We start from the raw sequence: 57422 nt of genomic DNA on the forward strand, positions 1-57422 counted from the left end.
GATTGCCGTCCCACACCTCGTGGCCTTTCATGATCTGTCCTCGTTTGAAAAACAGCGCTTTTTTTGAAAGTCGGAAGGTTTCTCGAAGGCCGGGGCGAGCATCGCCCGTTAGCCTTCTTTCCGTGTCTCTTCGCACGGTTCGGAATGCGCGCGGCCTGCATGCGCCGCGCGCTGCGGACCCAACTTATCTTCTGGAGAATCGGATATGTCGGCTCCTACGCTCAAAGACAGAGTGGTCGTGATTGCGGGCGGTGGCAAGAACCTCGGTGCGTTGATCGCGCATCAACTGGTGGACGCGGGCGCTCACGGCGTCATGCTGCATTTCAACAGCGACGCCTCGCGCGCCGACGCCGACAGGACCGCGGCGGCACTGCGGGAAAAAGGCGCGGACGTGCTCACGTTTCAGGGCGATCTGTCGGTCGTGGAAAACTGCGTGAAGCTGTTCGACACCACTCAAGCGCACTTCGGCAAGATTAGCATTGCCATCAACACGGCTGGTGTGGTCATCAAAAAGCCGATTCTCGACGTGACCGAGGCGGACTACGAGCGCAGTTTCGCGGCCAATTCGAAAGCGGCTTTCTTTTTTATCCAGCAGGCGGGGCGAACACTTGAGGATCGCGGCAGCATCGTGACGATCGTCACCTCGCTTCTCGCGGCCTATACGCCGTTCTATGGCATCTATCCGGGCAGCAAGGCGCCGGTCGAGCATTACACGCGCGCGGCATCGAAGGAATTCGGCGAGCGCGGCATTTCGGTGAACGCGGTGGGACCCGGTCCGATGGATACGCCGTTCTTCTACGGGCAGGAGAACGACGATTCGACCGCCTATAACAAGGCGGGCGCGGCGCTCAGCAAGTATTCGAAAACCGGCCTGACCGATATCGAAGACATTGCGCCGCTGGTTAAATTTCTCGTGACGGACGGATGGTGGATCACGGGGCAGACGATCTTCGCAAACGGCGGCTATACGACTCGCTGAACGCGAAATACTTTCAGGGAACGCGCAAGCGGCGCTATTGAAGCATCAGCGAGTCGGCGGCTGCGCAGAGCGCAGCCGCGCGTTTTCACTGCATCGGACTCAACCGCAAGCCGGCGCCGCCTTCTTGCACGCATCCGCGAGTTGCGGCGGCGGGTCTTTCTTGAACACGGTCTTGTACGATTCGAGCACCGTCGATTGCGTGACCGGCAACGACTGCACGCCGATCCATGCGGGCGGTGTCTGTCCGATGAGCGCCTTCATCATCGCCATCGCTTCGGCCACGCCCTGATCGTAAGGACGTTGCGAACCCGTGGCCTTCAGCGGACCGCCCTTGGCGATTTCGATGGCCGATTGCAAGCCGAGGTCCACCGTCGTGATCGGGATGTTCACGCCTTGCGCGCGCATCGATGCGAGCGTGTCGAGCGCGGGCTGATCCCATACCGCGAAGAGACCCTTGACGTCCGGATTGCCCGTGAGGAAGTCGCCCGCGATCTGGCCGACCTTCGACGGGTCCGTGAAATCGACCTGCTTGATCTTCAGGTCGGGGCGGTTCTTCTTCATCCAGTCATTCACGGCCTTGGTGCGTTCCTTCGTGCTGAAGTAGTCCACACCGAAGTTCACGAGGCCGATGGTCGAGCCTTTCGGCACGCATGACGCCAGCACTTTCGCGGCGATCTGGCCGTTGCCTTCGCTATCCGCGGAAATCATCGACGCGTATTGCTCGGGATGCTTCAGGCCGGTCGGCACATTGTCCATGAACACGAGCTTGATGCCCGCCGCGGACACTTTCTTGTAAGTGGCGGCGGTGGCGGTGCCGTCCACCGGAATCGAAATGATGCCGTCGGGGTGGCGCTGGATCGTGTTCTCGATGTCGGCGATCTGCTTGTCGACCTGGTATTCCGCCGACGCCGTGCCGATCACTTCCACGCCGTATTTTTTCAGCGTGTCGGTAATGCCTTGCACCTGCAGTTGCGACCAGTCGAGGTTCATGGTCTGCATCGAAATGCCGACCTTGAATTTGCCGGCCTTGATCTTCGCGACGTCGGCGTCGCTCAGTTTCACGGCGTCCACCGAAGCGGCTTTCTCGCCGTTCGGTCCCTGGCCGACGATCGTCTTCGGTCCGATCGATCCCGCCGGCAGTCCGGTCACGCATTGCGCGCCGGCGCCCGACGAGGCCAGCACGGCGAAGGCCGCGAGCACGGCTGTCGTCATACCGGCTAATACCCTGTTTGAGCCACGACGTTGCTTCATGATTCTCCTCCGTTGGTCTTCGTGTTGGTCCTGCGTCTCCAGTCTTACTCTTCTACTTCTTCGTGAATGCGACGGCGGCGACGATAATCGCGCCTTTGATGACGAGTTGCAGCGACGAGCTGACGCCGAGCAGCACCAGCCCGTTATTGAGCGTGCCGATGATGAGACTGCCGAGCAGCGTGCCGAGCACGAAGCCGCGGCCGCCGAACAGACTGCAGCCGCCGAGCGTGACGGAGGCGATCACGTCGAGTTCGAGGCCCTGCACGACGTCGGGCCGGGCTGCATGCGAACGCGCCGCGAGCACCAGCGAGGCGAGCCCCGCGAGCATGCCGGTGAGAATGAAGGCGAGCGTCGTGACGCGCCGGATGTTGATGCCGGAATAGAGCGCCGCGGTGGGGTTGCCGCCGGCGGCGTAGATCTGTCGCCCGAATACGCTGTAGTGCAGCAGCAGAATGCCCGCGATCACGGCGAGCACGGTCCAGATGATCGGCACCGGCACGCCGAAAATATCGCCTTCGCCGAAAATCGAAATGAACGAGTCGTTGGTGATGATGACCGGCTTGGTGGTGGTGACGAGCAGCGCGAGCCCGCGCGCCGCGCTGAGGGTGCCGAGCGTGACGAGAAACGACGGAATGTTCAGCCGCGTCGTCACGACGCCGTTGATCGCGCCGACAATCGCACCGGTGCCGATGCCCGCCAGCGCACCGATCACCCAGTTATCGCCCACGTACGACATGGCGAGCGCCGCCGACATGCCCGACAGCGCGAGCGTCGAACCCACGGAAAGATCGATCTGCCGCGCAATGATGACGAAGGTCATGCCGATCGCGATGATCGACACGAGCGCAGTCTGCCGGCCGATGTTCAGGAAGTTGTCGATGGAGAGAAACCACGGCGAGGCGAAGCTGAACACCACCAGCAGGATCGCGAACGCCACATACAGCGCGTACGGACGGTCGCCTTGCAGCAGAAGCTGCGCGAGACGCCTCGCGCGGCTGCGTTGCGGGGCGGCGGCCGGTCGTTCGGCCGTCATCGGCGAGACGGAGTCGTTCATGTTGCGTACGCTTTGAAGGAAGTCCCCTGCGAGGACTCGAGGGAGGATCGGGATTGTTGAATCAGGTGATGCAGCGATTCGGCGTTGCCGAGCGCGGCGCGCTCCACCGTCGCGGCGATATGGCCGTCCGCGACGATCGAAATGCGGTCGCACAGACGCAGCAGTTCGTCGAGATCGGACGAGACCACCAGCACGCCGCTGCCGCTTTGCGCGACGTCGTGCACCACGCCGTAAATTTCTTCGCGCGCGCCCACGTCGACACCCACGGTGGGTTCGTCGAGCAACAGCAGTTTGGGCCGCGGATGGTTCCACTTGGCAAACACCACTTTCTGCTGGTTGCCGCCCGAAAGAAACTTCACGGAGGTGGACGAATTGGGCGCCTTGACGGCGAGTTCCTTCATCGAGCGTTTGGCCTGGCCGAGCGCGGCCTGACTGCGCAGCCAGCCCCAGCGCGAAAAATGCGGCAAGCGCGGCAAGGTCAGATTGCGTTCGATCGAATGGTCGAGCACGAGTCCTTCCACATGACGATCTTCGGGGACGAGCGCGACGCCGCGTTGAATGGCTTCGGCGGGTTTCATGCGGGTGCAGGGGCGGCCGTCGATCGTCAGCGTGCCGCTTTCCACTGCGCGCAGCCCGAACACGGTCTGCAGGATTTCGGTGCGCCCGCTGCCGATCAAGCCGGCGAGTCCGTGAATTTCGCCGCGACGCACGGTGAGATCGACATGATGCAGACGGTCGTTGCTGACATCGGACAGCGTGAGCACGGCCGCCTCGTCGGCGTCGGCCGTGCCGCTCTCGCGAGCGTCGACTCTGGCGTCGCTGCTTGCGTCTGCTTTCACAGCGCCCGCGGCGATCCGCTCGCGCGCATGGATCGCCGCGTGTCCCGGTCCGACGATGGCCGAGACGAGCTGCTTCATATCGGTGTCGGCGGTGCGGAACATGCCGGCGTTGGCGCCGTCGCGAAACACGGTCACGCGCTGTGAGATACGGAACACTTCGTTGAGCCGGTGCGTCACGTAGATCACGCCGACGCCGCGCGCAGTGACGGTGCGGATCGCGTCGAACAGAATCTGCTCTTCGCCGCCGGTCAGCGCCGAGGTCGGTTCGTCGAGAATCAGCACGCGCACATCGCCCATCAGAGCCTTGCAGATCTCGGTCATCTGCCGGTACGCAAAAGGCAGCGATCCGACCGGTACTTTCGGATCGAGCGGAATGCCGTGCGCGCGCAGAAACTCGCTGACGGTCGCCATGAGCTGACGGTTCTTCACGAAGCCCAGCCGCGTGCGTGGCTCGCGCCCGAGCAGCAGATTGGCACCGACCGACAGCGATTCGACGAGACTCAGATCCTGATAGACGACCGCGACGCCGGCTTCGCGCGATTGCGCGGGCGAATCGAAAGCGACACGCTGACCGGCGATTTCGATGCTGCCTTCGTCGTAGCTGTGGACGCCGCTGAGTATCTTGATGAGGGTGGATTTGCCCGCGCCGTTTTCGCCGAGCAGGGCATGCACTTCGCCGGGCAACACTTCGAGGTCGACCCCGCGCAGCGCCTGCACGCCGCCGAACCGCTTGGCGACACCCGCGACACGGATCAAGGGCACCTGAGGCGATGAAGCGGCCGCGACCGCTACCGGCTCACTCATCTGGCATGTCTCCTTCGTCTCTGCGACGAAATTCTCTTGTTGTCTCACACCGGCGAAACAGGACTCGCGCTGTGAAAGTCGTGTCGTCTCGATGTGACGGATTGTTGTGATCTTCTCACCACGGTTATGGTGCGTCAATAACATTCACGGGCCAAAAGGCCCTCTGGTTTGTACTGATGTGATGATTGACGCGTAAACCTTGTTACGATCCTATCAATCGTTGTAGCATAGATGCGAACAACCCGTCCGTTGCCGTTGTGCTTCGCATCAATTTCCGGATGTCTCATGCCTGAAGCTCCTTCTCTGTCTTCGTCGGTCGTCGCGTTGCGCGGCGCACCGCTCATCCATCCGGTCCGCAATCCGGGTGTTCCGTTCGACGCCTCGTGGCTCGACGGTCTGCGCGTCAACCAGTCCGCGGTCGAGCGGCGCACGGCGACACTCGCTACGCGCCGCACGGTCAAGAAAGACGCGCAGGCGGCCTGGCTGCTCAAGGCCGTCACCTGCATCGACCTGACGACGCTCGCCGGCGACGACACCGAAGGGCGCGTGCGGCGCCTCTGCGCGAAAGCGCGGCAGCCGGTGCGCGCCGACATTCTCGAAGCGCTCGGCATCGAGCCGCGCGGCATCACCACCGGCGCGGTGTGCGTCTATCACCGCTTCGTCGCGGCGGCGGTGGATGCGCTGCAAGGCAGCGGCATTCCGGTCGCCGCGGTCTCCACCGGCTTTCCCGCGGGGCTGATTCCGCATCCGCTGAAGCTCAAGGAGATCGAAGCGTCGGTGGCCGACGGCGCGCAGGAAATCGATATCGTGGTCACGCGCGAATACGTGCTGACCGGCAACTGGCAGGCGCTCTACGACGAAGTGCGCGAATTCCGCGCGGCTTGCGGCCCGGCGCATCTGAAGGCGATTCTCGCCACCGGCGACATCCGCACGCTCTCCAACGTGGCGCGCGCCTCGATGGTCTGCATGATGGCCGGCGCCGATTTCATCAAGACGTCCACCGGCAAGGAAGGCGTGAACGCGACGCTCGACGTCTCGCTCGTCATGGTGCGAATGATCCGCGAATACCAGGAGCGCACCGGCGTGCCGATCGGCTTCAAACCGGCCGGCGGCGTATCCACGGCCAAGTCGGTGCTGTCGTATCAGATTCTGATGAAAGAGGAACTCGGCCGCGCCTGGCTCGAACCCGATCTGTTCCGTATCGGCGCATCGAGTCTTCTCGCCGACATCGAGCGCCAGCTCGAACATCACGTGAGCGGTCAGTATTCCGCTTTCAACCGTCACCCCGTAGCCTGAACACAAGACCGATCTCATGAGCGTAGCCGAGTATTTTTCTTCGATGGAGTACGGTCCCGCACCCGAGGACGATCAAGCCGCGCGCGCGTGGCTCGCGCAGCACGAGGCGCGTTTCGGGCATTTCATCGGCGGCGCGTGGCACGAGCCGGCAGCGGGCGAACGCTTCGCGTCGCATGCGCCCGCCAACGGTGAATCACTCGCCGAGGTCGCACAGGGCGACGCCGCCGACATCGACGCGGCCGTCGCGGCGGCGCGCGCCGCGCAGCCGGGCTGGCTCGCGCTCGGCGGCGCTGGACGGGCGCGGCATCTGTATGCGCTCGCACGCATGGTGCAGCGTCACAGCCGCCTGTTCGCGGTGCTCGAAGCGCTCGATAACGGCAAGCCGATCCGCGAAACGCGCGATATCGACGTGCCGCTGGTGGCGCGTCACTTCTTGCATCACGCCGGCTGGGCGCAGTTGCAGGAAAGCGAATTCGCGGCGTACGCGCCGCTCGGCGTGATCGGGCAGATCGTGCCGTGGAATTTCCCCTTGCTGATGCTGGCGTGGAAGATCGCACCGGCCATCGCCGTGGGCAATTGCGTCGTGCTCAAACCCGCCGAATACACGCCGCTCACCGCACTGCTTTTCGCCGAACTCGCGCATCGCGCCGGCTTGCCGGCGGGCGTGCTGAACGTCGTCACCGGCGACGGCCGCACGGGCGCCGCGCTGGTCGACCATCCCGACGTCGACAAGATCGCCTTCACGGGCTCGACGGAAGTCGGCAAGACGATCCGCACGGTCACGGCGGGCTCGGGCAAATCGCTGACGCTCGAACTCGGCGGCAAGTCGCCCTTCATCGTATTCGACGACGCCGACCTCGACGGCGCCGTGGAAGGCGTGGTCGACGCGATCTGGTTCAACCAGGGGCAGGTGTGCTGCGCGGGTTCGCGTCTGCTGGTGCAGGAAGGCATCGAGGCGCGCTTCATCGCCAAGCTCAAGCGGCGCATGGAAACGCTGCGGGTCGGCAATTCGCTCGATAAAAGCATCGATATCGGCGCGATCGTCGATCCGGTGCAACTCGCGCGCATCGAATCGCTGGTGGAAACCGGCAAGCGCGAAGGCTGCGCGGTGTGGCAGTCGCCGGGTTCGACGTTGCCCACGCAAGGCTGCTTCTATCCGGCCACGCTGGTGACCGGTGTGGCGCCGGCGTCCACGCTCGCGCAGGAAGAAATCTTCGGGCCGGTGCTGGTGGCCATGAGTTTTCGCACGCCAGACGAAGCCATCGCGCTCGCCAACAATTCGCGCTACGGCCTGGCCGCCAGCGTGTGGAGCGAAACCATCGGCCGCGCGCTGGATATCGCGCCGCGACTCGCATGCGGCGTCGTGTGGATCAACGCGACGAATCTGTTCGACGCGGGCGTCGGCTTCGGCGGCTATCGCGAATCGGGCTATGGACGCGAAGGCGGCCGTGAGGGCATCTACGAATATCTGAAACCGCGCGCATGGCTCAATCTGGGCGATCGCGCGTCACGCAAGGCAGAAGGCGGCGCGCAGCGACGCGAGCACGAAGCGAATCTGGCGGCGAACGTCGTCACGCTCGATCGCATCGACCGCACGGCGAAGCTCTTCATCGGCGGCAAGCAGGTGCGTCCGGACAGCGGCTATTCGCTGCCGGTTCATGCACCGGACGGCACGCCGGTGGGCGAAGTCGGCGAGGGCAATCGCAAGGACATCCGCAATGCGGTCGAAGCGGCGCGGGCGGCCTCGAAGTGGTCGCAGGCAAGCAGTCACAACCGGGCGCAGGTGCTGTTCTATATCGCCGAAAACCTCGCGGTGCGTGCCGACGAATTCACCCGTCAGTTGATGCAGCGCACCGGCGTGAACGAAAGCGCGGCGCGCGCGGAAGTGGATGCGTCGGTGGCGCGGCTGTTCACGTACGCGGCGTGGGCCGACAAGTTCGACGGCGCAGTGCATACGCCGCCGCTGCGCGGCGTGGCGCTCGCCATGCACGAGCCGCTCGGCGTGATCGGCATCGCGTGTCCGGACGAAGCGCCCTTGCTCGGTTTCGTTTCGCTGATGGCGCCTGCGCTGGCGATGGGCAATCGCGTGATCGTGCTGCCGAGCGAGACGTGTCCGCTCACCGTGACCGATTTTTATCAGGTAGCCGAAACATCGGACGTGCCCGCCGGCGTGCTGAACATCGTGACAGGAGAGCGCGGTGCCTTGCTGCCCGCGCTTGCCCGTCACAACGACGTCGACGCGTTGTGGTGTTTCGGCAGCGCGAAAGATTCCACGCTCGTCGAGCGCGAGTCGGTCGGCAATCTGAAGCGCACCTTCACCGACTACGGCCGCCAGTTCGACTGGTTCGATACGTCGAGCGAAGGCCGGCCGTTCCTGCGCCAGGCCGTGCAGGTCAAGAACGTGTGGGTGCCGTATGGCGACTGAACGACGGCTGCTGTCACGCTAGACAGACAACGCATCTGAACGAATGCACGCCAACCATGAAATGGAGGAGACAACGTGCTGAAGAATCTGGACCCGCTCCTGAGCGCCGACGTGCTGCATGCACTGCGCGCGATGGGTCATGGCGACGAACTCGTCATTTGTGACGCAAACTTTCCCGCCGACTCCGTTGCACGTGCAACGGTGACCGGCAAACTGCTGCGCCTCGACGGCGTGGATGCGGCGCGCGCGATTCGCGCGGTGTTGTCGGTGCTGCCGCTGGACACTTTCGTCGACGACCCGGCTTCGCGTATGGAAGTGGTCGGCGAGCCGGATACGCTGCCCGCCGTGCAACGCGAGGCTCAAGCCGAAGTGAACGCGGCCGAAGGGCGCGAGGTGCCGTTTGCGTCGATCGAGCGCTTTGCGTTTTACGAACGTGCGCGGCGCGCTTACTGTGTGATCGCCACCGGCGAGCAGCGCGGCTACGGCTGCTTCGTCTTCAAGAAAGGCGTATTGCTTGCGCCGGATGCGCCGAATCAGACCCAGCGGGGAGAGCGCTCATGAGCACCTCATCTGGCACTTCACCTGGCACATCCGTTGGCCGCGTGGTCATACTCGGCATCTACGTGACCGATCTGACATTCCGCGCACAGCGCATGCCGCTGATCGGCGAAACCATCGCGGGCTCCGCGTTTGCAATGGGGCCGGGCGGCAAGGGCTCGAATCAGGCGGTGGCGGCCGCGCGCGCGGGCGCGGACGTGGTGTTCTGCACGCGCATCGGCAACGACGCGTTCGGTCAGATCGCCCGCGCGACCTGGTCCGCGGAAGGCATCACGGCGCGCGCCTCGGTGGCCGAGGGCGTCTCCACGGGCGCGGCGCATATTTTCGTCGACGAAACCAGCGGCATGAACGCGATCATCGTTGCGTCGGGCGCGGCAGGCACCTTGAGCGCGGCCGATGTCGATGCCATCGAAGACGATATCGCCGCGGCGCAAGTGTTCGTCACGCAACTCGAACAGCCGCTGGCCGCCGCGCGGCGCGGTCTGGAAGTGGCGCGCAAGCATGGCGTGACGACGGTATTCAATCCCGCGCCCGCGCTGCCGCTCGACGACGCTATTTTCCCGCTGTGCGATTACATCACCCCGAACGAAACCGAAGCCACCGCGCTGACCGGCGTGCCGATCGCGAACGCGGACGACGCGCGCCGTGCCGCCGACGTGCTGCTCGCCAAGGGCGTCGGCACGGTGATCGTGACGCTCGGCGAAGCGGGCGCGTTGCTGCATTCGGCGGACCAGTCGGTACTGGTGCCCGCGTACCAATGCGGACGCGTGGTCGAGACGGCGGGGGCCGGTGACGGCTTCACAGGTGGTTTCGCGGCCTCGCTCGCACGCGGCGACGACGCCATCACGGCGATGCGCTTCGGTTGCGCGCTGGCCGGCATTTCGGTCACGCGTCCCGGCACCGCGCCGTCGATGCCCACGCTCGACGAAGTGAATCGTGTACTCGGCAGCACGCAGGAGCAAACGGCGCGGGCGTCGTGAACGGCGTCTGTCGTCAAGCGCGCAGTCAAGCGCGCAGTCAAACTAGTTAGCGCAGTTCGAAGGAGATCGTCCGCATCATGAAGTCTTCGTTCGCCGCTGGAAAAATGTTCGCCGACCGGCAACTGAATTTTCTGCTGATCGTCAACGTGCTCGTCGTGCTGATCGCGACGTGGCTTTCGCACGGCCAGTTCGTCGATATCGACAACCTGCAGTCGATGGGCGGTCAATTGCCCGAACTCGGCCTACTTGCGCTCGGCATCATGCTTTCGATGGTGTCTGGCAACGGCGGCATCGATCTGTCAGGCGTCGGGCTCGCCAATCTGTCGGGCATGGTCGCGGCGCTGATCGTGCCGCGCTTCGTCAATGGCGACGATTCGCCGGCGCTCTATACCGCGCTGTTCTGCGTCATCGTCGTGGTGATGGGTCTGCTGGGCGGTTTGCTCAACGGCATCGTGATCGCCCGCCTGCGGCTCACGCCGATTCTCTGCACGCTCGGCACGCAACTGCTGTTCACCGGCTTCGCGGTGGTGCTCAGCAACGGCGCCTCGGTGCACGTGGATTACGTCGACCCGCTGTCGAATATCGGCAACGGCACGGTGTTTCAGGTGCCGATCGCGTTCTGCATCTTCATTGCCGCCGTGATCGTGCTGGGCTGGCTGCTCAAGCGCAGCCCCTTCGGCCTGCGTCTCTATCTGATGGGCACCAATCCGAAAGCCGCGTTCTATGCCGGCATTCCGCGCGCGCGCATGCTGATCCTCACCTACGCGATGTGCGGCGTGCTGGCTTCGCTGGCGGGTCTCATCAGCGCGACGCATACGTCCAGCGCGAAATGGGACTACGGCAATTCATATCTGCTGATCGCCATTCTGATTGCGGTGATGGGCGGCGTGAATCCGGCGGGCGGCTACGGACGCATCATCTGCGTGTTCTTTGCCGCCACCGTGCTGCAATTCCTCTCGAGCCTGTTCAATCTGATGGGCGTGTCGCAGTTTTTCGGCGACTGTGCTTGGGGTTTCCTGCTGCTGCTCTCGCTCGCTTTCGCGGGCGGCGAACGGGTGCGGGCGATCTTCGGCCTGGGCGGCGGAGGTGCGGGAGCGGCGGGAGCAGCGGGAGCGTCGTCAAAACGCTGACGTGCGCGTAAAAGCGCGCACGTGCAGGGAGTTTCAAGTACGAGGCGGACATCATGCCCTGGCTGTCCGCGACGCCTAAGAGGGGCGAGACCGAAAGACAAAGGAGACAAACGCAATGAAACTGACTCGACTGGGGACCGCGCTCGCAGCCGGCGCCTTGACGGTGGGCGTGATGGTCGCGGCGCACGCGGCGACCAACGAGACGATCGTCACGGTCGTCAAGGTGACGGGCATCAACTGGTTCAACCGCATGGACGACGGCGTCAAGCAATTCGCCAAGGACAATCCCGGTATTAACGCCTATCAGACCGGTCCGGGCCGTGCCGACGCCGCGCAGCAACTGAAGATCATCGAAGACCTGATCGCGAAGAAAGTGACCGCGATCGCGGTGGTGCCGTACGATCCGCCGACGCTCGAACCGGCGCTGAAAAAAGCCATGGACCGCGGCATCAAGGTGGTGACGCACGAGGCGGATAACGCGAAAAACACGATGGTCGACATCGAAGCGTTCGACAACACCGCCTACGGAGCGGGCCTGAACGAACGGCTCGCATCGTGCATGCACAGCGACGGCAAATGGGCCGTGCTGGTGGGCTCGCTCGGCAGCCGCTCGCAGGTGCAGTGGGCCGACGGCGGCATCGGCAATGCCAAGGCCAAGTATCCGAAGATGAATCTGGTCGAGCCGAAACTCGAAACCAATAACGACGGCGAACGCGCCTACGAAGTCGCGAAGGAAGTGCTGCGCAAGCATCCCGACCTGAAGGGCTTCCAGGGTTCGTCGTCGCTGGATGTGATCGGCATTGGCCGCGCGGTCGAAGAAGCCGGCATGCAGGGCAAGATCTGCGTGTATGGCACGGGCCTGCCGACGGAAGCCGGCAAGTTCCTCGAAAGCGGCGCCATCAACGGCATTGCGTTCTGGGACCCGAAGCTGGCCGGTATCGCGATGAACAAGGTCGCGCAGATGCTGGTGGACGGCAAGACCGTCGAGAACGGCGCCGACCTCGGCATTCCCGGCTACAACAAGGTGACGGTCGCGAAGGGTCCGGGCAAGGGGATCATCGTGCGTGGCCAGGGCTGGGTGAACGTCGACAAGTCGAACTACAAGGAATACCCGTTCTGATGAACGGCTGATTGTTTGCCTCAAGTTTATCCGACTCGTGCAGCAAGGCGTGCCCATGTGGGCACGCCTCACTTTGCAATTCGCCACCATGAATCAAGACGTAGACTCATCGCTGTCTTCGCCATCGCAAACGCTGCCGCCGTCGGCGCAGCCGTTTTTGCAGGTGGTCGGCGTTCACAAGCGTTTTACCGGCGTGCATGCCTTGCGCGGTGTGAGCCTCGCATTCGAACGCGGCCAGATTTATCACCTGCTCGGTGAAAACGGCTGCGGCAAGAGCACGCTCATCAAGATCATCTCGGGTGCGCAGCCGCCCGACGAAGGCGAACTCGTGATCGAAGGCGTGCACCATGCGCGGCTCTCGGCGCTGGAGTCGCTCGCGGCCGGTATCGAAACCGTCTATCAGGACCTTTCCCTGCTGCCGAACATGAGCGTGGCGGAAAACGTCGCGCTCACCGCCGAACTCGCTACGCACGCTGGCAAACTGGCGCGTACCTTCGACCGCCGCGCGCTCGCGCAAACCGCCGCACGCGCGCTCGAAGCCGTCGGCCTGCCGGGCAGCGCCGATTTTCAGGCGACGCTGATCGAACAATTGCCGCTCGCGACACGCCAACTCGTGGCAATCGCGCGCGCCATCGCCAGCGAGGCGAAGTTCGTCATCATGGACGAGCCCACGACCTCGCTCACGCAAAAGGAAGTCGATAATCTCATCGCCGTGCTGGCGAATCTGCGCGCGCAGGGCGTGACCGTGCTGTTCGTGAGCCACAAGCTCGACGAGTGCTATGCGATCGGCGGCGAAGTGATCGTGCTGCGCGACGGCCAGAAAATGGCGCAAGGGCCGATTGCGCAGTTCACCAAGGCGCAGATCAGCGAACTGATGACGGGGCGTCATCTGTCGAACGAACGTTACCGGCAGGCGGGCGACGCGGGGCATGCGCAAGATGTCGTGCTCGAATTGCGCAACCTGACCCGCGCCGGCCAGTTCAGCGACGTATCGTTCAGATTGCACGGCGGCGAGATTCTCGGCGTGACGGGTCTGCTGGATTCGGGCCGCAACGAACTTGCTCGCGCGCTGGCGGGCGTGGCGCCGGCCCAATCCGGCGAGGTGTGGTTAGACGGCCAGGCCATCGCGCTGCGCACGCCTTCGGACGCGAAGAACAATCGCATCGGCTACGTACCGGAAGACCGCCTGAACGAAGGGCTATTTCTCGACAAGCCGATTCGCGACAACGTCATTACCGCGATGATTTCGAGCTTGCGCGACCGCTTTGGCCAGATCGACCGGGCGCGCGCTACCGAACTGGCGGAACAGACCGTGAAGGATCTGCAGATCGCCACGCCGGGCATCGACAAACCCGTGCAGTCGCTCTCGGGCGGCAACCAGCAGCGCGTGCTGATCGGCCGCTGGCTCGCCATCGACCCGCGCGTGCTGATCCTGCATGGACCGACCGTGGGCGTGGACGTCGGATCGAAAGACATCATCTACCGCATCATGCAGCGGCTCTCGCAGCGCCGCATCGGCATTATTCTCATCAGCGACGATCTGCCCGAACTGCTGCAGAACTGCGACCGTATCCTGATGATGAAAAAAGGCCGCGTCGCCAACGAATATCGCGCCGACACGCTTGGCGAAGCCGACCTGTATCACGCGCTGCTTTCCGAAGCCGCCTAGCGCCGAGGACGTTTCCGCCCATGAATTCACGTATCGAACCGCAACACACTTCGAATCTCAAGCAGACCATGACCCCGCCCACCGTTGTCGAAGTCGCGCCACGCGTCAAGCCGCCCAGTCTGCGGGCGAAACTCGCGCGCAATCCCGAGTGGTTCACCGTCGCGCTGATTCTCGTGACCTGTCTGATCGTCGGCGTGATGAACCCGCGCTTTTTCCAGCTGGCGACCCTGTTCGATCTGCTGCACTCGGCCACCACGACGTCGCTGTTCGCGCTCGGCACGCTCGTCGTGCTGGCGTCGGGCGGCATCGACGTGTCGTTCACCGCGATCGCCGCGCTCACCATGTACGGCATCACCAAGGCGGTTTTCGCGTGGTGGCCGGACGCGCCGTTCGCGCTGATCCTGATCACGGGCGCGCTCGGCGGCGTGATACTCGGCGTGGTGAACGGCGTGCTGGTGCATCGGCTGAAAGCGCCTTCGCTGATCGTCACGATCGGCACGCAGTACCTGTATCGCGGTTTGCTGCTGACTTTCATCGGCACGACGTTCTTCATGAACATTCCGCACAGCATGGATCGCTTCGGCCGTATCCCGCTGTTTTTCTATCACACGGCCGACGGCTTGCGCGCGGTGTTGCCGGTTTCCGTGGTGGCGCTGGTAGTGGCCGCAGTGGTGACATGGTGGCTGCTGAACCGCACGATGATGGGACGCGGCGTCTACGCGATGGGCGGCAGTCTCGCGATTGCCGAACGCCTCGGCTACAACCTGCGCGCGATCCATCTGTTCGTGTTTGGCTATACAGGCATGCTGGCCGGTATCGCGGGCATCCTGCACGTATCGAATAACCGTCTGGCGAATCCGTTCGATCTGGTGGGCTCGGAACTCGACGTGATCGCGGCCGTGATTCTCGGCGGCGCACGCATTACCGGCGGCACGGGCACGGTGGCGGGCACGCTGCTCGGCGTCGCACTGGTGACGCTGATCAACAGCGTACTGATTCTGGTGGGCGTGCCGAGCACCTGGCAGAAGGTGATTATCGGCGCGTTCATTCTGATCGCCGGAACGCTGTTCGCGCTGCAGCGCAAGAGCTGAACAGGTTCGTTACGGGAGCGGTGCGCGCGTTGCGTGCGCGCCGCCCGATGCCTCGGTTGCGGTGTTTTTTACTGCCTTACTTGCGCTTGCGGTGCTCCTGGCCTTTCTCGGTGATGATGGAGTCGAAGTCGTCCACCTGCGAGAAACGCACGGCCTTGACCACGCCGAACTTGCTCATGTCCACCACGAGATGCCGTTCGACGGCGCTCGCCATGGCCGCCTGCTTGAGCGCCACTTCGTGAAAATTCCAGCAGGTCACGCCGCGCGCGGCATCGACGCCGCCCGCTGAAATGAAGGCCTTGTTGATGCCCATGCGCCGAAGCATCTCCAGACTCTCTTCACCCGCGAACGAATCCGACGACGGCACGTAGACGCCGCCGAGCAGGATCATGCGCACGTTCGGCTTGCGCCGCAAAATCTCGGCGACGTTCAGCGAATAGCAGACTACGGTGACGTGCCGCTCGGCGGGAATGAGCCGCGCGAGCGTGGTGAGCGTGGTGCCGCAATCGATGAAGAGGGTTTCGTTGTTGCCGATCAGACCCGCCGCGATGGCCGAGGCTTCCGCCTTGGCCTGCGCGAAGTGGTCTTTTTCGGATTCGAGGGAATAGCCGGCGTTGTTGGGGACGTCGGTGGCGCTGAGGATGTAGCCGCCGAGATACGTGAAGCGTTCCGGGCTGCCCGCGATATCGCGCCGGACGGTCATCTCCGACACGCCCAGCAGACTGGCGGCGTCGCGCAGACGCATCACGCTCTGTTTGGCCAACGCATCGGCAAGGGCGCGAAGGCGGTCGGGTTTCAGCATGGAAGTCCTGGCGCGTAGCGTGGGTGGCGTTATGTTTCGTTCGATTTCCTGAAAGAATTATAACAAGGTCACGACAGCGCGGCGAGCGCTGAATGCAGGCATCGTTCTGCATCGCGCACGCCCTGAATCACGACTTATTTCTTGTCGAAGCTCACCAGCTTTTTGTCTTTCGTATCGGCGACGAAAATGGCCAGCAGTTTCGCGGGTTCGGTGTCGCTCGCGTTTTCGCTGATGGTGTGATGCGCGCCGGGCTTCTCCGTCCAGTATTCGCCCGCATGATAGACACGCGTCTCGCCGTTGTTGACCTGGCTGCGGATCGCGCCGGACAGCACGTAGCCGACCACGAAGGCCTGACCGTGGCGATGCGAGGCCGACTTGCCGCCGGGCGCGTAGTCCACCACGAGCGCCGTCATGGTTTTGCCCGGCACGTTGGCGATGGCTTCGGCGAATGCCGGTGTAATCGTTTCGGGCGTAGCCGGCACGGCGGCGGCATCGGCCGCGAGCGCGGCGGGCGAGGCGCCCGTGAGAGCGGCTGCGGCGAGCGCGGCCGTCGCGATGAAGAGTCGCATTTTCATGATGTTTTCCTGATTCAGGCGACGACGTCGTCGCGATTGGTCGAGATGGCGGCCGCGTTAGCCATGCCCGCATTGAACGACGACGCCCAGTCGGCGGCCACCGCGGTCAACTCGGCGCGGGCGCGTTCCAGCGCTTCGGTGCGTGCGGCCTGATCCGAAAACTGCAGCGGTTGGGCGTCGACGAAAACCGGTGCGTTCACGCCGATGAAACCGAACGCCGCGCGCAACGCAGGTGTGAGCGCATCCATCGACGCATACGGCGAGCCGGCCCGCAGATCCGCGCCGCGGCTCGTGACGAACAGCGCCTTCTGACGCGTCAGCACGCCTTCGATACGGCCGTCCGCGGTGTTCACGTAGGTCAGGTTCGTGCGGATGATGTTGTCGATATACGCCTTGAACGCCGACGGAATCGACCAGTTGTACATCGGCATGGCAAAGACGAAGGCATCCGCTTCGATCAGGCGGCGGCACAATTCGTCCGACGGCGCGAGCGTCGCCTTCATCGCTTCGGTGCGTTCATGCTCCGGCGTGTAGGTCGCAATCGCGAACGCTTCGGTGACGTGCGCGGGAGTGTCGACCGAAACATCGAGATAATCGACTTCGAATTCGACGCCTTGCTCGCGCAGGCGCTCCAGAAAAAACCGGCTCAAGGCGCGCGAGTTGGAACGCTCCCGCTTGGCGCTCGCGTCGACGTGCAAGATCTTCATGGCTTCTATCCTTCTAAATCTGTTTGGAACGAGAGGGGCGGCACGCCGCGCGGCTTACGCGGGCAGCTTGCGAAAGCCGATCGCGAAGCGGTTCCATGCGTTGATCGCGGAGATCAGCAGCGAGAGGTCGACCAGTTCTTCGTCGCTGAAGTGCGGGCGCACGGCTTGCCACACGGCGTCGGGCACATGGTCTTGCGAGACGAGCGTCAGCGCTTCGGTCCATTCGAGCGCGGCGCGTTCGCGGTCGGTGAAGAAGGGCGTTTCGCGCCATACCACCACGGTCGCCAGACGGCGTTCCGTTTCGCCGCCTTTGCGGGCGTCCGTGACGTGCATGTCGACACAGAACGCGCATCCGTTGATCTGCGAAGCGCGCAGGCGGACCAGTTCGGTCAGCGATTTTTCGAGGGCCGATTTGCCGATGCGTTCTTCGACGGCGAGCAGCGCCTTGATGGCGGCGGGATTGGCTTTGTAGAAGTCGAGACGTTGTTCCATGATGCACTCCTGGGTGGGTGGTTGCCGGCGCTGATGGGTGCGTTGGCAGTGAGTGCAGAATAGAGGTTTGACTGGCTCGATTAAATGACCGGTTTTGGCTAATTTCAGGTAACCACTTCGAAGCGGCTTGGGTCTGAGGAATTCAGCCGTTTTCAGGCCGTTCTGCGCGCCCAGTGCACGAGGCCCGCGCAAGCCACCAGCAGCGTGCCCGTGACGAAGAAAACCGAGTGCAGTCCGAGCGCCACGCCGATCTGGCCGCCGATCACCGGGCCGATCACCTGTCCGCTGAATTGCGCCGATTGCAGGTAGCCGAGCATCTGGCCGGTGTTGTTTTCGTCGACCGACTGACGGGCGAGTTTGGCGATGGCGGGCAGCAGTCCGGCGAGCGTCATGCCCATCAGCACGCGCAGTGCCGCGAGTTGCCACCAGTGCGTGACGAACGCCTGCGGAATCATCACGATGCCGGTCAGCACGAGACACGCCACGATCACGTTCCAGCTGCCGATGCGATCGGCCAGCGCGCCGAGCCTTGCCGCGGTGAGCATGCTGCCGAGCGCCGAACTCGCCATCACCACGCCGGCGATACGCGCCAGGTGATCGTCCGGCACGCCGAGTCCGCCGATATACACCGTGATTACCGGCTCGATCGACATGTTGGCGAGCAGCACCATCATGGCGGTGACGAGCAGCGCGGCGATCACCAGATAATTCGCGCGGCGAGGCGTGGTGCGCTGCGGCTGGCTCGCGCCGCGACGGGACCGGTCCGCGCGACTGAAGTCTTCCTTGACGACGAAAATCGTCAGCAAGGCCGCTACCGCGATCATGGCGCCGCCCGCGAAGAAGGTGCCGCGTATGCCGATCCATCCCGGCAGCAGGCCGCCTACAAGCGGTCCAATCAGGTTGCCCGCGAGCGCGCCGGTGGACAGAATGCCGAGCGCCCAGCCGGCCCGTTCGCGCGGCGCCTGCGAGCCGACCATCACCGTGGAAGCGGACGCGTAGCCGCCCACCAGACCCGCTATCAGCCGCAAGCCCACCAGTTGATGCACGGAATGCACCACGCCGATCAGCGACATGACCACCGCCATGCCGACGGCGGCCCGCACGAGCATGGCCTTGCGGCCGTAGCGGTCGGCGAGCCGTCCCCACAGCGGCGCCGTCAGCGCAGTGCCGAGAAAGGTCGCGCCGAACGCGATGCCCGACCACTGGATCACGGCCGCCGTGGACTGCACGCCGAGTTGCCGCACGTATAGCGGCAGGAACGGCAGCAGCATGCTCAGACTGACGAGCGTGGTGAAGGAGCCGAACACGCACACCGCCAGATTGCGTTTCCAGTGAAGCGCATTGCGTTCGGCGTAGCCGGGCTGCGCCGATGTCGTGCTCGATCCGGGAAGCGGGGGACTGGTCGGGTTCATCGTGTTCTCAATACGGGAAACTGGGTGGCGAAAACGTAGCCGCGTTATTTGAGCGCGCGCTGCTTGCGGTATTCGTCAACCGGCAAGCCGCCCCAGCCCCAGTTTTCCTTCTCGACTTCCTCGATCACCACGAAGGTGGCGTCGAGCGGTTTGTTGAGCACGTCGAGCAGCAACTGGCTGACGCCCTGAATGAGTTGCGCCTTTTCTTGCGCCGTGACGCCGGTGGCGCCCGGTGTCGTGCCTTCGCGGGTAACCTGAATCGTGACGATGGGCATGATGCTCTCCTTGGCAGGTCGTGAATAAGTCAAACAGCGAATGAGTCGGGATGGACGCGCTCAGTGTCCCGCGCTCTGGCCACCGTCGACGTGCAGGATTTCGCCCGTCACGAAGGGTGCATTATCCAGAAACAGGATGGCGTCGACGATATCGCTCATTTCACCCATGCGGCCGACAGGGTGAAGCGCGCCGAGCGCCGCGTGAGTGTCCGGTGCGTGCATCGGCGATTTGATGATGCCGGGCGAGACCGCGTTGGCACGAATGCCGCGTTTCGCGTATTCGATCGCGAGCGACTTCGTTGCGGCGTTCAGACCGCCTTTGGTAAGCGAAGCGAGCACGGAGGGGACACCTTCGATGGCGTGATCGGTGAGGCTGGTGGTCACGCTCACGATATGCCCGCTGCCATGCTTTTCCATTTCGCCGATGGCGAGTTGGGTGATGGTGAAGAAGCCGGCGAGATTCACGCCGGTCACGGCGGCGTAGTCTTCGGCGGTGTACGAGGTGAAGGGCTTTGCAACGAAAATGCCCGCGTTGTTGACCAGCGTGTCGATCCGGCCGAAGCGCGCCACGCCTTCGGTAATCACGCGACGCGCGGTGTCGGGGTCGCCGATGTCGCCGGCCACCGTCACGAGCTTCGGATTGTCCGAGGGCTGGATGCCGCGCGCGGTTGCCACTACGCGATAGCCGCGTTCCAGCAATGCCTTCACGAGTTCTGCACCAATGCCTTGCGATGCGCCTGTCACGACGGCGACTTTGTTCGAGGTGTTCATGTTCGATCTCCGGGAAAGTTGAATCGGCCTTTTGCCGAGCGGGCCAGCGGCACCGATAGGTACGCAATCTAGGCGCATCGGCGAGAAGTTCGAATACCCGGCGTGGACAAACACTTGTGACGCGCAGGAACAAATCGGCACGGCGCGGCCGTCATTCGGGCAGAATGACAGACGGGCCCATCGTCAGAGCGTGACCATGCAGCGTCAATTCGAAGACCTTCTTCTCGGCAGCATCGAACTGTTTTGTCTCGCCTCGGAGTTGAGCAGTTTCACGGCCGCCGCCACCGCGGCGAGCGTGACACCGGCCGCGGTGAGCCGCGCAGTGGCGCGACTCGAAAAGCGCCTCGGCGCACGGCTTTTCGTGCGAACCACCCGTCAAATCCGTCTCACCGATCTGGGCCGTCGTTACTTCGAGCAATGTCAGCAGGCATTGCGGCAACTGGTCGATGCCGAGCGCGAAGCCACCGGGCAACAGGTGACGCCGTCCGGCGTGCTGCGCATCAGCATGCCCACGCCCTACGGCCATTACCGCGTATTGCCGCTACTCGCGCAATTCCGCGCGCGCTATCCGCAAGTCACGGTGGAAACGCACCTCAGCAATCGCAATATCGATTTCGCGGACGAAGGTTTCGATCTCGCGATTCGCGGGAAAGCGCCGCAAGATTCGGGGCTGATCGCGCGCAAACTCGAAGACGCGGAACTCGTCGTGGTGGGGGCGCCGGCTTATCTGCGCAAGGCCGCAAAACTCAAGACGCCGGACGACCTCGCCGCGCATGAATGCATCCAGTTCGAATTGCCGAGTAGCGGCCGCAATATTCCCTGGCTTTTCATGCGTGACGGCGAGAGCGTTGAAATCGAGACGCAGGGCGCGTATGGCACGTCCGGTGACGTGCTTGCCGGCGTCACGCTCGCGTGTCATGGCGCAGGCCTCTTTCAAACCTATCGCTTCGTGGTGGAAAAAGAGCTGGCAGCCGGCACGCTCAAGGAAGTACTGACGCCATACGGCGGCGGATCGCGCCCGTTCATTCTGCTCTTTCCGCACGGGCGGCACCTGTCCACGCGCGTGCGCAGTTTCGTCGACTTCCTGATGGAGCGGCTGGCGCAGTAGCGGCGGTGACGCAATGGACGCGCCAGCAGCGAAAGTGCGAATCCGTTACGCTATGGGCAGGACCGCGCCGCTGTGCGTTCGCGCAGTCCGTTCTTGTCTTAGTGCGCGCGTCGAACCGTGCGCTTGGCTGCGCACTCATGCGTGCAGTCCCATTTCCCCATCCACAAGGAGCTTTCATGGCAAACGCGTTATACGACATACCTCTGAAGCAGATCGACGGCAGCGAAACGAGCCTCGCCAGCTATCGCGGGAAGGTGCTGCTGGTCGTCAACGTGGCGTCGAAATGCGGACTCACGCCGCAATACAGCGCGCTTGAAAGTCTGTATCAGGACAAGCAGGCCAAAGGACTCGAAGTGCTCGGCTTTCCCGCGAACAACTTCAAAGGCCAGGAACCCGGCAGCGACAGCGAAATTGCTTCCTTCTGCTCGACGAACTACGACGTGCATTTCCCGCTGTTCTCGAAGATCTCGGTGTTGGGCGAAGACCAGCATCCGCTCTATGCGCAACTGACCGAAGCCGTGCCTGCCGCGACGGGTGAAGGTCCGTTCCGCGAACGGCTCAAGGGCTACGGCATCAATCCCACTAGTCAGACCGATGTGCTGTGGAATTTCGAAAAATTCCTGGTTGGGCGCAATGGCGAAGTGGTGGGGCGCTTCTCTCCGGACGTCACCGCCGACGATCCACGCCTCGTCGCCGCGATCGACGCGGAGCTGGCGAAAGCCGCTTGAATCGTAGGTGATTTGTGCATTAGCGAGGCCGGAGGTGTTGGCGTCAGCCCGCGTCCGGCGGCAACACGAGCGCGCCGCAGCCAGTATCCGCAACGAACGTGGCGAGCAGCCTCGCGGAGTGGGCCGGGTCCGGGTTCTCGGCGAACAAGTGCAGGGCACGTGGCGGCTCGAACCAGGTCTGACCGGCGGCATACACGGCGGCCGGCGTGCCCTCCATCTGCGAGCGGACGGTGCCTTGCAGCACCACGGCCGTGACCGATCCCGGATGCCGGTGCGCGGGCGTATAGGCGCGGGGTGGAAAGTCCACGATCATGGTGGTGATGGATTTGCCGGGCACGTTCGGTAGAGGCTCGCACGCGAGCACGCGCTGAGTCGTGCGAGGACGGCTGACGGCTTCGCCGTCGGTGCCTGCCGCATTCAATACCGCGCCGTTTGTCGCGCTGCATAGCGTCGTGATCCACTGGATCGCAGCACGTGGCGCGGCCGGTCCGATAGCGAGCAGGAAGGCCGCGAGAACCGGCAAGCCGATCCTGCTCGTGTTCAATGAGCCGGTCACGTTCATGGCTGATCCGCCGCCTTTACGTTGCGCAAGGAAGGCAGCCAGCCGAGTTCGCGCCGGGCTTTCGCGCTGCTCACCTCAGCCTCATCTTCGGCAATGTTGTAAATGCCGCCCGGCGAGTAACGGAGCGCCAGCAACGCTGCCGCCGCGGCGGCTTCTACGTGAACCGGACTCGTGCCGGCCGGTTCGGCACTTCCTGTGCCCGGCCCGTATATCTGCCCATAGCGCAGCACCGTCCCGGTCATGGCCGACGCTTCCAGTACACAGGTTTCCAGCGCGACGACGCCTTGCACGCTGATGCTGCGAGGTGCGGGCGCATCGATATCGAGCGGCGAGGTTTCCGTGTAGGGCCGCGTACCCGTGCGATAGGCCCACGCAATGCTCTGCGCCACGAACCGCCTGGCGCCCGCTGCCGACGCCGCCGCCACCAGGTTGCGGGTGCCTTCGCTGCGGATGCGTGCGTTGTTCACGACGGCGTGCGCCATCTGCGCAGGATCGAGATTGCGCGGCAGGTCCGTCAGTTGATGAATCACGCTGGCCGGTTCGATGCGCGCGAGCGCCTTCGTCAATGCGGCCAAATCGAACACATCGACGATCACCGGCGTCACGCCGGCGTTTTCCAGCTTCGCGGCCCGTTGCGCGTGACGTGTGCTGCCGTACACCGTGTAGCCCGCGTCGATCAGAAGCGGGATCAGCGCGGTGCCGATCGCACCTGTCGCGCCCGCCAGAAATACGCTCTCTGCCATCATTTTTCTCCGGTTCGTCGAACGAAAACGTTCGTCATGAAACGCAGATTAGCTATCATATTGGCGGCGATAAAGAGCCAATATCGACGAACTGACTGAGCCATTTAGAGGAAGCCGTGCGACGCGCCAAAGACATCGAGATCGCGCTGGCGCCCCGGCCGGAAGGGGTGTCGCTCCAGCAGTGGCTGTATGACGAAATTCGCGGCGCGATCCTGAGCGGCCGCTTTGCGCCCGGCAGCCGCCTGCCGGCCACGCGCGATCTGGCGGCACGCTACGTGATTTCGCGCGGCACGGTGCTCGGCGTATTCGCGCAACTGACGGCGGAAGGCTATGTGTCGGGCGCCGTGGGGCGAGGCAGCTTCGTTGCCACCGAGTTGCCCGAGCGGCGTCTCACGCCGGCAAGGCGCAAAGCGCCGCCACGCGCGCTGACGCGAGAGGCGACACGAACCAGCGCAGACGCGCACGCCGAGTGGAGTCCCGCCATCCCCGATCTTTCCGCGCGCGGACGGCTGCTCGCGCGCACGCCATTTCAGGTGCAAGGGCGCGCCGTGCCTGCGCTCGCATTCCGTCCGAGCCAGCCCGATCTCACGGCCTTTCCCTTTGCGCTGTGGTCGAGACTCGCCGCGCGACGCACGCGGCGTTTTCGCACCGACATGCTGACCGACGGCGAAGCGCAGGGCTATGGTCCGCTGCGCGAAGCGATTGCCGAGCATGTGCGAACCGCGCGCGGCATCGCCTGCTCGGGCCTGAACGTGGTGATGCTCGGCAGCGTGCAGCAGGCGCTCGATCTGAGCGCGCGCTTGCTGCTCGATCCCGGTGACACCGTACTGATGGAAGACCCCGGTTATCCCGGTGCACGATTCGTTTTCGAAGCGGCGGGCGCGCGTATCGTGGGTGCGCCGGTGGACGCCGACGGCATGGACGTGAACTGGGCGCGCCGTCACGCATCGCATGCGCGCATCGCCTACGTGACCGCCGGCAGACAGGCGCCGCTCGGTCCGCCGCTCGCGCTCGAGCGCAGGCTCGCCTTGCTCGCGTGGGCACGCGAGAAGGGCGCGCTGATTCTGGAAGACGACTACGACAGCGAATTCCGTTTCGCGGGCCGCCCGCTCGCGGCGCTCAAGAGTCTCGACTCGGACGGTCATGTGATCTATTGCGGCACGTTCAGCAAGCTGCTGTTCCCGGCGCTGCGCATCGCCTATGCGATCGTGCCGGACCGTCTCGTCGATCCGTTCGTCGCCGCGTTGTCGCTCAGTGCGCGCCACGTCGCGCTCGACCAGCAATCCATCCTCCACGCGTTCATCGCCGAAGGGCATTTCGGCCGGCATATCCGCCGCATGCGCCTGCTGTACGGCGAACGCGCACAGGCGCTCGAAGATGCGTTGCAACGGCACCTCGGCGGCGTGCTCGACACGCCCGGCATCACCACGGGACTCGACACGCCCGCGTTCCTGCCGCTCAAAACCGACGACACGCTGGTCGCCGCGCGTGCGGCCTCGGCGGGCATCGAAACGCGGCCGCTCTCGTATTACGCCTTCGAGCGTCCTGTGCCGCCGGGTCTCGTGCTGGGCTTCGCCGCGGTCGACGCCGACGCGATCGGCAAGGGCGTCGTCAGATTAGCGCGCGTGCTCGACGCGATGAAACTCGCGCGTTGATTGCTAATCTCGCTCATCTCAAGCCGTGGCGAGCGCAGCGTGTTCGCGACAGATTTCCGTGATCCAGTCGACGAAAACGCGCGTGGCCGTACTCGCATGCCGACCGTTCGGATAGACGACGGAAACCGGCACGGGCAGGCATCTTGCGTTGGCGAGTACTTCGCGCAGACGCCCCGTTTGCAGATACGGCGCGGCGACGAACTCGGATAACTGGATGAGCCCCAGACCTTCGAGCGCGCACTGCAGATAAGCCTCGGTTTCGTTCACCGCAAAGCGGCTTTGCATCGGCACCGTGAGCGCCTCGCCGTCCACCTGAAAGCGCCAGTCGAGCGGGCGGCCTGTCGCGTTCGAAAGATAGTTGATGGTTCGATGTGCGCCAAGCGCGTCGACGCTTTCCGGCTCGCCATGGTCTTTCAGATAACGCGGCGATGCACACGTGATCCAGTTCAGTTGTCCGACCCGTCGCGCCACGAGCGTCGAGTCCGTCAACTCACCGCTTCGGATCACGCAATCGATGCCGTCGAAGATCAGGTCGGCGGGACGGTCGCTCAGACCCAGTACGAGTTCGATGCCGGGAAAACGCTGCTCGAACTCACGCAACCTTGGAATGACCAGCGCACGGCCGATCACGCCCGGCATGTCGGCGCGTACGCGGCCGCGCGGCATGCTGGCTTCGATTGAAAGACCGCTTTCCGCCTGCTCGATTTCCGACAGGATGGCGCGGCACGACGCGTAATAGCGTTCGCCCGCTTCGGTCACGCTCAGCGTGCGCGTACTGCGCCGCAGCAGCACGGCGCCCAGATGACGTTCGAGATTCTTGATCGTGGTCGTGACCGACGAACGCGGCATCGACAGTGTCTGCGCGGCCTTGCTGAAGCTTTGCGCTTCGACCACGCGCACGAAGATGGTCATCGCTTGCAGCTTGTCCATGAAATGCGTACCTGTGCATGCTCGCCGCGAGCGGCGTTGGGTCGTAGTGATGAGGCGATTCGAAGGCGCATTCATCTTACAGGTAGCGCCGCGCATCCGGCATGTCGTGCAACCCACGGATCGTTCGCGGTTCGTTCGTGGCCTACGCGTTCTCAATTTCGCCACGACGAACAATGCGGCGTGCCCGCAGCACTAGACTGCGATTCGTCCGGCCACTTCGTTTCCGGGAATGCCCGGGGAAGCCACGCGCCGATGACGGCGAGTCGCGCAAAGAGGCGCGGCCGCCCACTGTTTTCACGTACTGGAGGGCTAACCATCATGTTGCAAGATCGATCCATTCTCGTTCTCGGTGCCGGCGAACTCGGCATGGCGATGCTGCGCAGTCTGGCGCGACATCCTCGCGTGCGCGGCGGCACGGCGCTCGCGGTGCTGGTACGCCAGTCCACGATCGATTCGCAAGGTTCCGGCAAGCAGAAAGACATGGCGGAGTTGCGCGCGCTCGGTGTCGAACTGGTGCCGGGCGATCTCGCCGCGCAATCGGTCGATGCGCTTGCGGGCGTATTCGGTCGCTTCGAAACGGTCATTTCCTGCACGGGTTTCGTCGGCGGAAGCGGAGTTCAACTCAAGATCGCAAAGGCAGTCCTGCTTGCCGGCGTGCCGCGTTATTTCCCGTGGCAATTCGGCGTGGACTACGACGCGATCGGCCGCGGCAGTCCGCAGGATCTGTTCGACGAACAACTCGACGTGCGCGCGTTGCTGCGCTCGCAGGACGCCACCGAATGGGTGATCGTGTCGACCGGCATGTTCACGAGCTTTCTGTTCGAACCGTCGTTCGGCGTCGTGGACCTCGCTAACGCCACGGTCCACGCGCTCGGCAGCTGGGACACCGCGGTCACGGTGACGACCGCCGCGGACATCGGCGCGCTGACCACGGAGATCGTGTTCGCCGAACCGCGCATTGCCCGGCAAGTGGTCTATGTGGCGGGCGATACCGTGACGTACCGCCAACTCGCGGATGCGCTCGACGCGATGCTCGATCTCACGGTGCACCGCGTGACGTGGAGCGTGCCGCAATTGACAGGAGAACTCGCGCGCGACCCCGGCAATCCGCTGCGCAAATATCGTGCGGTCTTTGCGCAGGGTGTCGGTGTGGCGTGGGATAAAGCGCACACTTTCAACGCGCAGCGTGGCTTAGCGGTCAGCGACCTCGAAGCCTGGATGCACACCAATCTGCTCGCATCGAACCGCCACCCGGTTCCCCAAAATTGACCTTGGGCGTAGCTCACCTGACTGCTATCTTGAGTAGATTCGCCCGCACCGTTCGAACAAACCATGCGGGCCTACCTGGCTGGAGGTGCATGATGGTCGAAGCGACGTGGCTGGTGGTGGCCGACGGTGGCCGTGCGCGCGTGTTCGAGACGGCAGGGCTGACGCTCGACTTGCAGGAGGTCGAAGATTTCGTCAACGACGAAACCACCGGCACGATGCTGACCGAGAAAGATCGCGAGAAATTCGCCAAACGCGTGGCGCAATATCTGGAGGAAGGGCGGCTGCACCAGCAGTACAACCGCCTGCGACTCGCCATCGAACCGAAGTTTCTCGGCATGGTGCGCACGGATCTGAGCGAAGACACACGCCGTTTGATCTTTGAGCAGATCAGCGAAGACCTATCGGCGCTGAGTACCCGCGAAATCGAGGCACATCTACGGCGGCACTGATCTTGCTGCCGGATGTTATTCAAGTCACTGCGTCGGGATTGCCGGATTTTTTTTGCGCGTGTTCCTGCTCGTCGCGGAACCAGTTTTCCGCGCGAGCGCGCGTTTCCACCCATGAGTGCGGCTGTGTGGCATCGAGATTGCGGTCGATGTATCGCTGACCCCATTCGACGGCGTCGCGAATCGCTTCATCTTCCGTGAGCCATTCGGGTTGAACCGTCATGGGACGAACGTCGACGGCGGTTTCCGTGCCGTTCTTCAGGCTGACCGGGGCGATCCACGCGCCCCGCGCATTGAGTTCGGTGCGCACGACGATTTCGAAGCCGCCATAAGAGACTGTGCGTTCAGACATCGATTTCTCCCTGAATGAATGGTCCGTAGCCTCTCTGCTTTTTCTACGGGTTGCTCATAGAATCACCTCATAGCGTCACTATAGACAAGCCGCCATGAAGACGCATCGCTTAAAGACCTGTGGCGTCGGTTCGTATGACGAATTGATCAGCCATGCTGACAGAATGTTCATTTGCATGAGGTGCGACTTATGCAGGAGTTCGACTTCTACATTAATCTGAAGAAGCCCACGCTCGGCCTCTATGTGAAGCGCGGCGCCGGTCTGCCCGATCTCGCCGACGCAGGCGACTGGCAATTGTCAGGGCCGGTTGCGCAGAGTGAACTGACACCCGAATTGCTGAAAGGACTAGCCGCCAATGGCCACGTCTTTCAGGAACTGGGTGCATGACGCCCGCGCTTCTGCGCGGCGACCGACACACCATGAGGGGGAGAACATGTCGAAGCAAACGGGTGGCCTGAGCGCCGAATTCATCGCGCGTCAGCGTGCGCGGCTGCAGGCGCTGCGCCAGGAACTGGTGGGCGGCGAGGTGGGCACGCTCGACGAAGAGCGCGCAGCAGGAGAGTTGCACGGCGACGAGCCGCACGAATACGAGGAGGGCGCGCAGGATCTCGCGCAGAAGGAAATCGATCAGTCGCTCAACGACGTGAACGATCAACGCATCGGCGATATCGTGCGCGCGCTGCAAAAAATCGACGAAGGCACTTACGGTCTATCCGACGAAAGTGGCGACCCGATTCCGCAGGCGCGCCTCGAAGTCATGCCGGAGGCGATCCTGACCGTCGCGGAGCAGGAGCGCCGCGAGGCGGGCGCCTAACATCAGATTAACGTCGGATTAAGGTCAGGGGCGCGAGGCCACTTCGTCGAGATGAATCAGCAGGTCGGCCGGGTCGTCGTAGACGCGCAGCGCACCCGCACGTTCGAGTTCCTCGGTGCCGTAACCGCCCGAAAGCAGCCCCACGCCCAGCGCGCGGCAGCGTTGCGCCGCGAGCATGTCCCAGATGCTGTCGCCGACCACGACCGCCTGTTCGATCGGCACGCCGAGGCGAGCCGCCGCGGCAATGAACAGATCGGGATCGGGCTTGGCGTATTTGACATCGTCGCGCGTCACCACGACGGCCTGCGCGGGGTCGACGCCGAGCGCCTCCAGATTCAGCGCGGCCGTTTCCATGCGTCCACTGGTGGCCACGGCCCACGGCGTGCCGGCCTGCGTAAGCGCGGCAAGCAGGTCACGCGCGCCCGGTAAAGGGCAAACCTGATTGCGCAGACGCTGGTACGCGGCGGCATGGGCCGCGCGCAGCCGCTCGCCGATTTCGACGCTGATGTCGGCGTGCGTTTCACGCAGAAGCTGATTGGTGAACAGGCCGCCGCTCATGCCGATTTTGCGGTGAATGCGCCACACCGAAAGCGGAATGCCTTCGCTGTCGAGCGCCTCTTTCCATGCGAGCACATGTTGATAAACGCTGTCGACGAGTGTGCCGTCGAGATCGAAGAGGAACGACGTCTGTATGCGCATCCAGAGCTCCGTTGAAAACGATTGCGGAATCGACCACCTTGCAAGAATGCAGGGTCGGCAAGCGCGCGTCAAATCGGCGTGCGAACAGAAAATAATTCGCGAGCCCAACGCGCGATAGTGACGATCACTTCGTCGCTGGCGGATCATCGGAAAAACCAATATCTCCCTTGCGTCGATCGCTTCATAGAATTAAGCGCAAGCCGCCTGTCGTCATGCCATTCGTCATGTCAGCGCTTTTCCCCTCCGTCGAGAAAAGGTGATCCGATGCCCGCCCTTTGCGAAATCTGTCATGCCCGTCCCGCCGTCGCTCGTGTCACTGTCGTTCAGAACGGCGAGCGAAAGTCGATGTCGATCTGCGATTACGACTACCGCCAGTTGATGCGTCATCAGAGCATGGTGAATCCGTTCGATTCGCTGCTCGGTGGCGGCGGGCTGTCGCGTTTCTTCGGTGCAATGGGCGATTCGAATGGCGGCTACGACGAGGACGACAACGACAGCTACGCCGCCGAAGTCCCGCGCGAATCCGTCGACGCGACCGATGCTTTCAGCGAGCAGACGCTGGAGTTGTTGCAGCGCGCCGCAGAAAAGGCGCACGAATTGCAGCGCAACGAACTCGACACCGAGCATCTGCTTTACGTCCTCGCCGATGCGGACGTGTGCGCCGCGCTGCTCAAGGAACTCAAGCTCTCGCCGCAAGACATCAAGGACTATATCGACCAGCACGCAAAAAGGGGCACGGCCGGCAGTGCCGACGGCAGCGACACGCCAATCGAGAAAATGACCATTTCTCCGCGCCTTAAAAAGGCGTTCCAGTTCGCGTTTCAGGCGTCGCGCGACCTCGGTCATTCCTACGTCGGGCCGGAGCATCTTCTCATCGGACTCGCGGCGGTGCCGGACAGTATTGCCGGCACCTTGCTCAAGAAATATGGCGTCACGCCGGAAGCCTTGCGGCAGAAAGTGGTGAAAGTGGTCGGCAAGGGCGCGGAAGACGGCCGCGTGGACGCGCCCACCAACACGCCGACACTCGACAAGTTCGGCCGCGATCTCACTGCGATGGCGCGGCAGGGCAAACTCGATCCGGTGCTGGGGCGCGCGCAGGAAATCGAAAGCACTATCGAGGTCCTCGCGCGGCGCAAGAAGAACAATCCAGTGCTGATCGGCGAGCCCGGTGTCGGTAAAACGGCGATTGTCGAAGGTCTGGCGCAGCGTATCGTCAACGACGAAGTGCCGGAAAATCTGCGCGGCAAGCGGCTCGTCGAGGTGAACATCAATTCGATGGTGGCGGGCGCGAAGTATCGCGGCGAATTCGAGGAACGCGCCAAGCAGTTGATCGACGAGGTGACCGCGAAGCGCGACGAGCTGATTCTTTTCATCGACGAGTTGCATACGATCGTCGGTGCGGGCCAGGGCGGCGGCGAAGGCGGGCTCGACATTGCCAACGTGCTCAAGCCGGCGCTCGCGCGTGGCGAATTGAGCCTGATCGGCGCAACCACGCTCAATGAATATCAGAAGTACATCGAAAAAGATGCCGCGCTGGAACGGCGTTTTCAACCCGTGCTGGTGCCCGAGCCGACTGTCGAGCAGACCATCGTGATTCTGCGCGGACTGCGCGACAAGCTCGAAGCGCATCACCAGGTCACTTTCGCCGACGACGCATTCGTGGCCGCCGCCGAGATGTCCGATCGCTACATCACCTCGCGCTTTCTGCCCGACAAGGCGATCGACCTGATCGATCAGGCCGCGGCGCGCGTGCGTATCGGCGCGACCTCGCGGCCCGCGCACATGCAGGAACTCGAAGCTGAAGTCGCGCAACTCAAGCGCGAACAGGACTATGCGTCGTCGCGCAAACGCTATGACGAAGCGAAGAAATTCGAGGAACGTATCGGCGAAAAACAGAAGACGCTCGATGAACTGACCGAAGAATGGCAGCGCAAGACAGGCTCGGAAACGCTTGAGGTCACGGTGGCGTCGATTGCCGAAGTGGTGTCGCGGCTGACCGGCATTCCCGTCACGGAACTGACGCAGGAAGAGCGTCAGAAACTGCTCGACATGGAAGACAAACTGCGCGAACGCGTGGTCGGTCAGGACGACGCGGTGGTTGCCGTGAGCGACGCCGTGCGGCTCTCGCGCGCGGGGCTCGGTCAGGCGAACCGGCCGATCGCGACGTTCCTGTTTCTCGGACCGACCGGCGTGGGCAAGACCGAACTCGCGAAGGCCCTTGCGGAAACCGTGTTCGGCGACGAGCAGGCTGTGATTCGCATCGACATGTCCGAGTATATGGAGCGTCACGCGGTGGCGCGGCTGATCGGTGCGCCGCCCGGTTACGTTGGTTACGACGAAGGCGGCCAGCTCACCGAGCGCGTGCGGCGCCGTCCCTACTGCGTGATCCTGCTCGACGAAATCGAGAAGGCGCACCCGGACGTGAACAACGTGCTGCTGCAGGTATTCGACGACGGCCGCCTCACCGACGGCAAGGGGCGAGTCGTGGACTTCAGCAACACCATCATCATCGCGACGAGCAATCTCGGCGCCTCGATCATCATGGACAATCTGGAGAAGCCCGAAACCGGGCGTCTCGACGAGAAGGCGCTGCGCGGCGAATTGATGGGCGTACTCAAGGGCCATTTCCGTCCCGAGTTCCTCAACCGGATCGACGAAGTGATCGTGTTTCATGGGCTTTCGCGCGAGAACATCCGCTCCATCGTGCAGATCCAGCTCGAACGGGTGGTGCGTACGGCGGCCGCGCAGGACATCACGCTCAAGATGGACGAATCGCTGGTCGATCATCTCGCCGACGCGGGTTATCGTCCCGAATTCGGCGCGCGCGAACTGAAGCGGCAGATCCGGCAGGAACTGGAAACGCGGCTCGCCAAAGAGATTCTGAAAGGCAATCTGAAGTCGGGCGACAGCGTGGACGTCAGTTACGACAAAGACAGCGACGAAGTGAAGTTCGCTCGAGGCGAGGCACCCGCCAAACCGAAACGCGCCGCGAGCCGCGCGAAGAAGAAACCGGCGGACAGCGCCGATGGAGCGGCCAGCGCGGCACCGGCGTAAGCCGCGCTTGTGACGTCGGGAGAGTGCGTTGCAGTATGATGAGGGAGGTGCAAAGCGGGACTGGACAAGACCTTAACGAGAGGCATAAAACCCATGAATCCATCCGAGCGTATCGACGAACTGATCGCGGGCATTACCGACTGGCGCGGCAAGACTTTTGCCGGCATCCGCAAATGCATCCTCGAAGCAGACCCGGAGATCATCGAGGAATGGAAATGGATGGGCAGTCCCGTCTGGTCACGCGACGGCATGATCGCGGTGGCCAACGCCCATAAAGGCAAGGTCAAGCTGACCTTCGCTCACGGCGCGCAACTCGACGATCCGGACAAGCTCTTCAACGCCGGCCTCGAAGGCAACGCCCGGCGCGCCATCGATTTTCTGGAAGGCGACCGCGTCGACACCCGCGCGCTGAAAAAACTCGTGCGCGCGGCCATCGACTACAACCACCAGCATCTGAAGAAAAACGCGCCCAAAGCGGCCGGCGCGAAAGCGCGCGCGAGCGAAAAGGCCTGACATGTCACGGCAAACATGGACGCGCCAGCGCGGCATCGGCCGCAAGCTGGCAAATTTCCTCGTGCTCGGAACGATCGCCTGCGGGTTCGTTACTCTCGCTCCTGCGGCATCCGCACAAACCGCACAACCCACCCAAACACCAGGTATGAACGCCTCAACCGCTTCCATGGCTGCGATATTCGCGCCGTCCGGCACGCTGCGCGCGTCGATCAATCTCGGCAATCCGGTGCTCGCCACGCTCGATCCGGCGAGCGGCAAACCCGTGGGTGTGTCCGTCGATCTGGCTACGGAGTTCGCGAAGCGGCTCGGCGTGCCCTTGCAACTGGTGGCCGTCAAGTCGGCGGGCGACTCGGTCGAAAACGTCAATCACGACAAGGCGGATATCGGCTTTTTCGCGGTCGATCCGAAACGCGGCGAGGAAATCGCGTTCACGCCGCCTTATGTGCTGATCGAAGGTTTTTATCTCGTGCGCAGCAGTTCGCCGATCACGCGTAACGACGAGGTGGATCGAACCGGAGTGACGGTCGCGGTAGGCAAGGGCAGTGCCTACGATCTGTTCCTCACGCGTGAATTGCATCACGCCACGCTGGTGCGCATCCCGACTTCGCCGGCGGTCGTGCAAGGCTTTCTCGATCAGCATCTGGATGTGGCGGCCGGCGTGAAGCAGCAACTCGAAAAAGACGCTGCGACGGCGGGCAGCGTCAGGCTGCTGGATCAGCGCTTCATGGTGATCCGTCAGGCCATGGGCGTGCCGAAAGCGCGTGGCGATGCAGCCGCCGCTTATCTGTCGGGCTTCGTCGACGAGATGAAGCGCTCGGGCTTCGTGGCGGACTCGCTCGCCCGCCATCACATCGAAGGCGCGGCGGTGGCGGGGCCGAACGACTGACGCGGCTGACGCAACTGAGCTGGCCGGACGAGCGCCGGTCACGCGTCATCGGTCGCCGACCAGCCAGCGGTAATACGCGTTGTCCGGGTCCGAGCGCAGAGCGTCGCCGAGGTCGCGCGCCCATGCTTCGCGATCGCCGTGGTAGGCGTCGAGGCCTGCCGCGTAAAAGCTGTGCAGGGCGTCGCGCGAAGCCTGCATGTCGCGGCGGAAGGTGTCGTCGGCGTGTTGCAGAGGCGGTTCGGCGTGCAACGCGAGCAGATGGGCGAGCGTAGTCGGAAAAGCGTCCGGGCGCACCCATGTCGCGTATTCGATGCGCGGCTGGTCGTCGGTCACGGCACGCGCGTCGGCGGCGTAGTAAGCGATTCCCGCGCGGTCGGTGATATAGGTGGCGAGCAGCGCCGCCGGCGACGCAATGCCGACTTCCCGCAGCGCGGCCGCCACCTGCGGTTGCGCGAAACGCGCCTGAATCTGCGGCACGTCGAGATCGAGCGGCTCCATGGAACCCACCAGCATCATCTCGTGCAACTCCGTCGTCCATAGCGTGGCGTGCGGGAAGACCTGGATGAAGCTCTGGATCAGCGAGCGGGTGTCGTCTTCGTTCTGGGTCGGCAACGGCAGCCATTGCGCGACGATTCCACCGGTTTGCAAACGCGCCGCGGCCAGCCGATAAAAGTCTTCCGAATACAGATTGACGACACCGGCCGCCGATGGCGGCGGCGGTTCCAGCGTGATCAGATCGTAGCGCGCCGGATTGCGCAGCAATTCGCGACGGCCGTCGCGCAAGCGGATGTCCATCCGCGCATCCGTGCTCATGCCGTAGTTGCCGCTGAACTGCGGCGACGCGCGCACCACCGCGGGCAGCAATTCGGCCACGGCGCGACGGTCGAGCCCCGGCCACGTGAGCAATGCGCCGCCCGTGATGCCGGTGCCGAGGCCGATCACGAGCGCGCTGCGCGGCGTGCCGCGATGGACGATCAGCGGCAGCAGGGCCTGCAAACGCATGTAGCGCAGCGAGGTGAGCGTGTCGCCGGAATTGGATACGCCCTGAATATAGAGCCGGTGAAATGGCCGTCCGCTCGCCTGCTGTTCGATCACGGCAACCGTGCCGCCCGCGCTTTCTTCGTAGAAAGCCAGCGTGCCGCCGCGGCTTTGCGCGAGCAGTGCCGCGAGCCGGTCGGGTGGCGTAATAGCGACAGTGGCGACGGTGGCGAGTGTCGCCACGGCGAGCAGCGCGACGCGCCAGCGTGGCCGGCGTGGCACGTTCGTGCCGCGCAGCACGGCGACCAGACCCAGCACGCAGGCGAGCAACGCGAGCGCGCCGAGCGTGCGCACGAGGCCCAGTCGAGGCACCAGCACGAAGCCCGTGAGCAGGGTGCCGGCAATACCGCCTGCCAGATTCAGCGCGACCACCGCGCCTACGTCGCGGCCGGGATGACGGGCATCCACATTCAATCGCAAGGCGAATGGAAACGCGGCGCCGAGCAGCAACGTGGGCACGAACACCACGCAGAGCGCCGCCACCGCAAAACCCGCGCACATCGCGGCGAGCAGATTGCCCGTGAGGTTCAGCGCGGCTTCGCGAGCGGCGCTCTGCCATTGCGGCAGCCACGCGCCCAGCACGGCCACTTCGAGCAAGGCAACGAGTCCCGCCGTGACGATCAGCGCCGCAAACGTGCCCCACGGATCGCGCGCGCGGTCGGCGAAACGCGAGGCCAACGCGCTGCCGAGCGCGAGGCCGAGCAGATAAGTGGCGAGCACGACCGCGAACGCAAAACTGCGCGTACTGATGAACTGCACGATGACCTGCGACCACACCACTTCATAGCCTAGCGCCACGCCGCCGGCGATCGCGTAGAGCACAAGGGCGAGGCGGGCCTGGACGGGCGCCTCGGCGGGAGTCTGCGTCATGGGCGTGGACGACACGGCAGCATGCGAAGCCGGCAACGCATGAGCGCCGCGCGCAAGCAGCAGCGCCAGCGCCGCCGCGCAACCGTTCGCCGCGGCCGCGGCCCACGCGCTGCCTTGCACGCCGAGCCATGGAATCAGCAGGAAACTCGCGGCGAGCGTACCGGCAATCGCGCCGGCCGTATTGGCGGCATAGAGCCGCGCGCCGGTGCGGCTCATCTGCGACGCTGCAGGCCCCAGCGAGCGCATCAGAACCGGCAGCGTGCCGCCCATCAGCACCGCCGGCAGGCCGACCAGCACGAAGGGCAGCAGCCACGCCAGCGGCCCGATCCGGTCCTGCAACACGGCGAAGGGCGCCGCCGCGCGCGGCAGCAGCCAGGTGCTGGCAACGGCGAGCAGCAGCACGCCGATTTCGAGCCATGCATAGAGCCGCAGCGGTGTGCCATGACGGCCGTCAGTGTTGTCGGAAGCGTGGTCGGCAGCGTGGTCTGCAGCGCGATCGACATAGCGGCCAATCAGCCAGCCGCCCGCGGCGAGTCCCGCGAAAAATGCGCTCACGCCGGTAGTGACTGCCAGCACGTCGACGCCGACCACAAGTGCAAGCTGCTTGATCCACAATACCTGATACACCAGCGAGGCCGCGCCCGACGCGAACAGCAGCAGCATCGGCCACGCAACCGGCAGCGCGGAAGCGGGCGCAGACGCAGGCGGCGTATCTGGCCGGGGGCGTCCGGTTGGGTTCGCGGGTTCGGTGGGGCGACGCTCGCGGCGAGCGGTTTTGGCGCGGTTTGCCAGCGTGTGAGTCATCGGATGAACATGGTGTGGGATAGGCGCTGAAGCAGAAATGAAACAGCCGTGGCGCGACCGCGCCCGCCGTTCGACACAACCGGCGGGCGCGGGCAGGGCTCGCGCTATTCGAGTCCGCGCTTGCGGAAAGACTCGTCGATCTTCTTGTCGACCTGGCGACGCACGCCGTCCACGCTGAAGCTGGCGGGCCGCTGGCTCGGCGGATAGTCGACGAAGGTCTGCAGGAACGTCGACGCCTTCATCGTCGCAATACCCGTGAGGTAGGCGTTCTTCGTGACCCAGTCGTTGTACTGGTCCGAGGTGATATCCGCCCGTTCGTAGGGGTCCATGCGCAGGTTGAAGATTTTCGGCAGACGCAGGCACACCAGCGGGTCCTGCCAGATGTTCAGATTGCCCTTGGCGCGCTGCTCGCAGAATACGGCTTTCCACGCGTTGCCGTCCTGATCCCAGCGCATGGCGACCAGCTGGCCGTCGTCGTCGAAATAGTAGAACTCGGTTCGCGGGTCCTTCGTGGTCTGGCCTGTCAGATAGGGCAACTGGTTGTAGCCGTCCAGGTGGTTTTTAAAGCTTGTTCCACCGGCCTTCGGCGTCCAGCCCTTCAATAGCTTGTCCCTGACGCCACCATCGCCCGCCGCGGCTAGCAAGGTCGGGAACCAGTCGAGTCCGGAGAACATGTCGTTGGATACCGAGCCCGGTTTGATATGGCCCGGCCATCGCACCATCGCGGGCACGCGGAACGCGCCTTCCCAGTTGGAGTCTTTCTCGCTGCGGAACGGCGTGGTGGCGGCATCGGGCCACGAGAACTGGTTCGGTCCGTTGTCGGTCGTGTAGATCACGATCGTGTTCTGCGAGATGTTCAGGTCGTCCAGCAGCTTGAGCAGCTTGCCGACGTCCTGATCGTGTTCCCACATGCCGTCGGCGTACTCGTTGCCGGGCATGCCGCTCTTGCCTCGGAATTCGGGCCGGACGTGGGTGAACAGGTGCATGCGCGTGTAGTTCATCCACACGAAGAAAGGCGTGCCGTTCTTCACCTGCTTGCGGATGAACTCTTCCGCGTGCGCGCCGGTTTCGTCGTCGATGGTTTCCATGCGCTTGGTGGTGAGCGGGCCGGTGTCCTGAACCTTGCCGTCCGAGGTGCTGTGAAGCACGCCGCGCGGCGAAAAGTTCTTCACGTAAGGGTCGTTCTTGTCCTTCGGCCAGTAGGGACGCTCGGGTTCTTCCTCGGCGTTCAGGTGGTACAGGTTGCCGTAGAACTCGTCGAAGCCGTGATTGGTCGGCAGGTACTCGTTCTTGTCGCCGAGGTGATTCTTGCCGAACTGACCCGTTGCATAGCCGAGCGGTTTGAGCGCCTGCGCAATCGTCATGTCGCCTTTTTGCAGACCGACCGGCGCGCCCGGTGCGCCGACCTTCGAGAGGCCCGTGCGCAAGGGCGTCTGTCCGGTGATGAACGACGATCGCCCGGCCGTGCAGCTGTTCTCGGCGTAGTAGTCGGTGAAGATCATGCCTTCGTTGGCCACCCGGTCGATGTTCGGCGTCTTGTAACCCACCACGCCGCGCGTATAGGCGCTGATGTTGGCCTGACCGACGTCGTCGCCGAAAATCACGAGGATGTTCGGCTTGGCCGACGCTTTGGGCGCAGGCTGTTGCGGCGCGCTGTTGGCGGCAGCGGGTTTGGCGGGCGCGGGAGTTTGCGCGGGCGCATTGAGTGAGGGAAAAACCAGCGCGGCAAACGCGCCGAGCACGACCACGCCCGCTCCAGCGGCGTAGCGCCCCTTGCGCAAGAATTGTCTCATCGTGTCGCTCCAAAGGAGTTGACTTCAGTTCATCCGGTGCGTGTGCGCCCTGCGCCGGCATGCCTCGTAACGCCGCTTCTCGCGTGCGGCTCGATATCCCGCGCCGGCTTACGGCTTCGGCGGCGGGTAAATAGTTTGCCAGTCGTCCTTCATGCTGACGACGATCCAGCCGTCGGCGTTCGCTTCGTCCCAGGCTTTGTCGAGCGTGCCGATCTTCGAGTTGCGGTCGTAGGCGAATTCGCGCACGGCGTCGTCGTGATGGACCAGCAAGGCAAGGTGAGGGCCGTTGCCCGAGGTGGTGTACTGCAGCATCTGCAGATCGCCGTCGGAATTGCCGAAGGCGAGAATCGGCTTGCGTCCGATGTTGCGATAGATGCCGACCGGTTTGCCGGGACCGTCGTCCACGAAATCGATTTTGGGCAGACGGACCAGCACGCCGTGGCCGTCACGCATCTGGTACTGCACGACCTGACTGGAGCCGACCACCTGCTCGGGCGGAATGCCGTAGACCTTGTCCACCCAAGGCCGCATGAATTCGATCGTGCCGCCGGACACGATGTAAGTCTTGAAGCCGTTGGCGCGCAGATAGGCGAGCAGTTCGAGTTGCGGCTGATACACGAGATCCGTGTAAGGGCGGTTCAGTTTCGGATGACGGGCGGTGGCGAGCCAGTCGCGAATCGTTTTGTCGTAGTCGTCCACGCTCATGCCGCTGTTGGCGATCGCCACGAGTTGCAGCAACTGCTTCTGCTGCGCGGCCAGCGCGCCGTAGTCTTTCGCCATCAAGGCCTGGTAGGCCGGATTGTTCTTCCACTCGGGATGCTGCGGCGCGGCAGCCTTCACCTGATCGAGCAGAAAAATGAACTGGAAGTAGAGCGGCTGTTCGCTCCACAGCGTGCCGTCGTTATCGAACACGGCCACGCGCTCGGCCGGCGCGACGAAATGCGGCGAACCCGGCCGCGTGACATCGGCGACGAAAGCCACGATCGCTTTTCTGGCCGCACCGTCGCGCCACGACGGTAGCGCCGCGGCCTGTGCGCTCGCGCGAGCCGCGGCGTCGCTGTTTGCAGGGTTGTCCGCGCTGCCGGAAGACGTGCCGCAAGCCGCCGCGCCCAACGCGATGGCGATCGCGGCACAGGCCGTCACGGTGGCTCGCGCGACGCGGCCCGCCGAACCGAACATGCTCCGCACGGCACGGTTTCGCCGTTCCTGCAGCCAGTTCGCTTGCATGCGACCTCCATTCCGGTTGCGTGACCGCGGATCACCCGAATTGCGTGTGTTGCGCGATGCCCTTGCTTTGAGCGCCGCGCGGGCGGTGAACCGGCGCGGCAACCACTGCGGAAAAAATCAGCGCTCCGAACCAATGACGAAAATGAACGGCACGAACGAACGCCTTGCTCAACCGCCGTCCACCGCGGCGGCCCGAGCCGATGCCTGGCGAGCGGCCGGCTGCTGCCAGGTGTCTTCATCCATCACGAGACGAAAGCCCAGGTGCGACATGCTGTTGTAGGGATCGGTGCCGCGCCGGGCGCTCGGCCGGTAGCTCAGGCAATAGGCTTCGTTGCAGAGGAACGAGCCGCCGCGCGTGACGCGTTTGGGCGCATCGACGGGCACGCCCTGGTCGGCGGGGTCCCACGATTCGCGCGGACCGGCGGGGTTGTCGATGGTGCGGGTGGCGACCGCCTCGCGGCGGAACTGGTCGGCGCGATACCAGTCGGCGACCCATTGCCACGCGTTGCCGGTCATGTCGGAGAGGCCATAGCCGTTGGCCGGAAAGGTGCCGACCGGACTCGTGCCGAGCGCGCCGCCCGCTTTCGGGCTGACCACGGGAAACGCCTGCGCCTGCTGGCCTTGCCAGACGTTGGCCATCTGCTTGCCGTCCGGCGCGAACTGGTTGCCCCACGCGTAGGTGGCCTGCTCGAGGCCGCCGCGCGCGGCGAACTCCCATTCGGCTTCGGTGGGCAGGCGTTTGCCGGCCCACTTCGCATAAGCCTGCGCGTCTTCGTAGGACACCTGCACGACCGGGTGATCGTCCTTGCCGAGAATATTGCTATCCGGCCCTGTCGGATGACGCCAGTTCGCGCCGGGCACGTAGCGCCACCATTGCGAATAGTCTTCCAGCGGCACGGGCTGGCTGGTGCCGACGAACACCATCGCGCCGGCCACCAGCGCACTGTCGGGCGGGCGCGGCGTGCCGGGCGGCAATTGCACTTTCAGGGTGTCCCAGTCGGGCTTTTTCTCGGCGGTGGTGACATAGCCGGTGGCGTCGACGAACTGGCGGAATTCGGCGTTGGTCACGTGATGCCGGTCCATCCAGAAACCGTGCACGCGTACTTTGTGCGCGGGACGTTCGTTGGGTTGGGCCTGCTTTGCGTCGCTGCCCATCAGGAATTCGCCGCCGGGCACCCACGCCATGCCGCGCGGCCCGTGCGTGCCGTCGCCGTACACCACCTTGAAATGATCGGGCGTGCGCGCAGCGACCGCCCAACTGACGGCCGCGCCGATACATGCAGGAAGCATGACGAGAAGCACGGCCCAGAGCGCGAGCTTGCGATAACGGAGAGAAGGTGACTGCGAAGTGGACGGCGTGGAAGAAGTGGATGCGGCGCCGGCAGAAGCGCTTTTCGACGCACCTCGACCGGAAGACGACGTGCCGCCCGGAGAGGCGGCTTTGGCCGACACACGTTTTCGTGTACTCATCATCCCTTCTCTCTGGCAGATAAAGCTGCCAGTCCCGCCGCTTCCGCAGCGCAGACTGGTTCTAATATGCACGGAAGAAACTTAGCGATACGGAATAACGTTGAAGGCCGGTCATTAATTCGTCAGATGCAGGCTAACAACTTTTCAGCGACATTTCACGCTTTTTTTGAGCACACGCGAAACTTTGACGGATCGACGCGAGTGCATTAACGTGTCTGCGGCGAGCATTGAGTCCCAAGTCGACCAACACGAAATCATTGGGAAATGAATAGCTATGCGCGAAACCATTCTGCGCTTCGAGGCAGGGGTCAATGAAGCGATCGTCGGGCAGCAGGCCGTGGTGCGGCAAGTGCTGATCGCGCTTCTCGCGGACGGCCACGTGCTGCTCGAAAGCCTGCCCGGACTCGCCAAAACGCGTACCGTCAAGGCCATTGCCACGCGTCTCGCGGCCACCATGAGCCGTATCCAGTTCACCCCCGATCTGTTGCCTTCGGACATTACCGGCGCAGAAACGCTATTGCAAAGCGGCACAGAACATTCGCTGAGTTTTCAACCGGGGCCGATATTCGGCAATCTGATTCTGGCGGACGAAATCAATCGTGCGCCGGCCAAAGTGCAATCCGCATTACTGGAAGCCATGGAAGAACGGCAGATTTCCGTGGCCGGAAAAACCCATCGTATGGCCGATCTGTTTCTCGTCATGGCGACGCAAAATCCCATCGAGCAGGAAGGCACGTATCCATTGCCGGAAGCGCAAATGGACCGCTTTCTGTTCAAGGTCCTGATCGGCTATCCGTCGCCCGCGAGCGAGGCGGCGATGCTGCAGTTGCTCCGCTCGGAAAGCATCCGGGCGGCTGACGCGCCCGAACTGCTCGGCCAGGAAGTGATTTTCGCGGTGCGCGAAGCGATCCGCGCGATCGCGGTGGCGCCGGCCATCGACGCGTATATCGTCTCGCTCGTCAACGCGACCCGTCATGCGGCGCAGATCGACGGCACGCTCGGCAAGTGGATCGAGATCGGCGCGAGTCCGCGCGGCTCGATCGGCCTCGACCGCGCGAGCCGCGTCGCCGCCTGGCTGGCCGGCCGCGATTTCGTGACACCCGACGACGTGCGCGCCGTGCTGCATCCGGTGCTGCGTCACCGGCTGATTCTGTCTTACGACGCCAACGCCGGGAACGTCGGCGCCGACGCGGTGATCGACCGTCTGATCGAAAAGGTCGCTGTGCCGGCCTGAGGCCGGAGGTCGACACGCCGTGCCGGCGTGCCGTCGCTAAGGTCGTTGACGTCGCTAACGTCGCTAACGTCGCTAACGTCGCACTGTGCATCGACGCGGAGGGAATGCCGTGGTTGAGGTGCCCGAATCTGCCCAGGCCGCCATCGGCCGCGTGTATGTCGACGCGGCGCATCTGGCGCGGCTCGAATTCCAGGCGCGCGGCCTGAGCTTCGTCGCGCCCGCGCCGGTGTCGAGCGTGCTGTCGGGCGGCCATGCTTCGCGTTTGCGCGGACGCGGCCTGAATTTCGAGGAGATTCGCGCTTATCTCCCCGGCGACGACGTGCGTCATCTCGACTGGAAAGTCTCGCTGCGGCTCGGCAAGCCGCAGGTGCGCGCCTACACTGAAGAGCGCGACCGGCCCTTGCTGGTCGTGGTCGATCAGCGCATGAGCATGTTCTTCGGTTCGCGACGCGCGTTCAAGTCGGTGGTGGCCGCCGAGGTCGCCGCGCTCGCCGTATGGATGGGTTTTCACGCGGGCGATCGCGTCGGCGGCGTGCTGTTCGACGATCGCCGGATCGTGCGCGTGAAGCCCTTGCGCAGCCGCAGCCGCATCAAGACGCTGTTCGGCGCGCTGGCCGGCATGAACCAGGCGCTGCGTGCCGACAGCGAAGCCCGCACCGATTACACGCAGCTGGACGTCGCGCTCGAAGGCGTGCTGCAACTCGCCGGTCACGATCATCTGATCTGTATCGTCAGCGATTTCGCGGGCGCGGGCGAACGCACCCAGCGTTTGTTGCGCCAGTTGTCGGCGCATAACGACGTGATCGCCGCGATGATTTTCGATCCGGCCTTCGATCTGTTGAACGAGCCGCGTACGCAGCATCGCGCGCTGGTGGTCAGCGAAGGACGTTTGCAGGTGGAATTGCGCGTCGAGGAAGAACGCGTGCGCGCGCCGCTGTCGAGCCTGTTTGCCGGACGCACGGCCGAGGTGGCCGAGCTGCTGCGTTCGAGCGGCGTGCCGCTGATGGCGCTCTCCACCGCGCAACCGGTTGTCGAACAGGTGCGGCGCCTGTTTGGCGAACGCGCCCGGCCGGCGCATGGGAGCGGCTTGTGAGCGCGCCGCTGGTGTCGTCGCAGGGCGCGGGTCAGCTCGTTCTGCGCGGCCCCGACGCGTCCGGTCAACTGCAGGATCTGAAGGAATTGCCGCTGCCCGACGCGGTATCGTACGCGCCGCAGACGATCGGCTGGGTCGCGGTGGCGCTGCTGCTGATGGTCGTGCTCGCCGTCGTGGTGTGGCTGCTTTGGCGGCGTCATCGGCGGCAGCGCTATCGGCGCGTCGCGCTGGCCGAACTCGCGCACATCGAGGCGAGTCTCGTCGCGATGCAGAACGTCGCGGCCGACACCGGCGAGCGCGCACGCTGTCTGGCGGAGATTCCCCGGCTGCTCAAACGCACCGCGCTCGCCGTCGCACCGCGCGACGAAGTCGCGGCACTGAGCGGCGCCGAGTGGCTCGACTTCCTGCAACGCACGCATGGCCGTCATGGTCGCCACGCTTCGAACTTCGACTCGACCGGCGGCGCATTGCTGACGCTCGCGAGTTACGCGCCGACGCAACAGGTCGCGGCCATCTCGGCGCACGATGCCGCGACGCTCATCGCTCAGGCGAGAGACTGGATCGAACATCATCATGTGGAAGTTTGATTTTCCGTGGATGTTCGCGCTGCTGCCTTTGCCGCTGCTGGTAGTGTGGCTGGTGCCCGCGTATCGCACCACGGCATCCGCGGTACGTGTGCCGTTTTTTCACGAGATGGCGGGCGCGGCCGGCGAAAAGCCCGCGCCCGGCGGCGTGCGTTTGCGCCGTCACGTCGTGCAGATTCTGTTGATGCCGCTGTTGTGGGCGCTGCTCGTGACCGGCGCGGCGAAGCCGGTCTATGTCGAAGCGCCCATCGTGCGCGACGAACCCGCGCGCGATCTGATGCTGGCCATCGACCTGTCGGGCTCGATGGCGACGCGCGACTTCGTGAACGCCGCCGGCGAGCGCATGGACCGTTTGAGCGCCGTGAAGCGCGTGGTGGCGGATTTCATCGCGAAACGAACGAGCGACCGGATCGGCCTCGTGGTGTTCGGCGACGCGGCCTATCCGCAAGCGCCGCTCACGCTCGATCACGATGCCGTGCAAGTGCTGCTCGATCAGATGCAAACCGGCATGGCCGGTCCACGCACGGCGATCGGCGACGCGATCGGTCTTACGGTGAAGCTGATGACAGCTTCGCAGGCGCAGGAAAAAGTGCTGATCCTGCTCACCGACGGCAACGACACCGCCAGCACGATTCCGCCCGAACGCGCCGCCGGGATCGCAAAAGCGCACAAGCTGGTGGTGCATACCATCGGCATCGGCGACCCGAATACGAGCGGCGAAGATAAGGTCGACCTCGACGCGCTCGCGCGCATTGCGGCGATCACAGGCGGCCGCGCGTTCCGTGCTCTCGGACAGCAACAGGACTTGGCCGATGTGTATGCCACGCTCGACAGACTCACGCCGAACAAGGTGAAGCGCGAAATCTACCGGCCGCAGCGCGACTATTACTGGGTACCGGTCGGCGCCGCCGTGGCGATTTTCGCGCTGTATCACGTGCTCGCGCTGCTGATCGCCGTGTTGCGCGCGCCGCGTGAGCGGGCGCATGAAGCGCAACCTGAAGCCCCGCATGAAGCACCACCGCACACGAACACCGAAGCAGGAAAAGAGGCGCTGATCACCGGCGGAGCGGGTCATGGAAATTGATCTGACGGCGTTTCATTTTTTACGTCCGCTGTGGTTGTTGCTGCTGATTCCGGCCGTGGGCCTGCCGTTCGTCTGGCTGCGCCGCAACGATGTGCGCGCGCGCTGGCGTCATCTCATCGAGCCTGCGTTGCTGGAGCATCTGATTGTCGGCGACACGAAGCGCCGTGTGCTTCAGCCGGTTCACACGCTGGGTCTGCTGCTCGGCATCGGCGCGCTCGCCGCTGCCGGACCGACATGGCAGCAGGAGCGGCCGCCGTTTAATCAGGACAAGGCGCCGCTCGTCGTCGTGCTCGAACTCGCGCATTCGATGGACGCCACCGACGTCGCGCCGACGCGGCTCGAACGCGCCAAACGGAAATTGCTCGATCTTGCACGGGCACGCGCGGGTGCACGCACCGGCCTCGTGGTGTTCGCCGCGAGCGGTCATCTGGTCGTGCCGCCCACCGACGACCCCGCCATGCTCGAACTGTTCGTGCCGGCGCTTTCCAGTGCACTGATGCCGCGCGACGGCAAGAACGCCACCGCCGGGCTCGACGCCGCCGAGCGCCTGCTCGCGCACGATCCGGCGGCGGGCACGATCGTCTTCATGAGCGACGGTTTCGATTCCGATCAGGAAGACGCGTTCGTGCAGAAAGCGAAATCTCTCCGACACCAGTTGCTGTGGCTCGCGGTCGGCACCGAGGAAGGCGGGCCGATTCGCGATGCCGACGGCCGGATCGCGATGGACCCGCAAGGGCGTCCGTTGCAGGGCAGCTTCGACGCCCGCGCCATTCGTCACGCGGCCGACGCGGCCAACATTCCGCTTGCCAGCATGCGCGCGGACGACGATGACGTGGTGTGGGTTCAGCACCGCGCGCAAGCCTGGCTCGCGCAGGCCGAGGAATCGAAGATCGTGCCGCGCTGGAAGGAGAACGGTTACTGGCTCGTGTTGCCGCTGTTGCTGCTGGCGTTATGGAGTTTCCGGCGCGGCTGGAGCGTCAAATGGCTGCCGGTCGTGCTGCTGGCGCTCGCGCTCGGCGCAGCGCCGCGTCACGCGCAGGCGGCCGGCTGGCAGTGGCTCGACCTGTTCGCCACGCACGATCAGCAGGGCCGCTGGCAGTTCGAGCATGGCGACTACAAGGGCGCGGCCCGCAGTTTCGACGACCCTATGTGGAAGGGCCGCGCGCAGTATCTGGCCGGCGACTACAGCGGCGCGCTCGACAGCTTTTCGCATCTGAAGAGCGCACAGGCGTATTTCTACATCGGCAACACGCTCGCGCATCTCGACGATTATCACGCCGCCATCAAGGCGTACGACAACGCGCTCGCGCTTCAGCCAGGCTGGCCCGATGCCGTCGCCAACCGTTCGCTGCTGCTGAGGCTGCTCGCCCTGGATCAGCAGAACGAATCCGATCCTGAAGAGGAGCAGCCCGATCAGATACAGGTCGATAAAAAGAAAGGACGTGGCACGTCGGTGGTGGTGCAGGGCGCGCCGAGTCCCAGCGAGGACGTGTGGATGCGCAATCTGAACACGTCGCCGGCGGCATTTTTGCAGCAACGTTTCCAGCAGGAGTCGGATGGCTCCGCGAATGGAAGCAGGGCGGTGAATGTCGATGCGGCAGGTGCCGATGCTGCCAACGCTGCCAACGCAAATGCAGCAAGCGGGGTAGCGGCGAGCACTCATGCAGCGGGTTCGCCATGAACCGGTTTGCGTCGATGCATGCCTTCACGCTTGCATTCGCATACGTGCGCTACGTCATGCACCGAGTCATGCAAATCAATGCCGCGTGGCTCGTCGCGCTCTCGCTTTGCGCGGTATGTCCCGCGCCCGCGTTCTCCGACGACGCGCCGCGACTTCTGGTGCGCGCGCATCTCGACCCTGCGGGTCCGGTCATGGCGGGCAGCGAGGTGAAACTCGTGGTCGATCTACTAACTACCACGTGGTTCACGGAAGCGCCGAACTGGCCGCTGTTCATGGTGCCCGATGCCATCGTCAGCTTGCCGGACGAACAGGCGGAAAACCTCTCCGAAGACATCGACGGAGTACGCTGGTTCGGAGTGAGCCGCGCCTATCGGATCGCGCCGCAAGCGGGCAAGGCTTATGTCATCGCGCCGTTCGCGATCACCGTGTATCCGGGCGGCGCCGGCAAGCCCGTGCAAGTCATGACGCCCGCGCTCAGGTTCGTGTCGACGCTGCCGCCCGGCGCCGAAGGCATGAGCACGTTTTTCGCTACCTCGAAGCTGACGGCGACGCAGACCATCGCGCCATCGACGACGCATCTGAAGGTCGGCGAGCCGGTCACGCGCACCATCACGCAGCGCGCGGCGGGCACCGAGTCGATGCTGATTCCGCCGCTCGTGCCAGCCGAAGTGGCGGGGCTCAGACGCTACGCGCAAGCGCCGACGACCCGCAATGTCGTGCAGGACCGCGTCGGTCTGGTCGCGGGCGAGCGGACCGATAGCGTGACCTATGTCGCCGCGCACGACGGCCGTTTCGAACTGCCGCCGGTGACCATCGAGTGGTGGAATACGAAGACGCGAAAGCGCGAGCGCATCGTGCTGCCTGGTGTGAAGTTCTCGGCGTCGGCGGTACGCGAAAAACCGCTGTTCGACCTGCCCACCGACGCTGTCAGTCAGGGCTTTCCGCACAGGATCATCGTGATCCATGGACGGCAGGTGATGGCCGGCACCGCGCTCGTGCTCGGCATTGCGCTGCTGGTCTGGGGGCGCGCGCGGATCGCGGCGTTCGTGCGCCGCCTACGCCAGCGCATGCACGCCGCGCGCGCGCAGTACCGCGACAGCGACGCCGTCGCCTGGCGCACGCTGCGCACAATTGGCCGCAAGGGCGAATGGCGCGCCACCATTCCCGCGCTGTATCGCTGGATGGATCGCAGCGGCGAGTTCGGGCGTCCGGCGCGCCTCGACGCACTGGCTGCGGCGGCGCCCGAGGTCGCGCTGCTCGTGTCGGCCGTCGACGCGCACTATGCCGGTGCGGCCGCGCCGGAACTTCCGTGGGACGAAGCCGCCGGCGCATTGCGGCAAGCCGACGCACGAGCGAGGACACGGCGTCGGACGAAGCCGGCACTGCCGCCCCTCAACGAGTATTAGCGACGCCGAAGACGTCCGACAGGTTATGCACATTGGGATTTGGCTTCGAAACTGGCCTCTTTTCCACCAATTGAAGCGGCAAGCACAGGCGCACACTTCAATCGTGCCAGATGCGCCATGACCGATGAGCTTCCGCTTCACCGTCCAGGGCAGGCTACGACAGCCCGAGACCGGCCGGCAGGCCGGCGGAATCCATCGCAGTGATCTTCCGAAGACTGAAATGAGCGCTTTGACCGTCATTATTGCCCTCTGGGCCATGGTCGCCTTCTGTGCGATTCTCTTTATCCGTGGCTCCAGCCCGCGCGTCGAGCCGCCCGCCAAGGCGGTGGAGCATCCGTCGGCGGAGCGCCGGCAGTCGGGCCTGTCGATCGCCGAATAAGGCGTGACGTCGGCGCCGCGGCGCGCCTTCGTCGTCTGTTTTCTTTTATCGTCCTTAGCCCTGCGTCACCAGGTGAGTTGCCACGCGGGTTACCACGCGAACACCGCGCCGAAGAACACCCCCTTGGCGCGCTCGTCGCCCGCGATCCGCAGCCGGTACTGCACCGACAGATCCACGAACGAACGCGGCGCGTCGTACGGGCCGCCGCGGAACCAGTAGCGCGTCGCGATACCGGCGCCGATGCCCGTGGGGATGCTGCGGTCGATCGTCGAGTCGTAATCCGCGCCGACCACGAGGTGCGGAAACACCGTCAACGTGGGACTGATCGAGTCGAGCCGGTAAGTGCGGCCGAGCCGCGCGTTGAAGGTCGCGTAGGTCGACGGGTGGGTGAGGTAATGCCCCAGCTCGCCGTAGGCCACGCCGGTCCACCAGCTCGGACGGTCGGTGCGCAGCGCGGTGCCGAAGCCATCGGACCACGCGGCGCGGGCGAGCCAGTCCGAACGCACGCTCGACCCGATCGGCAGAATCTTCTCGAAGGCAAAAATCGCGTTCACCGAGGCGAACGGCTTGACGCGCGCGCCCAGCGCCGCCTGCAAGGTTTGCGCGCCGGACGGCTCGTCGCCCTTGACACCGAAATTTTCATAGCCGCGCGCGTACAGCTCGAAGGTACGCTCGCCCAGACTGCCGAACGGCCGCCAGTAGGCTTCGGTGCCGGCCTGCCAGTTGTTGGTGACACCCGGCACCGGATTGGACGCAAAGCCCGCCGGTCCGCCGCCGTTCCGATAATTCATCGACGCCGTGAAACCCCAGTTGCGGGTGGCTTCGGCGTGCGCGGCGCGTTCGTCGGCCAGCGCCTGCGGCGTCGCGGCGGCGTCGCGTCCCGGTTCGGCCTGGGTGCCGGCGTCGATGGCGCGTTCCAGGTAAGTCGCGCCCTCGCGGTTGCGGTGCGCCCGCAGCGACGCATAGCCCATATCGGCGAGCGCGCTGGGCGGCAGCGTGCCGTGGGCATCCGCCTGTTCGAAGTAGTGCAGGGCCAGCGTGCTGTCGCCCGCGCGTTCGGCGATAAAGCCCGCCTGCGCGTCGCTCATGCCGTCGAGCAGGCCGGCGTCGATGGTGTCGCGGGCGGCTTGCGCGGCGGCGCGGGTGTCGTTGTCGGCGACCAGCGCGTCGATCAGCTCGGCGCGGTGCTGCGGATCGTCGGGCGCGGCATCGGCTGCCTGGCGTGCGTAGTCCGCGGCGGCCTTGTGATCGCCGCGGCTCGCCGCCAGCCGCGCCTCGCGGGCGGCTGCGAAACCGGGGTCGCCCGCGTAGACGTCGCAGGCGGCGCCGTACTGGTCGGCGCGGCAGTCGAACACGGGACGGGCGGCGGTGTCGAGTGACGTGGACGACGCTGAAGAAGCCGAAGCCGAAGCCCCCTTGCCATGTGCAAGCGCCGCGATGGCACGCTGTGCGCGATAGCGCCGCAGTGCGAGCATCGCATCCGTATCGTCCTGGGCATTGGCATTGGCATTGGCATTGGCATTGGTGTTGCTGCTTGCATTGCCACTGCTATCCGGCTGGCCCGACTTGCCGCCGTGCCGGTCGGCAAGCGGCGTGAGCATATCGAGCGCCGCCTGCGGACGGCCCTCGGCGATCCACACGTCGGCGATGATCGCGCGCGCCACGCGGGCGTCGCGCGGCGGTGCGTCGTCGATGGCGAGCGCCGCGGCGAAATCGTCGTCGGCGCCAGGTTCGTGCTGCGCGGCTCGCGCGTAGCCGCGCAAGGTCCACGCCATCACGTTGCGCGGGTCTTGCGCGAGCCCGCCGGACGCGGATTTTTCGACGCCCGCCAGATCGTGCTGCTCGAACTGCAGATCGATGAGTTGCAGACGGAAGTTCATCCGGTCCGGCGCGTAGTCCACCGCCTCGTTCGCGAGTTGCAGCGCGGCAGCCGTATCGCCGCGTTCGCGCGCGGCCGCGGCGTCGCGCGAGAAGCCTTGCGCGAGCCGTGCGCCGACGTAATGGCGACGCGTATCGAGCGCTTCGCTGTCGCCGAAACGCTTTTCCGCGTCGAGCGCCTGCTGGTAGGCGTCGGCGTCGCGGTTCGTGGCGATCAGCGCGTCGATCAGCAGCAAGCGCAGGCGCTCGGCGTCGGGCGCGAGACGGATCGCTTCGTTCGCCTCCGCAATCGCCGCGTCGTAATCCTTCTGCTGATAGGCCTGATAGGCGCGGCGCGCGGTCCTGAAGGCGGGCGTATCGGGCTCGCCCATGGTGCCGTCGTCGCCGCTCGCGATCAGCGCATCGATCTGCCGGCGCCGTTCCACCAGCGCGCGTTCGGGACCGAGCGCGGCGATCGCGTCGCTCAGTTCGCGTCGCGCGGCTTCGCGCTGACCACTCGCGGCCAGCGCATTGGCGAGCAGAACGCGCAACTCGACCACGTCGGGCCGCTGGCGGATCGCCTCGCGGGCAATCCGCGCGCTTTCGCCGTAACGATGCGCGGCGTAAGCGGCGTACGCTTCCTGCGCGACGCGGTACGAGGCACCGGCGAGCGGCAGCGGCAAGTCGTCGTCGGCATACGCGAGCGGAGCGGTGTGCGGACCGGCGAGCGCGCACAGCGCGGCGAACGTCCACGTGGCCGTGCGCGCACGGGCGAGCCGGACGGCCCGTGCAAGCGGTAGAGGTGAAGGTGAAAGTGAAAGTGAAAGTGAAAGCGAAGGCGACTGCAATCGCGGCTGCCCCAACTCAAGCGTATCGATCGGGCGACGCCTCATGAGCGTTCCGCCTGTTCGTTGCGCAGACGCTGCTGCTCCTGCATCGCGCGGTTCAGCGACTCGCGCGAAATGACGTGACGCGCCACCATGTAGTCGCCGATCCGGCCGTCGCGATCGGGCCGGTAATCGGTGAGCGCCGCTTCGAAACGCGCGCGCGTGACGAGTCCGAGTTCGATCAGCAGATCGCCGAGCAGCGGCACGCCGCGCATCAGCGCATCGGCGGGCGCATCGGCGCCCGGCGGCGTGAAGGCCGGCGTTTGCTCATCGCGCAGCAGACGCAAACCCGCGGTCACTTCGCTCTCGCGCACGATATGCACGGACACGGTTCGTCCGGTGGCATCGTGCAATTGCGCGAGCGTTTCGTCGGACGGCAGGCTCGCGGCCACGAACAGCGCGTGACCGTGCTCGTCGTCGCCTTGCGGCAGCGCGCGGGCGCGCACCAGCACATCCACGGGCAGGCCGGGCAGCGCGCGTTCGAGACGCGCCGCGTCGAAGCGTCCGCGCGGCAGATCGCTCTGGAACGCGATCGCCTCGGCCAGCGTTTCTTCGTCGAGCCAGCCGCGCGCCATCAGCACACGGCCGAGCGGCGCCTCGCGCGCATGCTCGTCGCGCAGCGCGATTTCGAGCTTGCGCTCGTCGATGGCCTGCCAGGATAGCAGCAGTTCGCCGAGATTCTGACGCGTATTGCGCAGCCCGTCGGCGCTGGGAAAATCGTGCATCGTCTTGTCCCACGCGAGTCGTTTGCCCGTCACCACGTGCACGATAAAAAGCCGCCACGCGCGAAACACCGCAAGAAAATTGATGAAGTTGCCGATCACCATGCGCGGTATCGCCAGCACGCCATGCTCCCAGCCGTACAGCCGGGTCGTGAAGATCACGCGCTGGATCACGCGCAGCGCGAGCGACACGAAATTCGCCGCGAGCAGAAACTGCGTCCACGTCGAGTCGATGAAAGGCGAAGGGAACAGATCGGGCGTGAGGCCGAGAAACGAAGCGAGCGCGAACAGCAGAAACTGCACCACCAGCAGATACGCCAGCATGCCGATGAACGCGGTGACCACGCCCTTGCGGTCGCGCAGCAACAGATAGCGGTTGGCGAGCGAGCCGGTCCAGCCGGTCTGCTTCCAGCCTTGCAAGCCGATGCCGAGCGTCCAGCGGGCGCGCTGACGGTACGCGGTGCGCAAGGTGTCGGGGAAAAATTCGCGCACGCACAAGGGCATGGTCACGACGATCTCGCGTTCGGGGCCGAGGCCGAACCACGCGCGGCGGCGCGTCGCGAACTGCACCGGAAAACGCGGGAAAATCGATTGCATGCCGAGGCGCCCGATGCGCGCGCCGACGTCGTAGTCTTCGGTGAGGCTTTCGGTATTGAACGGCTGGCTCTGCGTTTCTTCCACCAGCGCGAGCATTGCGCGACGCGAGAAACAGGTGCCCACGCCCGCGGACGGCACCGAGCCCGCCAGGCTTTCGCGCACCACCAGATCCTTCGCGTGCCACTCGGCGAATTCGTCCATATAGGTGCCGGCCACCAGTTCGTACCAGTCGCGTTCGAGCGACGCCACCGGCAACTGGATCATGTCCTTGCGCGGCAGCAGATAGTTGAAAAACTTCAGTTCCACGGGATGCAGCACGTCCTCGCTGTCGTGCATCACCACGCCGGCGAATTCGATACCGGCTTCGAACTCGTAGCGCAGGATGGCCTGCACGATCCAGTTCAGACAATCGGCCTTGCAGGTGGGACCGTCGTGCGGCACTTCGACCCGGTGCAGATGCTTGTAGCGGTGCCGCATGCGTTCCACTTCGGCGATGGTGGCCGCGTCGTTCTGATACGTGCCCACGAACACCGTGTAGGCGCGATAGTCGAGTACGCGCACCATATCTTCGAGCATCGCGGCGATCACGTCGTACTCCTGCCAGGCCGGTACCATGATCGCGATCGGCTGCTCTTCGCGCGCGTCGAGTTGCGCGATGGTCAGCGGCCGGTGCTGCCGCTCGACCGTGTAGTGACGCACGGTCTCGCGGATCCAGTACCAGAGATCGATGAACAGATCGTCGAGGCTCGACAGCAGGATGATCGCCGCGACGATGGTCGCGACGTGCTCCAGCGTCTGGTAGTACTGCGCGAGCAGCACACTGGCGTAGTACTTCAGCGTGGCGAGAATCACGGCTGGTTCCGGTTCTTGCGGCGCGCGCGCTTCGCGAACAGGATCAGCACGACGAGCAGGAGCAGCAGCACGAGCGGAATGCCCCAGCGCACCCAATGCCGCGTGACCCATTGCGTGCTCGATACGCCGGTCGCGCTCAGGTCGTCGGGATGCACGGTGTCGAAGTGCTTGAGCACGCCGGTCGAATCGACCACCGCGATATCGCCGCGTGCGAGTTGCAGCTTGTCGGTGAGGACGGGCGCGTCGCCGGTCGAGCGGTAGACGATGCCGCTTTCCTTGCCCGAGGTCGCGACGCTCAGCACCGCGAGCTTGCTCAGGCCCGATACGTCGATCAGTTTGTCGCCGGCCGCCGAGGTGAGTTGCAGATGGTCGCGCGAAAACTCCACGTGGTTCTTCTCGTCGGCCACGCCGATATCCGCCGCGAGGAACGGGCCGTCCGGACGCGGGCTCGTGCCGTTGGCGGCCACCGTGAATTTCGCGGGCAGCGGGGCGATGCCGGCGGCGCCCGTGAGCGTGGCCAGACGCGGCACGCTATGCACGGCGTCGTCGAGATAGGCTTGCGGCACGATCACCGTGGCGGACGACGCGTAACGCGCGGCCATGCCCACGAAGTCGTTGTCGGGCGTCCCTTCGGCGAGCTTCAGATAGCTGCTCGGCAACACCGACACCGGATACGACTGACGCGCCTGGCAACCGGCGTCAGGCTGACGGCGGAAGGTCACGCGCAGATTGTTGGTGCGGGCCAGCGCATAACGCGGGATCGGCAGTTCGAGGCGCTGACGGCGGCCGTCCACGTCGAGCAGCTTGGCACCGATCATCACGTCGTTGAAATAGACGGTGGCGGTGGCGCCGCCGTTGGAGAGCGTCGGCGAGGCGGCCAGATCGAGCACGACTTCCTGGGGCAGTTGACCGTTGCCCGAGGCGGCGGCCATGTCGAAGCTGGCTTCCCACGAGGCGGTGTCGTGCACGTCCACACTGCGCGGATCGCCGCCGAGATCGGACAGCGCGATCATGTCGCCATGCGTGCGCGCGCCCGGATCGATCTGGTGCACCACCACGCGGCTCGACACGTCGATCGGACGCCAGCCGCGTGCGAGCACCGCGGCGCCTTCGTTGTCGGCGATCACCAGCACGGCGCGGCCGCCCAGATGGGCCACGCGCACTTCGCCGCGGGCGAGCGGCGCGGCCAGCGGCGCGACGGCGCGAGCGCGCCATGTATCGAAAGCGGCGAGCGCGGGCGCCGACGAAGAAGACGTCGTGGCCAGTTGGGCGCGCAAGGCGTCGATGGCGGTATCCACCGACGCGCGCAGCGTCGGGTCGGCAATCACGACATCCGGGCCGAACGCCGTGCGCGGCGCAAGCGCGATCAACGCGCCGAGTTCGGCGGGATTGGCCAGCGCTTGACGGCCGCCGGCCGCGAGCGCGTCGAAGGCGGGCAGGCCGCGCAAGGCGGCCGGCACGTCGAGTCCGCTCAGGTCCACCGTGTCGCCGACAGCCGGCAGTGTCTGCATCACGGGACGCTTGCCGTCGCGTTGCAATAGCGCGTCGGTGCGCCAGGCGGTATCGAGCGACGCCGCATTCAGGCGCGGCCCGGCGATCGCCAGCAGCGGCGCATAGGGCAGCGCGCTCCACGCGGTGCGCAGATCGTTGACGTCGGCGGGATTGAAACGGTACGAGAGCCGCGTCGACGGATCGACCCGCAGCACGTTGCCGATCGCGGTCTGGTCGGTGCAAACGTTGTCGTTGATGACCGAGGCGAAGCCGAGCCCGAGGCGCACGTAACCGGCCGAACGCGGCGCGCCGTCCACGCCGATATTGATCGAGGCGCCGCCGTTCGGTTGCGTGAACGAGCGCGACACCACGGGCGCACCGTCGAGCGAAAGCAGCATCGTCGTGCGGCCGCCGTCGCCGCGCACGTAGGCGCCGTCAAATTGCAAGGTGGCGTCGCTGATCGGCACGTCCGCCGGTACCGGCAGGAAGAATTCGCGGCGGGTGTCGGGCGCGGTCAGCGTCACGCTCGTCAGGAGGCCGAGTTCCTTGAGCGAGACAGTGCGCGTTTCCACCACGCCCTGATTCAGCTGCGCGAAGCCGCTCGCGAAGTCGGCGGCGTGCGCCGCGGCGGGCATCTGGCCGACGAGCGCGGCGAGCGCGCAAACGAGGGCGACGGAAGTGCGCGGCACGCGCAGCCGGAGAAGTTTGCTCATTGGCGGTAAGTCTCGAAAGTGGCGCTGGAAAACGTACCTGCCGTAGCTGCCGCCCATGCGTGCATAGGCATCTACGTCGGCCGGCCGTTACGGAACTGATGGGAGTGCGCCGGCTCGCATGCGATCGACGAAGAGAAACTTCGCGTTAATCCGGCTAAAACGGCCGGCTAAAACGGCCGGCTTGAACGGCGACGCCCATGCGTTACTCGAACGTCATGTCACGGTCTGCCGTGTGGACTGCCGCCAGGCGAGCGCGGACGGCCCGTCTGCTGGCCAGTTGGCTTACCCCGGTCGCGCGCTTCAAACGCTTTCATTGGCGGCGCTATTCTATTGAACCCGGTCCTTGCATCGAATAACGAAACGCTTTTTTGATTCATTTTTCTGGTTGGTTTTGATTTGCGATGCATAGGATTCTAAGCAAGGCGATATTGCTTAATTGTCTGGAAAAATGTAAAAAAAAGTGTCAGGCAAAATATGCTTATGGCATGGCAATGGTGGCGGTTTAGCGGGAATTTATTACCCGAAATCAGTAAGCTGAATAGAAAAAACGTGGCGCGTTTTTTCTGCTTTTATTCGCGGGATTCGGTAGCAATTTCTTATTTGAAGATTATTGATAAAAAATGGGAAGGGCGACCTAACTCGCCGATTTTGTCGCGCAATCCGACTCGGAAAAGCGAGTCAGGTGAAATGGCGGAAAAGCACGCGAGTGGCGGTTATTGAGAAGGGCGGTCGGAGCGCGAAACGGCCGGAGTTGCCGCGCGATTATCTCGGGCGTGTCTTCAGCATCCCGGCGCGGATCCGAGGGCGTGAATAATGGCGCGATGTTTATTGCGAAGAACGACTAGAAAAGCGCCGCGCCACGCGCCGGGAAAATGCCCCGTGCATTGCGGAGAAAATGCGAAATCGACGTCTTGCGCGGCGGAGAGTACAAAACGCATAAGCAGAAGCCCACCGGTCGGCAATGCATAACTCGATTCAAGCCCGATGGTAAGATAATTTCCCTCTTTGCCAATGCGCTTAATACGCTGTGCACCTGTCCGGGACTGCGATGAGTGATACCTTGCAAGCACCGTTTTCCATTCTCTTCGTCGACGACGACGAAATGTCGCGCAACCATTTTGAGCGTGCGATCGGCGCCGACTACCGCGTGTACGTCGCGCACGGCGCCGATCACGCCATGGCCACGCTGGCGTCGCACGGTAGCGAGATCGCCGTGCTCGTCACCGATTTCCGCATGCCGGAGCGCGACGGCGACGATCTGCTGCGCGAAGTCGCGCAAGCCTATCCGCAGATCGTGCGCATACTCGTGACCGCCTACGCAGACAAAGACATGCTGCTTCAAACGGTCAACACCGGCGACATCTTCCGCATACTCGAAAAGCCGCTGCGGACGGACACCGTGCGCGAGGTGCTGCAACTGGCCATCGCGCGCTATACCGAACGGGAAACGCGTCAGCAGCGGCTGCTCGCCATGGACGAAACGCTCGCGTTCCTGGCGCATGAACTGAACACGCCGCTCGCCGCCATTTCGCTGTTCGCGCGCTCGGTGGAAACCGACGTCAGCCAGCAATACGATCCCGAGCGTCAACGGGACATCGGCCGCGCGGCGTCGTCCATGCTCAACAACGCGCAGTATTGCCTCACGCTCATC

Annotated in this window: 51 protein-coding genes (2 of these 51 cut by a window edge); 28 read left to right on the forward strand and 23 right to left on the reverse strand. The window is 64.5% G+C overall.

The features are described from left to right. On the reverse strand, positions 1-31 hold the beginning of the coding sequence (locus tag P3T18_RS23290) for a helix-turn-helix transcriptional regulator (protein WP_429302320.1). The gene continues 878 nt to the left of window position 1, outside the view; the window shows 31 of its 909 coding nt (coding positions 1-31); it begins with the start codon at positions 29-31; the stop codon falls past the left edge of the window. A gap of 174 nt (positions 32-205) precedes the next feature. Here P3T18_RS23290 and P3T18_RS23295 point away from each other — a divergent pair, with 174 nt between their 5' ends. Further along, entirely contained in the window at positions 206-979 is a 774-nt protein-coding gene (locus P3T18_RS23295; RefSeq protein ID WP_429302321.1) for an SDR family oxidoreductase, read from the forward strand. 99 nt (positions 980-1078) lie between these two features. Here P3T18_RS23295 and P3T18_RS23300 read toward each other — a convergent pair whose 3' ends face one another. Genes P3T18_RS23300 through P3T18_RS23310 form a run of 3 tightly spaced genes read right to left on the reverse strand, consistent with a single transcriptional unit; the run spans position 1079 to position 4927 of the window. Next, positions 1079-2230: a substrate-binding domain-containing protein gene (locus P3T18_RS23300; protein WP_429302322.1), complete on the reverse strand. Its 1152-nt coding sequence runs from the start codon at positions 2228-2230 to the stop codon at positions 1079-1081. Positions 2231-2282: 52 nt separating this feature from the next. Then, complete coding sequence (locus tag P3T18_RS23305; RefSeq protein WP_429302323.1) at positions 2283-3284, reverse strand: ABC transporter permease; 1002 nt, start codon at positions 3282-3284, stop codon at positions 2283-2285. Beyond that, positions 3281-4927: a sugar ABC transporter ATP-binding protein gene (locus tag P3T18_RS23310; protein ID WP_429302324.1), complete on the reverse strand. Its 1647-nt coding sequence runs from the start codon at positions 4925-4927 to the stop codon at positions 3281-3283. The genes P3T18_RS23305 and P3T18_RS23310 overlap by 4 nt, the downstream gene beginning before the upstream one ends. 285 nt (positions 4928-5212) lie before the next feature. On the opposite strand from P3T18_RS23310, the gene deoC reads away from it, so the two are divergent. The 8 genes from deoC to P3T18_RS23350 all read left to right on the forward strand — a co-directional run bounded on the left by deoC (position 5213) and on the right by P3T18_RS23350 (position 15196). Continuing rightward, positions 5213-6223 (forward strand): deoxyribose-phosphate aldolase, encoded by a 1011-nt coding sequence (gene deoC / locus P3T18_RS23315; protein ID WP_429302325.1) that lies wholly within the window; start codon positions 5213-5215, stop codon positions 6221-6223. A 16-nt stretch (positions 6224-6239) separates the two neighbouring features. Next, a complete protein-coding gene (locus tag P3T18_RS23320; RefSeq protein WP_429302326.1) occupies positions 6240-8648 on the forward strand; it encodes an aldehyde dehydrogenase family protein in 2409 nt (802 codons plus the stop codon). Between the two features lie 75 nt (positions 8649-8723). Continuing rightward, positions 8724-9209 carry an RbsD/FucU family protein gene (locus P3T18_RS23325; protein WP_429302327.1) on the forward strand — a complete coding sequence of 162 codons (486 nt, stop codon included), beginning with the start codon at positions 8724-8726 and terminating at the stop codon, positions 9207-9209. After that, positions 9206-10186: a ribokinase gene (gene rbsK, locus P3T18_RS23330; RefSeq protein WP_429302328.1), complete on the forward strand. Its 981-nt coding sequence runs from the start codon at positions 9206-9208 to the stop codon at positions 10184-10186. The genes P3T18_RS23325 and rbsK overlap by 4 nt, the downstream gene beginning before the upstream one ends. Positions 10187-10263: 77 nt before the next feature. Beyond that, positions 10264-11316, forward strand: coding sequence for an ABC transporter permease (locus tag P3T18_RS23335; RefSeq protein WP_429302329.1), 1053 nt, complete (start codon positions 10264-10266; stop codon positions 11314-11316). A 115-nt stretch (positions 11317-11431) separates the two neighbouring features. Then, a complete protein-coding gene (locus tag P3T18_RS23340; RefSeq protein WP_429302330.1) occupies positions 11432-12436 on the forward strand; it encodes an autoinducer 2 ABC transporter substrate-binding protein in 1005 nt (334 codons plus the stop codon). Between the two features lie 88 nt (positions 12437-12524). Then, positions 12525-14105, forward strand: a complete 1581-nt coding sequence (locus tag P3T18_RS23345; protein WP_429302331.1) for a sugar ABC transporter ATP-binding protein — start codon at positions 12525-12527, stop codon at positions 14103-14105. A gap of 20 nt (positions 14106-14125) precedes the next feature. After that, positions 14126-15196: an ABC transporter permease gene (locus tag P3T18_RS23350; protein ID WP_429302332.1), complete on the forward strand. Its 1071-nt coding sequence runs from the start codon at positions 14126-14128 to the stop codon at positions 15194-15196. 76 nt (positions 15197-15272) lie between these two features. Here P3T18_RS23350 and P3T18_RS23355 read toward each other — a convergent pair whose 3' ends face one another. The 7 genes from P3T18_RS23355 to P3T18_RS23385 form a co-directional block, all read right to left on the reverse strand. Then, complete coding sequence (locus P3T18_RS23355; RefSeq protein WP_429302333.1) at positions 15273-15998, reverse strand: DeoR/GlpR family DNA-binding transcription regulator; 726 nt, start codon at positions 15996-15998, stop codon at positions 15273-15275. 134 nt (positions 15999-16132) lie between these two features. Beyond that, positions 16133-16573, reverse strand: coding sequence for a cupin domain-containing protein (locus tag P3T18_RS23360; protein WP_429302334.1), 441 nt, complete (start codon positions 16571-16573; stop codon positions 16133-16135). Positions 16574-16587: 14 nt separating this feature from the next. Continuing rightward, positions 16588-17280, reverse strand: coding sequence for an FMN-dependent NADH-azoreductase (locus P3T18_RS23365; protein WP_429302335.1), 693 nt, complete (start codon positions 17278-17280; stop codon positions 16588-16590). 54 nt (positions 17281-17334) lie between these two features. Continuing rightward, a complete protein-coding gene (locus P3T18_RS23370; protein ID WP_429302336.1) occupies positions 17335-17772 on the reverse strand; it encodes a carboxymuconolactone decarboxylase family protein in 438 nt (145 codons plus the stop codon). Positions 17773-17924: 152 nt separating this feature from the next. Next, the gene (locus P3T18_RS23375) at positions 17925-19184 is read right to left on the reverse strand and encodes an MFS transporter (RefSeq protein ID WP_429302337.1); all 1260 of its coding nucleotides are present in this window, start codon (positions 19182-19184) and stop codon (positions 17925-17927) included. A 44-nt stretch (positions 19185-19228) separates the two neighbouring features. Next, the gene (locus P3T18_RS23380; RefSeq protein WP_429302338.1) at positions 19229-19459 is read right to left on the reverse strand and encodes a tautomerase family protein; all 231 of its coding nucleotides are present in this window, start codon (positions 19457-19459) and stop codon (positions 19229-19231) included. 60 nt (positions 19460-19519) lie between these two features. Further along, entirely contained in the window at positions 19520-20230 is a 711-nt protein-coding gene (locus tag P3T18_RS23385; protein WP_429302339.1) for an SDR family NAD(P)-dependent oxidoreductase, read from the reverse strand. 196 nt (positions 20231-20426) lie between these two features. Between P3T18_RS23385 and P3T18_RS23390 the strand changes: the two genes are divergently transcribed. Together P3T18_RS23390 and P3T18_RS23395 are read left to right on the forward strand one after the other, a co-directional pair. Next, a complete protein-coding gene (locus P3T18_RS23390; protein WP_429302340.1) occupies positions 20427-21338 on the forward strand; it encodes a LysR substrate-binding domain-containing protein in 912 nt (303 codons plus the stop codon). 176 nt (positions 21339-21514) lie between these two features. Beyond that, positions 21515-22066, forward strand: a complete 552-nt coding sequence (locus P3T18_RS23395; RefSeq protein WP_429302341.1) for a glutathione peroxidase — start codon at positions 21515-21517, stop codon at positions 22064-22066. A gap of 43 nt (positions 22067-22109) precedes the next feature. On the opposite strand, the gene P3T18_RS23400 is transcribed toward P3T18_RS23395, so the two are convergent. Continuing rightward, entirely contained in the window at positions 22110-22628 is a 519-nt protein-coding gene (locus P3T18_RS23400) for a cupin domain-containing protein (protein WP_429302342.1), read from the reverse strand. Then, a complete protein-coding gene (locus P3T18_RS23405; RefSeq protein WP_429302542.1) occupies positions 22625-23371 on the reverse strand; it encodes an NAD-dependent epimerase/dehydratase family protein in 747 nt (248 codons plus the stop codon). The genes P3T18_RS23400 and P3T18_RS23405 overlap by 4 nt, the downstream gene beginning before the upstream one ends. A gap of 116 nt (positions 23372-23487) precedes the next feature. On the opposite strand from P3T18_RS23405, the gene P3T18_RS23410 reads away from it, so the two are divergent. Next, positions 23488-25026 (forward strand): PLP-dependent aminotransferase family protein, encoded by a 1539-nt coding sequence (locus P3T18_RS23410; protein WP_429302343.1) that lies wholly within the window; start codon positions 23488-23490, stop codon positions 25024-25026. 18 nt (positions 25027-25044) lie between these two features. Here the strand turns inward: P3T18_RS23410 and P3T18_RS23415 are convergent, their stop codons facing one another. Beyond that, positions 25045-25956, reverse strand: a complete 912-nt coding sequence (locus P3T18_RS23415) for a LysR family transcriptional regulator (RefSeq protein WP_429302344.1) — start codon at positions 25954-25956, stop codon at positions 25045-25047. A gap of 318 nt (positions 25957-26274) precedes the next feature. Here P3T18_RS23415 and P3T18_RS23420 point away from each other — a divergent pair, with 318 nt between their 5' ends. Next, positions 26275-27225, forward strand: coding sequence for an aromatic alcohol reductase (locus tag P3T18_RS23420; protein WP_429302345.1), 951 nt, complete (start codon positions 26275-26277; stop codon positions 27223-27225). A gap of 89 nt (positions 27226-27314) precedes the next feature. Then, the gene (locus tag P3T18_RS23425; protein WP_429302346.1) at positions 27315-27674 is read left to right on the forward strand and encodes a host attachment protein; all 360 of its coding nucleotides are present in this window, start codon (positions 27315-27317) and stop codon (positions 27672-27674) included. 19 nt (positions 27675-27693) lie between these two features. On the opposite strand, the gene P3T18_RS23430 is transcribed toward P3T18_RS23425, so the two are convergent. Beyond that, complete coding sequence (locus tag P3T18_RS23430) at positions 27694-28023, reverse strand: DUF6566 family protein (RefSeq protein ID WP_429302347.1); 330 nt, start codon at positions 28021-28023, stop codon at positions 27694-27696. Positions 28024-28212: 189 nt separating this feature from the next. Between P3T18_RS23430 and P3T18_RS23435 the strand changes: the two genes are divergently transcribed. Together P3T18_RS23435 and P3T18_RS23440 are read left to right on the forward strand one after the other, a co-directional pair. Beyond that, a complete protein-coding gene (locus P3T18_RS23435) occupies positions 28213-28410 on the forward strand; it encodes a hypothetical protein (protein WP_429302348.1) in 198 nt (65 codons plus the stop codon). 46 nt (positions 28411-28456) lie between these two features. Continuing rightward, a complete protein-coding gene (locus P3T18_RS23440; RefSeq protein WP_429302349.1) occupies positions 28457-28837 on the forward strand; it encodes a TraR/DksA family transcriptional regulator in 381 nt (126 codons plus the stop codon). A gap of 24 nt (positions 28838-28861) precedes the next feature. Here P3T18_RS23440 and P3T18_RS23445 read toward each other — a convergent pair whose 3' ends face one another. Next, positions 28862-29536, reverse strand: coding sequence for an HAD family hydrolase (locus P3T18_RS23445; protein ID WP_429302350.1), 675 nt, complete (start codon positions 29534-29536; stop codon positions 28862-28864). Positions 29537-29800: 264 nt separating this feature from the next. Between P3T18_RS23445 and P3T18_RS23450 the strand changes: the two genes are divergently transcribed. The 3 genes from P3T18_RS23450 (at position 29801) to P3T18_RS23460 (ending at position 33989) form a co-directional block, all read left to right on the forward strand. Next, positions 29801-32590 carry an AAA family ATPase gene (locus P3T18_RS23450; protein ID WP_429302351.1) on the forward strand — a complete coding sequence of 930 codons (2790 nt, stop codon included), beginning with the start codon at positions 29801-29803 and terminating at the stop codon, positions 32588-32590. A gap of 93 nt (positions 32591-32683) precedes the next feature. After that, the gene (locus P3T18_RS23455; protein WP_429302352.1) at positions 32684-33103 is read left to right on the forward strand and encodes a DUF1801 domain-containing protein; all 420 of its coding nucleotides are present in this window, start codon (positions 32684-32686) and stop codon (positions 33101-33103) included. Between the two features lie 166 nt (positions 33104-33269). Beyond that, a complete protein-coding gene (locus P3T18_RS23460) occupies positions 33270-33989 on the forward strand; it encodes an ABC transporter substrate-binding protein (RefSeq protein ID WP_429302353.1) in 720 nt (239 codons plus the stop codon). A 45-nt stretch (positions 33990-34034) separates the two neighbouring features. Here the strand turns inward: P3T18_RS23460 and P3T18_RS23465 are convergent, their stop codons facing one another. The 4 genes from P3T18_RS23465 to P3T18_RS23480 form a co-directional block, all read right to left on the reverse strand. Next, positions 34035-36560 (reverse strand): fused MFS/spermidine synthase, encoded by a 2526-nt coding sequence (locus tag P3T18_RS23465; RefSeq protein ID WP_429302543.1) that lies wholly within the window; start codon positions 36558-36560, stop codon positions 34035-34037. A 245-nt stretch (positions 36561-36805) separates the two neighbouring features. Beyond that, on the reverse strand, positions 36806-38494 hold the full coding sequence (locus P3T18_RS23470) for an arylsulfatase (RefSeq protein ID WP_429302354.1): 1689 nt from the start codon (positions 38492-38494) through the stop codon (positions 36806-36808). A gap of 108 nt (positions 38495-38602) precedes the next feature. Beyond that, a complete protein-coding gene (locus tag P3T18_RS23475) occupies positions 38603-39673 on the reverse strand; it encodes an HAD family hydrolase (RefSeq protein ID WP_429302544.1) in 1071 nt (356 codons plus the stop codon). A gap of 216 nt (positions 39674-39889) precedes the next feature. Next, entirely contained in the window at positions 39890-41011 is a 1122-nt protein-coding gene (locus P3T18_RS23480) for a formylglycine-generating enzyme family protein (protein WP_429302545.1), read from the reverse strand. A gap of 448 nt (positions 41012-41459) precedes the next feature. On the opposite strand from P3T18_RS23480, the gene P3T18_RS23485 reads away from it, so the two are divergent. From P3T18_RS23485 to P3T18_RS23515, 7 genes are all read left to right on the forward strand, one after another. Further along, positions 41460-42425 (forward strand): AAA family ATPase, encoded by a 966-nt coding sequence (locus tag P3T18_RS23485; protein WP_429302546.1) that lies wholly within the window; start codon positions 41460-41462, stop codon positions 42423-42425. Between the two features lie 118 nt (positions 42426-42543). Next, a complete protein-coding gene (locus tag P3T18_RS23490) occupies positions 42544-43518 on the forward strand; it encodes a DUF58 domain-containing protein (RefSeq protein ID WP_429302547.1) in 975 nt (324 codons plus the stop codon). Then, on the forward strand, positions 43515-44105 hold the full coding sequence (locus P3T18_RS23495) for a DUF4381 domain-containing protein (protein ID WP_429302355.1): 591 nt from the start codon (positions 43515-43517) through the stop codon (positions 44103-44105). The genes P3T18_RS23490 and P3T18_RS23495 overlap by 4 nt, the downstream gene beginning before the upstream one ends. Next, complete coding sequence (locus P3T18_RS23500) at positions 44092-45186, forward strand: vWA domain-containing protein (RefSeq protein ID WP_429302356.1); 1095 nt, start codon at positions 44092-44094, stop codon at positions 45184-45186. Before P3T18_RS23495 ends, P3T18_RS23500 begins: the two co-directional genes overlap by 14 nt. Beyond that, positions 45176-46867: a VWA domain-containing protein gene (locus tag P3T18_RS23505; protein WP_429302357.1), complete on the forward strand. Its 1692-nt coding sequence runs from the start codon at positions 45176-45178 to the stop codon at positions 46865-46867. Before P3T18_RS23500 ends, P3T18_RS23505 begins: the two co-directional genes overlap by 11 nt. Before the next feature lie 68 nt (positions 46868-46935). Then, a complete protein-coding gene (locus P3T18_RS23510; protein ID WP_429302358.1) occupies positions 46936-48273 on the forward strand; it encodes a hypothetical protein in 1338 nt (445 codons plus the stop codon). Between the two features lie 124 nt (positions 48274-48397). Further along, positions 48398-48652: a hypothetical protein gene (locus P3T18_RS23515; RefSeq protein ID WP_429302359.1), complete on the forward strand. Its 255-nt coding sequence runs from the start codon at positions 48398-48400 to the stop codon at positions 48650-48652. 89 nt (positions 48653-48741) lie between these two features. Here the strand turns inward: P3T18_RS23515 and P3T18_RS23520 are convergent, their stop codons facing one another. From P3T18_RS23520 to P3T18_RS23530, 3 genes are read right to left on the reverse strand one after another with little or no spacing between them, the layout of a single operon-like run. Then, positions 48742-51402: an NfrA family protein gene (locus P3T18_RS23520; RefSeq protein WP_429302360.1), complete on the reverse strand. Its 2661-nt coding sequence runs from the start codon at positions 51400-51402 to the stop codon at positions 48742-48744. Continuing rightward, positions 51399-53567, reverse strand: a complete 2169-nt coding sequence (locus P3T18_RS23525) for a glycosyl transferase family protein (RefSeq protein ID WP_429302361.1) — start codon at positions 53565-53567, stop codon at positions 51399-51401. Before P3T18_RS23525 ends, P3T18_RS23520 begins: the two co-directional genes overlap by 4 nt. Beyond that, entirely contained in the window at positions 53564-55771 is a 2208-nt protein-coding gene (locus tag P3T18_RS23530) for a cellulose biosynthesis cyclic di-GMP-binding regulatory protein BcsB (protein ID WP_429302362.1), read from the reverse strand. The genes P3T18_RS23525 and P3T18_RS23530 overlap by 4 nt, the downstream gene beginning before the upstream one ends. Before the next feature lie 480 nt (positions 55772-56251). Here P3T18_RS23530 and P3T18_RS23535 point away from each other — a divergent pair, with 480 nt between their 5' ends. Further along, on the forward strand, positions 56252-56491 hold the full coding sequence (locus P3T18_RS23535; protein ID WP_429302363.1) for a hypothetical protein: 240 nt from the start codon (positions 56252-56254) through the stop codon (positions 56489-56491). Positions 56492-56819: 328 nt separating this feature from the next. Continuing rightward, a protein-coding gene (locus P3T18_RS23540) for a hybrid sensor histidine kinase/response regulator (protein WP_429302364.1) crosses the window boundary here: on the forward strand, positions 56820-57422 show its 5' portion. 693 nt of this gene lie beyond the right edge of the window; only the first 603 of its 1296 coding nucleotides appear in the window; the start codon lies at positions 56820-56822; its stop codon lies off the right edge, out of view.

The sequence above is a fragment of the Paraburkholderia sp. GAS199 genome (assembly GCF_050436585.1).
GTDB lineage: Bacteria > Pseudomonadota > Gammaproteobacteria > Burkholderiales > Burkholderiaceae > Paraburkholderia.

Bases quoted from the DNA above. Each gene is read 5' to 3' on its own strand.
- P3T18_RS23295 (WP_429302321.1), top strand. From the start codon at position 206: ATGTCGGCTCCTACGCTCAAAGACAGAGTGGTCGTGATTGCGGGCGGT.
- P3T18_RS23300 (WP_429302322.1), bottom strand. From the start codon at position 2,230: ATGAAGCAACGTCGTGGCTCAAACAGGGTATTAGCCGGTATGACGACA.
- P3T18_RS23305 (WP_429302323.1), bottom strand. From the start codon at position 3,284: ATGAACGACTCCGTCTCGCCGATGACGGCCGAACGACCGGCCGCCGCC.
- P3T18_RS23310 (WP_429302324.1), bottom strand. From the start codon at position 4,927: ATGAGTGAGCCGGTAGCGGTCGCGGCCGCTTCATCGCCTCAGGTGCCC.
- deoC (WP_429302325.1), top strand. From the start codon at position 5,213: ATGCCTGAAGCTCCTTCTCTGTCTTCGTCGGTCGTCGCGTTGCGCGGC.
- P3T18_RS23320 (WP_429302326.1), top strand. From the start codon at position 6,240: ATGAGCGTAGCCGAGTATTTTTCTTCGATGGAGTACGGTCCCGCACCC.
- rbsK (WP_429302328.1), top strand. From the start codon at position 9,206: ATGAGCACCTCATCTGGCACTTCACCTGGCACATCCGTTGGCCGCGTG.
- P3T18_RS23335 (WP_429302329.1), top strand. From the start codon at position 10,264: ATGAAGTCTTCGTTCGCCGCTGGAAAAATGTTCGCCGACCGGCAACTG.
- P3T18_RS23340 (WP_429302330.1), top strand. From the start codon at position 11,432: ATGAAACTGACTCGACTGGGGACCGCGCTCGCAGCCGGCGCCTTGACG.
- P3T18_RS23345 (WP_429302331.1), top strand. From the start codon at position 12,525: ATGAATCAAGACGTAGACTCATCGCTGTCTTCGCCATCGCAAACGCTG.
- P3T18_RS23350 (WP_429302332.1), top strand. From the start codon at position 14,126: ATGAATTCACGTATCGAACCGCAACACACTTCGAATCTCAAGCAGACC.
- P3T18_RS23355 (WP_429302333.1), bottom strand. From the start codon at position 15,998: ATGCTGAAACCCGACCGCCTTCGCGCCCTTGCCGATGCGTTGGCCAAA.
- P3T18_RS23360 (WP_429302334.1), bottom strand. From the start codon at position 16,573: ATGAAAATGCGACTCTTCATCGCGACGGCCGCGCTCGCCGCAGCCGCT.
- P3T18_RS23365 (WP_429302335.1), bottom strand. From the start codon at position 17,280: ATGAAGATCTTGCACGTCGACGCGAGCGCCAAGCGGGAGCGTTCCAAC.
- P3T18_RS23370 (WP_429302336.1), bottom strand. From the start codon at position 17,772: ATGGAACAACGTCTCGACTTCTACAAAGCCAATCCCGCCGCCATCAAG.
- P3T18_RS23375 (WP_429302337.1), bottom strand. From the start codon at position 19,184: ATGAACCCGACCAGTCCCCCGCTTCCCGGATCGAGCACGACATCGGCG.
- P3T18_RS23380 (WP_429302338.1), bottom strand. From the start codon at position 19,459: ATGCCCATCGTCACGATTCAGGTTACCCGCGAAGGCACGACACCGGGC.
- P3T18_RS23385 (WP_429302339.1), bottom strand. From the start codon at position 20,230: ATGAACACCTCGAACAAAGTCGCCGTCGTGACAGGCGCATCGCAAGGC.
- P3T18_RS23390 (WP_429302340.1), top strand. From the start codon at position 20,427: ATGCAGCGTCAATTCGAAGACCTTCTTCTCGGCAGCATCGAACTGTTT.
- P3T18_RS23395 (WP_429302341.1), top strand. From the start codon at position 21,515: ATGGCAAACGCGTTATACGACATACCTCTGAAGCAGATCGACGGCAGC.
- P3T18_RS23400 (WP_429302342.1), bottom strand. From the start codon at position 22,628: ATGAACGTGACCGGCTCATTGAACACGAGCAGGATCGGCTTGCCGGTT.
- P3T18_RS23405 (WP_429302542.1), bottom strand. From the start codon at position 23,371: ATGGCAGAGAGCGTATTTCTGGCGGGCGCGACAGGTGCGATCGGCACC.
- P3T18_RS23415 (WP_429302344.1), bottom strand. From the start codon at position 25,956: ATGGACAAGCTGCAAGCGATGACCATCTTCGTGCGCGTGGTCGAAGCG.
- P3T18_RS23420 (WP_429302345.1), top strand. From the start codon at position 26,275: ATGTTGCAAGATCGATCCATTCTCGTTCTCGGTGCCGGCGAACTCGGC.
- P3T18_RS23425 (WP_429302346.1), top strand. From the start codon at position 27,315: ATGATGGTCGAAGCGACGTGGCTGGTGGTGGCCGACGGTGGCCGTGCG.
- P3T18_RS23430 (WP_429302347.1), bottom strand. From the start codon at position 28,023: ATGTCTGAACGCACAGTCTCTTATGGCGGCTTCGAAATCGTCGTGCGC.
- P3T18_RS23435 (WP_429302348.1), top strand. From the start codon at position 28,213: ATGCAGGAGTTCGACTTCTACATTAATCTGAAGAAGCCCACGCTCGGC.
- P3T18_RS23440 (WP_429302349.1), top strand. From the start codon at position 28,457: ATGTCGAAGCAAACGGGTGGCCTGAGCGCCGAATTCATCGCGCGTCAG.
- P3T18_RS23445 (WP_429302350.1), bottom strand. From the start codon at position 29,536: ATGCGCATACAGACGTCGTTCCTCTTCGATCTCGACGGCACACTCGTC.
- P3T18_RS23450 (WP_429302351.1), top strand. From the start codon at position 29,801: ATGCCCGCCCTTTGCGAAATCTGTCATGCCCGTCCCGCCGTCGCTCGT.
- P3T18_RS23455 (WP_429302352.1), top strand. From the start codon at position 32,684: ATGAATCCATCCGAGCGTATCGACGAACTGATCGCGGGCATTACCGAC.
- P3T18_RS23460 (WP_429302353.1), top strand. From the start codon at position 33,270: ATGGCTGCGATATTCGCGCCGTCCGGCACGCTGCGCGCGTCGATCAAT.
- P3T18_RS23465 (WP_429302543.1), bottom strand. From the start codon at position 36,560: ATGCTGCTGCTGTTCGCGTCGGGCGCGGCCTCGCTGGTGTATCAGGTA.
- P3T18_RS23470 (WP_429302354.1), bottom strand. From the start codon at position 38,494: ATGAGACAATTCTTGCGCAAGGGGCGCTACGCCGCTGGAGCGGGCGTG.
- P3T18_RS23475 (WP_429302544.1), bottom strand. From the start codon at position 39,673: ATGTTCGGTTCGGCGGGCCGCGTCGCGCGAGCCACCGTGACGGCCTGT.
- P3T18_RS23480 (WP_429302545.1), bottom strand. From the start codon at position 41,011: ATGCTTCCTGCATGTATCGGCGCGGCCGTCAGTTGGGCGGTCGCTGCG.
- P3T18_RS23500 (WP_429302356.1), top strand. From the start codon at position 44,092: ATGTGGAAGTTTGATTTTCCGTGGATGTTCGCGCTGCTGCCTTTGCCG.
- P3T18_RS23505 (WP_429302357.1), top strand. From the start codon at position 45,176: ATGGAAATTGATCTGACGGCGTTTCATTTTTTACGTCCGCTGTGGTTG.
- P3T18_RS23510 (WP_429302358.1), top strand. From the start codon at position 46,936: ATGCAAATCAATGCCGCGTGGCTCGTCGCGCTCTCGCTTTGCGCGGTA.
- P3T18_RS23515 (WP_429302359.1), top strand. From the start codon at position 48,398: ATGAGCTTCCGCTTCACCGTCCAGGGCAGGCTACGACAGCCCGAGACC.
- P3T18_RS23520 (WP_429302360.1), bottom strand. From the start codon at position 51,402: ATGAGGCGTCGCCCGATCGATACGCTTGAGTTGGGGCAGCCGCGATTG.
- P3T18_RS23530 (WP_429302362.1), bottom strand. From the start codon at position 55,771: ATGAGCAAACTTCTCCGGCTGCGCGTGCCGCGCACTTCCGTCGCCCTC.
- P3T18_RS23535 (WP_429302363.1), top strand. From the start codon at position 56,252: ATGGCATGGCAATGGTGGCGGTTTAGCGGGAATTTATTACCCGAAATC.